Origin of the sequence: Rothia sp. HMSC062H08, from assembly GCF_001810775.1 — a bacterium.
Classification (GTDB): Bacteria; Actinomycetota; Actinomycetes; order Actinomycetales; family Micrococcaceae; genus Rothia.
Map to the genome: position 1 here is coordinate 1 of NZ_KV802671.1, position 57,671 is coordinate 57,671.

The window sequence follows — 57,671 nt, forward strand, 5'->3', positions numbered from 1 at the left end:
ACTAACCTATGGCACAAATCCGTAACCCATGACCGAATCTCCGGCTGCGCCAGGTGGTCGGGAGCTGGTTATGGGCTATGACTTAGCCTTTTCGTCGATAGGTTAGTGACTTTAATGCGGGTTAAAGACCCACGGAGAAGACACTAACCTATCGAAAACCTCGGTCTAAAAAGCAGGCGGCCCCGGACACACACGCATCCGGGGCCGCCTGCTGCGGTTATTCAGCGCCTACGAGGCAATCTTCGCGATCTGGAACATGGACGCCGGCATCGGCCGGTCCAACGACCAGCGAATATGCATCGGCTTGGAGCCCTCGTGAGAAATGTATTTCACGGTGCCCAGGCACATGTAGGGTTCGGGGCCGAGCCTATTCTCCCTGTGCTGGCGGGCGAAGAGCACGATGCGTCGGCCTCGCTCCTCGTGGTGTTGGAAGAGCTGACCCGTCGGACTTTCGGGGGTTGTCGCGCTCTGTGAATCCCATGCGAACTCGTCAGTGCTGATGGCGTAGTCTTTGTACATGGTGGCCGGGGAGAAGTGCTTCTCAGATTTCTCTAACGTCACCAGCAACGCGGTGGTGTTCGTCGGGTCGAAGGGTACAACACCGTTGACCACGCCGCCGGGTACCTTGAAGTTCTCCTCCTGGCCGCCCAGTCCGGCGAATAGTTCCTCGCGGGAGTAGAGGGCGTGAGTGCGCAGGGGGATGCCTTCACCCTCAAAGAGCGGCAGGGTGGAGGTGGTGTCCGTACCGGCGTTGAAGTTCCATACGCTCTCCAGCTCCTGCAGCATGCCGCGGTTCTTGCGCAGAGTCGCCAGGCCTTCGTTGAGGCTAAACTTCTCAGAAGAACCGTCCCACTTGGCCTTCGGCCAGATGGAGAACAGCAGCATCCATGCGTGGCGGCGCTGTTCATCGGTCATGTCCTGCTCCAGGATGTCCGTGTTTAGCAGCTCCAGGTATGCGTTAATGCGGAACGTGTCGTGTACGTGCGTGAGTGCCTTGACGCGCTTATTCGTCTCGACGGCCACGTTGTCCTGGAAGGGAACCACCAGGTCGGGGTACAGTTCACTCGCGGCCTGGAGGCTGGTCCAGGTTGTTGCGACGGGCTTAGTGATACCGGGCAGGGTCATCTTGCTGTTGCGGCCGTAAATCTGCGGCAGTCCCAACCCGTAGCGGTTGATGAAGTCAATGACGGTGGGGCGAATATCGAGGTCCGTGGAGTTTCGGCGCATATCTTCCAGGTAGCTCTTTGCGGTGTCGATGAGGGCGTTCTGGTTCATGCGTAGGGACTCGCGAATCTTCTTGATGACCTGCTTCTGAGTTAGTTCGTCCAGGTGGAAGTGGCAGCCAGCCGGCAGCTCGGGGTTCTTAACGTCCTGCTCGGTCAGGGTGCCCTGTCGTGCAAAAGCGCGGTACTTGCTGTGAATCATGAAGTTCTTGTTCTGGTGTCCCACGAAGTCGAGGACCGTCAGAACAGACTTCAACGGTGCACGGCGCAGGCCGCGGCCCAGCTGCTGCAGGAAGAGGGTGAGCGACTGGGTGGGGCGCAGCATCAGGAGGGTGTCGACGCTCGGAATATCGACGCCCTCGTTGAACAGGTCCACGGTGAAGATCGTGGTCAGCTCGTGCGTTTCGTCTGCAAGGTTTTTCATGACCTCGGCGCGGCGCTCGGCGGAATCTGTACCGACCAAAAAGTCAGCGGGAATACCGACCTCGTTGAATTTCTGCGCCATGTATTCGGCGTGCTTCACGCTCACACAGAACCCGAGTGCCTTCATGCGCAGGGGGTTGTCGACCTTCTCGCGTAGCTCCTCCACGATGATGCGCAGGCGGCGTTCAGCCTCGTCCTTGGTGTACAGGTTCTCAAGGGCGTTTTCGTCGTATTTGCCGCTTCGAACGTTGATGCGGCGCAGGTCGGTGCCGTCGGCAATACCGAAATACTGGAAGGGTACGAGGAGGTGGTCTTCGAGTGCGTCCCATAGGCGGATTGAGGTCGCCACGTAGCCGTCAAAGTACTTGTCGGCGATGTTCACCCCGTCTTCTCGCTCGGGGGTTGCGGTCAGGCCAATAAATTCGCGGGGCTCAAAATAGTTGAAAACTTTGTCCCAGCTGGCGGCCTTAATGTGGTGGCATTCGTCCATGATGATGACGTCGAAATAGTCCGGCGCGTAACTTTCGAGGGCGGCACCTGACAACGTTTGAACGGTCGCAAAAACAGCCTCATTATATTCAGGCTTTTTGCCGCCGGTCAGGAGCTCACCGAAATTACCTTTAAGCATGACGTCGCCGAAAGTGCGGCGCGCCTGGTCTAGGATTTCTTTTCGGTGTGCAATGAAAAGCAACTTTAGCTTTTTGCCGTACTGCTCGCAGAGGCGCTTGTAATCGAGAGCCGAGAACACGGTTTTGCCGGTGCCGGTTGCGGCCACGGCGAGGTTACGGTGGCGGCCCTTAGAACGAGCGTTCTGCATCTCTTCGAGCATGCGCACCTGATGCGGGAACGGGTGCACATCCAGCAGGGACGAGTCGATATCGTACTCCAGGCCCTTGCTTTTACGGCCGGTAATATCCGCCTTGGCCAGGGCAGTATCCAACTCCTGTTTCTCCTGGTCAGAGGCGGTGTAAAGGGTAAAATCGCCGCTCTTCCAGTAGCTTTCAAACAGGCCTTCAAACTGGCGGATCAGGCCGGGTGTAATCGGGTTAGAGATGCGAACATTCCACTCCAGGCCGTCAGTGAGTGCGGCACTGGACAGGTTCGAGCTGCCCACATAGCCGGTGGACATGCCGGTATTGCGGTGGAACAGCCAGGCCTTCGCGTGCAGTCGGGTGCTGTCGCCCTGGTAACTGATTTTTACCTCGGCACCGTACTCTTCAACGAGGCGGTCGATAGCCTTGCGGTCGGTTGCGCCCATGTAGGTGGTGGTAATAATGCGGAAAGGGATACCGCGATTTTTAATAGCTTTAAGCTGCTCACTCAAACTATTAACGCCGGACATTTTAAGAAATGAGCAGAGCAAATCTACGCGGTCTGCACTTTCTAATTCTTTCTGAATTTCAGTATTGAGATTCAGGTCTTTAGAAGTATTCGTCATCAGAGCAACGTCACTCAGAGGAATATCGGGGCGCGTAGTTTTTGCGTCAGTGAGGGCGAGCTCGCGCATCTGAATTACGTTGCTGTCGTCATCGGTCAGCAACGAATCGTTCTGCTCTTCGGCATCCTGCGGCAGGAGCTCCATCATGCGGTTGATGAGTTCCACCTGGTCTGCGGGGGTCTTGAGGCTTTCGAGGGCGGGGGCCAGCTGGGTGGCGAAGAACTGGGTGAGCAGTTCGGGGATGTTGTAGTCGTCCTTTTCGAGGATTTCTTCCTGCCATTGCGCGCCTTCAGGGATGGTGCGGCTCATGAGCGATGCGCTCTTGAGGTGTTCGTAGAGCCCCAGGGGGAGAGTTTCGTCAGTTGTGGTCATAGCAGCAGCCTAGCAGCCCGGGCGGTTTGCCGCTGCTTGGGTGGTCACCGGCTCACGGGGTAGGGGTGGCGGAATCCTGTAATTACAAAAATTCTGCCCCGCATCCTCCTCGAAAAGCCACATGTGTTTCGAGAAGCCACATAATATGTTGCTTTTCGAAACACATGTGGCTTCTCGGCGATTAAACTCGGCGCACCAAACACCCGCCCCGCACGCAGAACGCACCAGTCAAAACGCTATTGATTCGCATCACACACCGGCGTTCTTAGGTATCCTTGGGGTAACACCCAGACAGAAGCCCGCCCTCCACCTCGAAAGGGGCCGCATGAAAACCTTCTGGACTAACCTACCCCTCACCATCCGCGCGGCAGTCATCTTCTGCTACGCCTACGCCGCGGTGCGCATCCTCAACCTCTTCTATGAGGCAGGCACCGCACCGTTGACCCCGCGCACGCTCCTCGACGGTGCCCTCACCGCCGCGGTCGTCGTCGGTGCTCTCGCCCTGTATCTGGGCAACGCCCTGGGTGCCGCTCTGCGCGCCCGGCGAGAAGGCTACGAGCCCCGCTCGGTCGGCATCGTTGTCGCCTACGCGCTTTTCGTGGCGGTGTGTACCTACCTTGTCTGCCGCCTCATCGCCTACACCGTGGAGGCGGGGCTCACCTGGCTCTTCCCGCCCGCCCTCGGCCCGGTTCTGACCGCCGTGGGCATGGCTGTTCTTGGCGTGATTAACTATGTGCGCCTCGACCGCCGTACCCGCAAGGTCTAACCGGGAAGTTGCACCAAAAGAAATCCCTGTAATTACAAAAAATCTCCCGCACCGGGTGGAGCACACCTCCAAGGCATGCCCCGCCCAGTGCGGGAGATTTCTATATCAACGGAACGCCGCAGCCTTCACGCTACAGCGCCGCGTGCACCTTACAGGCTCTGTGCCTGAATTGCGGTGATCGCAACGGTGTTGATGATGTCCTCAACGGTGGTACCGCGCGACAGGTCGTTCACGGGCTTACGCAGACCCTGCAGAACCGGGCCCACAGCGGCAGCACCCGAAGACTGCTGAACAGCCTTGTAGGTGTTGTTACCGGTGTTCAGGTCGGGGAAGACGAACACGGTAGCCTGACCAGCGACCTCGCTGCCGGGTAGCTTGGTCGACGCAATGGACATGTTCGAAGCAGCGTCGTACTGAATCGGGCCCTCGACCGCGAAGTCGGGGTTCGAAGCGCGCACAATCTCGGTTGCCTCACGCACAACGTCCACGTCTGCGCCAGCGCCGGAGGTGCCGGTCGAGTAGGACAGCATAGCAACCTTCGGCTCCACACCGAACTGGCGTGCAGTCTCCGCGGATGCCTTCGCAATGTCGGCGAGCTGCTCTGCGTTGGGGTTCGGGTTCACTGCGCAGTCGCCGTAGACCAGAACGCGGTCTTCCATCAGCATGAGGAAGACGGAGGAGACGATCTTGGTGCCGGGGCGGGTCTTGATGAACTCGAGCGAGGGGCGGATGGTGTTCGCGGTGGTGTTCACTGCACCGGAAACCATGCCGTCGGCGATGCCCTTGTAAACGAGCATGGTGCCGAAGTACGAGGGGTCGGTCATGCGCTCGCGGGCAGCCTCAATGGTGACGCCCTTGTGTGCACGCAGCTCAGCGTAGGTTGCTGCGAAGTCCTCGGAGTACTCATTGTTCTCGATGTCGATGATGCGGATCGAGCTGGGCAGCTCAATACCCTCAGCCTGGCAGATCTCTGCGATCTTGGCGGGGTTGCCGAGCAGGATCAGGTCGCAGAAGTCGCGGCGTGCAATGATTTCGGATGCACGCAGGATTCGCACGTCGTAACCCTCGGGCAGGACCACGGAGCGGCGGTTTGCGCGTGCGGTCTCGATGAGGTTGTGCAGGAAGCGCAGCGGGGTCATGGATGCGGGGCGCTCAATTTCGAGGCGTGCGAGCAGTTCGTCCTTGTTAACGTGCTCGTCCCAGCCGCCCATTGCTGCTGCGAGCTTGCGCTGGTGACCGCTTTCGAGGGTGCCGCGGACGCGGGAGACTGCGCGTGCAGACTTGAAGGTGTCCTTGGTGGTGGACAGCACGGGGAACGGTGCGTTGTCGATGAGGGAGCCGACTGCGGTGTTCTTGCCGGGCAGTGCGTCCAGGCCGCCGGTGAGCAGCACGCCGGAGGGCGCGGGGAAGGTCGGTGCCAGTGCGGATGCGAGGGTTGCTGCAACGATGTCTGCACGGTCGCCGGGGACGATGACGAAGTCGCCGTCAACGAACTGGTTGAGGAAGTTGGAGACGTTCATTGCTGCGACCTTGATGCCGTGGATGTCGCGGCCGAGGTCTTCTGCCTTGATGCCTTCGGTGTCGAGCTTGAGAGCTTCGGCAACTTCACCGACGGTGGGTGCGTTCAGTTCGGGGATTTCGGGCAGTACGTAGACGGGCAGGTTTGCGTCGCCGCGCTTGACGGAGTTCTCGATTTCGTCGCGCAGTTCGGGTTCTGCACGGCTGACGATGATTGCGAGCAGGTCTGCCTTGGAGGCGAGCAGTTCGGTGCGTGCCACGTCGACTGCGGTGACTGCTTCTTCGACGGTTGCTTCTTGTGCGCCGACGATTGCGACGACGGGCAGGCCGAGGTCACGTGCGATCTGGACGTTCAGGTCGAATTCGACTGAGAGCGCGTTGGCGGGCAGGTAGACGCCGTCGACGATTACGACGTCGCTGTTTGCTGCGACCTTTTCGTAGGCGGAGACTGCGCGTGCGGAGATTTCTTCGGTGTCGCCTTCTGCGATGAGTGCGAGTGCGTCGGTCATGGAGACTGCGCCGCCGACCTGCTCTTCGGTCAGGCCGAAGTGTTCACGGATGAGGCGTGCCATGGGGTCGTCGGCGATGGTTGCGCCGTCGAATACGGGGCGGAAGAAGCCGACGCGGTCTGCGCGCTTGATGAGGGAGTCTGCTAGACCCAGGGCTACGAGGGACTTGCCCGAGTTCTGGGACATAGCGGAGAGGTAAAGACCGGTGGTCATTGTTTTACTGTCCTTCTATGCGATGTTCGGCGCTGGGTCCCGCGGTTGCGCAGGGGTGTATATGCTCCTGTGCGCGGGTGCGTCGAGCTTATATGTCATCTTCTATCTTAAGGCGTTGTGGGGGTGGTGCCTAACAGGGTGTGCGGTGCGCTGCGTCATGTGGGGCGGATGCGCGGCTGTTGCGGGGTGGGGGTGCCGTGCGTGCCGCCTCGGGGTGTGGCGTGCTGTTTAGGGGGTGAGCTTAGGGGTTGAGGATGCGCGTGTATCGGACGCTGTGGCCGGGCGCCCAGATGCCGCGTGCCTCAAATTCGATGCTGTTGCGCTGGTAGCCGAGCCGCTCGTAGAAGGAGAGCGCTCGTTCGTTTTCTGCCATGACCCATAGGTAGGAGTTTTCGTCCGGGTAGATGACGGATTCGTAGAGTGCCTGTCCGAGCCCGGTGCCGTGCGTGTGGTTGAGGGTGTACAGGTGCACGAGTTTACGGGTGCCTGCGGGCAGTTCGGGGAGGTTGTCGGTACGTTCGAGTTCCCAGGAGGAGGGCTCACACAGGGAGAGCGCCAGGCCGACGGGCTTATCCCAGTCGATGCGTGCGCCGATGGAGCAGGAGAGCCCGCCGTCGGGGGTCCAGCCGGGCACCTCATAGGCGAAGAAGCCGCGCACGGTGGGGGAGGAGAGGTGGCGGTGGAAGTCTTCGAGGTATTCGTTGCGTTCGGCGCGGTGGCGGGCGGTGAAGCTTTCTCCGAGCGCGTCGAAGTAGATTGGGTCGTAGGTTTGCTCCATGCAGTCCAGCTGCAGGTTGACGTATTTTTCGGCGTCGGTCGGTTCAATCGGTGCGAGCGCGTAGCGGCCCTGACATACAAATCCCATGGGTTCTAGTCTACTCAGCCAGCCCCTGTGGAGGCGGTTTGTCGCGGGTGCGTACGCTAGGGGCGTGCGGGCTGTCGGTTAGGCTAGTGGGTATGGCGAAAAAGAGCAGGGCACCGAAGAAAAGCCAAAAGGCGCAGAAGCAGCAGAAGAACCGCATCGACGATACTGAGAGCACCCCCGTGCAGGGTGCCGCCGCTGGCGTGTACCCGATTTCTACGGGTGAGGCGGAGCTGGTCCCCGACGGCTACCACGCCGACGGCTGGCTGCTGCTCATTAATGGTGTGCAGTCTTCCCACGTGATTGTGGGTGAGCCCCGCCAGCTGGATTTTGAGTACATGCGCTGGATCGCGGCGGTCGTCTCCTCGCACGTGGCCGAGCACCTGGATGCTGCGAAGCTGCGCATCACCCACCTGGGCGGCGGCGCGTGCTCGATGGCGCGTTATTTCGCTGACCTGTACCCGACCAGCCGCAACACGGTTGTTGAGCTGGATGCCAAGCTCGCCGAGTATGTGCGCGCCTGGTTCGACATCCCCAAGGCGCCGCGCGTGAAGATTCGCGTGGGCGAGGCGGGTGCCGTCACCGCGACTTTCGCGCCCGCATCCCGCGACGTGCTGATTCGTGACGTGTTTGCCGGGGACACCACCCCCGAGGCGCTCACCACCGTCGAGTTCACCCGCACCGTCGCCGAGTCGCTGGCACCCGGTGGCCTGTACATCCTGAACTGCGGTGACGGGCCGGCGCTGACCGGTGCCCGCGCGGAGGCATCCGCCCTGCTTGAGGTGTTTGAGTACGTGTGCATTGTGGCGGATTCGGCAATGTTGAAGGGCCGCCGCCGTGGCAACGTCATTATTGCCGGTTCGCACGCGCCCCTGCCGGAGGCTGGTTCCGTGCAGGCTGCCGCTATCGCCCGCGAGCTCATGGGTGGAGGCGTGCCCGCCCAGTACTGGGACACCGCGCGTGTACGCCAGTTCGTGAGGTAGCGGTTTCAGCTGTTGCCTGGGTTTTCGGTAATGACTTAAGTTTTTCGACCATAGGTTAGTGACTTTGGTGGGGGCTTTTAGCTACCGCCAAAGACCGTAACCTATCACCGAATTCGGCGCCCCCTCCATGGCAGACGCTACTATAGTGGCATGCGATACACCTACCTTGGCCCCTCCGGCACCTTCACCGAATCCGCCCTGCTGAGCGTCCCCGGCGCATCCGACGCCGAACGCATCCCCGCCACCAGCGTGCCCGACGCGCTCGCACGCCTGAACGCGGGCGAGGTGGACGCCGCCATGGTGCCCATCGAAAACTCTGTGGAGGGCGGCGTGAGCGCCACCCTGGACGCTATCGCAGCCAGCGAGGGTGTACGCATTATCCGCGAGGTGCTCGTACCGATCCGCTTCGTGCTGGTCGCCGCGAAGCCCATCAGCATCGAAGACGTTAAGACCATCTCCACCCACTCGCACGCCTGGGCGCAGGTGCGCGGCTGGGCGCAGGAGAACGTGCCCACCGCCGCCTACCTGCCCGGCTCCTCCACCGCCGCGGCGGCTGTCGGTCTGCTCGAAGAGGGCTGCACCTACGATGCGGCAATCTGCTCCCCGGCGCTGCTGAACTACCACCCGGAACTGCACGTACTGCAGGACAACATCGGCGACAACAAGAACGCCGTAACCCGCTTCGTGCTGCTCTCCCGCGCCGCCGACATCCCCGAACCGACCGGTTCCGATAAGACCACCCTGACCGTGCCGCTGCCCGCTAACCGCGCCGGTGCCCTGCTCGAACTGCTCGAACAGTTCTCCGTGCGCGGCGTGAACCTCTCCCGCATCGAATCGCGCCCCACCGGCGAAGGCATGGGCTCCTACTCGTTCAGCATCGACGCCGACGGTCACATCTACGAGGCACGCATGCGCGATGCACTGCGCGGCCTGCACCGCGTCTCCCCGATGCTGAAATTCCTCGGCTCCTACCCGCGCGCCGACCACGAAAACACCGAAGTCGACAACATCCACTCCGACGGCTCCTTCGACGCCGCACACGAATGGGTCGAGTCGCTCTTCCCGAACGGCCGCCCCGTACAGCTGCAGCGCCGCTAGATACCCCCCCCGCACCTACCCGCGCCCCACCAGCGCAAACCCCGCCCACAACCCACCGCAAGATTAGGTAGGATAAAACAGTGATTGATATTAACCTCCTCCGCGAAAACCCCGACGTCTTCCGCGCCTCCCAGCGAGCACGCGGCAAGGACGAAACCCACGTCGACCGCATCCTCGAAGCCGACACCGCACGCCGCGCACTCATCGGCGAATACGAGAACCTGCGCGCCGAACAGAACGCCTTCGGCAAGAAGGTTGCTAAGGCACCCAAGGAAGAAAAGCCCGCACTCGTCGCACAGGCCAAGGAACTGGCCGCCCGCGTCAACGAAGCAAAGGCAGCCTCCGAAGCGAAAACCGCCGAATACGAGGAACTGATCAGCAGCATCGAAAACCTCATCATCGACGGCGTACCCGTCGGCGGCGAAGACGACTACGTAGTCGTCAAGGAAGTCGGCACCCCCCGCGACTTCACCACCGAAGGCTTCGAACCGCGCGACCACCTCGAAATCGGCGAACTCGTCGACGGCATCGACATGGCACGCGGCGCGAAGGTCTCCGGCGCACGCTTCTACTTCCTCAAGGGCCAGGTGGCCCGCCTGGAGCAGGCACTCATGTGGATGGCGCTCGACCTCGCAACCGAGCACGGCTTCACCATGATGACCACCCCCACCCTGGTACGCCCCGAAATCATGAACGGCACCGGCTTCAACGTCAAGCACGACGACGAAATCTACCGCCTCGAACGCGACGACCTGTACCTGGTCGGCACCTCCGAGGTGGCGCTCGCCGGCTACCACACCGACGAAATTCTTGACTTCGAGAAGGGCGCGAAGAAGTACCTGGGCTGGTCCTCCTGCTACCGCCGTGAGGCAGGCTCCGCAGGTAAGGACACCCGCGGCATTATTCGCGTGCACCAGTTCAACAAGGCTGAAATGTTCGTCTACTGCCCCGTCGAGCAGGCAGAAGAGATGCACGCAAAGCTGCTGTCCCTCGAAGAGGAAATGCTGCAGCGCTGCGGCCTCGCATACCGCGTGATTGACACCGCTGCAGGCGACCTGGGCACCTCCGCAGCCCGCAAGTTCGACTGCGAGGCGTGGGTCCCCACCCAGGGCACCTACCGCGAGCTGACCTCCACCTCGAACTGCACCACCTACCAGGCGCGCCGCCTGAACATCCGTGAGCGCACCCCGGACACCGTGGACGAGGCAGGCAACGTGCGTAAGGGCCGCACCCGCTCCGTAGCGACCCTGAACGGTACCCTGGCGACGACTCGCTGGGTGGTTGCCATCCTGGAGACTCACCAGCAGGCTGATGGTTCTGTGCGTATCCCGGAGGCACTGCGCCCGTACATGGGTGGCGCTGAGGTCATCCCGGCAGTCGCTGCTGAATAAGGGATGCCTGCTGGAGTGAGTCTCCACTCCGGTGGGGGATTTGGTGCCTCGCGCGCTCGGAATCCCCCACCTCCGTCCCACCAGCAGGCTGACGGTTCTGTTGTGATTCCTGAGGCTCTTCGCCCGTACATGGGTGGCGCCGAGGTTATCCCCGCTATCGCTGAATAAGGGGAAACCCCGCCCGCTGAGTAATCTCACAACCAGCTGAAAAACCCGCTCACCGCGTAAACGGTGGGCGGGTTTTCGCGTATCCCGGTAGTCTAAGAACTATGCCTCTTTACCGTAAACTCCTTGGTGTTTCTGCGGCGGCGGCTCTGACCGCCTCCGTCACTCGTGCCCGCCGTGAAGCGCGCCGACGCGCTATCGAACTGGGCGCGCCCTTCGGCGTTCTGCCGACCCTGCCCACCGGGCAGGCACAGCGCGTGGGCGTGGTGTACAACCCCAGCAAGCCCGGCGCTGCGGCGGCTGTCGAGATCCTGGAACGTATCCTCGCGGCGAACGGCCACCCGCAGGCGCTGGTGCGCACCACCCGCGTGGACGAGCCCGGTTCTGAGGCTGCCCGTGAGCTGATCGCTGAGGGTGTTGACCTGCTGATTGCTGCCGGTGGTGACGGTACGGTGCGTGCTGTGGCGGCGGCGCTGGCGCATCATGAGGGACGCAAGCCGCGTCTGGGTATTCTGCCGATGGGTACCGGTAACCTGCTGGCGCGTAACCTGTACATTCCGGTCAGTGACGTGGCGGCGTGCGTGAATATTGCGCTCAACGGTGCAGGTCAGGCCGTTGATGCGATTGAGATGACGACGACGAGCGCCCCCGGCGAAGAAACCGAACACACGTTCTTTGTGATGAGTGGTGCCGGCTTTGATGCGCTTGTCATGAATGATACGAACGAGGAGATTAAGGCGAAGTTCGGTTGGGTTGCGTACGTGCAGTCCGGCATGAAGCATATGCTGGGCAGGTCGCACCCGGTGCGTATTAGCGTGGACGGTGGGGAGCCTCGTACTCTGCCGATGCGGTCGGTGCTGATCGCGAATTGTGGCCGCCTGCAGGGTGGTATTCGTCTGGCGGATATGACGGATGTGAATGACGGTAATCTTGAGGTGATTGTGGCGTCGCCGCGTGACCTGGTGGAGTGGGGGCTGCTGATGGCTAAGGTTACGCGCCGCACGATTTTGGGTTCGCCGCGCGTTGAGCTGCCGGTGATTCGCCACTTGGTGGGGTCTGAGGTGGTGTTGGAGTTCCCGGATGGTGCGCAGCCGGTTGAGGTGGATGGTGACCCGGCGCCGTCGGCGTACCGTATTAGTGCGCGCGTGCTGCCTGCCGCCGTAGAGGTGGCGGTCCACCCCGAGGTGCTCTAGCCGGGGTGGCGAAAGGGGGTAGCACCCCAAATCGTCTATATATGACCTGGATTATGAAAGAAATCGCGGATTTTTTCACTATTTCCTGAAAATCAGGAGGATAATGAAAAAAACCGCGATTTTTTACACCATCAAGGAGGGCACACGTGAACACCACCAACACAAGGTACCGCACCCTCAAAAGCATCTTCCACGAACGCGGCAAAGCCGCCGCACAAACCGAAATGCAGGCACGCCGCAACGGCCACTCCACCTACCTCCTTAACGAATTCAACGTCGGGGAGCACCCCCTGTTCTACCTGGCAGACCGCACCGCGCTCGCATCCTTTGAACGCATCATGCGCCGTGAACGGCACATCGAACAGCTGAGTTCCCAACTGCCCAGCATCGCCATGCAAAGCTACCTACTCGACCTGGCAGTACGCAGCATCGTGGCGTCCGACCGCATCGAAGGTGTGCACACCACACGCCAGCTCATCTCTGAGGCACTCACCTCCGGCGACAGCGAGGACCCCCGCGCCAAACGCGCCGTCGAATTCGTGAACCTCCTCAAAGACCTGGGGGCAGGCCGCCCACCCTCCACGGTTGAGCAGGTGCGTAGCCTCTACGACACGCTACTCGAAGGGCACCTCGCCGAAGAAGACCGCCCAGACGGGGCTCTATTCCGCACCAAACCCGTGGTTATCCACGACAACACCCGAGAAATTCACCGCGCCCCCGACAGCGAAGTAACCATCACCGCCAACGTTCAGGCGGCGCTTGACCATGCCCTCGACCCGAACGTGCCGGCGCTATTCTCCGCGATCGCCGCGCATTTCATGGTGGAATACACGCACCCTTTCTACGACGGCAACGGCCGCCTGGGCAGGTACCTGCTGGTGTCCCACCTGGGGCAGACACTCACCCGGCTGACGACCCTCACCCTGCCGAGCACGCTCAACATTCAGAAGAGCCGCTACTACAAGGCGTTTAGCGCGGCGGAAGAACCCCTCAACTACGGTGAGGTGACCGGTTTTCTGCATGTTTTTCTGGGGCTGATCGAGCAAGCGCAGGAGCACCTGGTAGACGAGTTGGAATCACGTGACCGTGCGTGGCGTGCCCTTGGCAAGCGTATCGCTGAGCTGGAGGGCAGCCGCACCTGGACGGGTGGCACCCCCGGGCTGACTTCGAAGAAGCTTGATGATGTTCTGCGGCTGCTGTACCTGCTGGGGCAGGTGCAGATTTTCCGTGCGCCGGTTGCCCCCACTTCGAGCGAGTTGCAGGAGGCGCTGGGGGTTACGGCGCCGACTCTGCGCGATAGGCTCAAACTGCTGCAGGGGCTTGGGTTTGTTGAGGGTGTGAAGGCTGGCCGCACGATGCGCTGGTCCCTCACCGAGGCGGGAACCGCCCTGCTGGGCCTGCCCGCCGTTGATGACGACGAAGAATAGCCCGCGAGCATAAGAAGCAGGGGAGGGGCCGCACCAGAATGTATCCCGCCTATAACTGGCAGAATCGTGGAATCCATCTTTGCAGTAGCGGAACGGGCCGGTTGCAGACATAAGTATCGGTATGTGGTAATCCATCTGCTCACGCCACCATTGTGTAAGGCTCCTGTAGTCGCCGTGTGATTCATCCCATGTCTGCTACATTAGGGTCAGGCGACATAATGCTTCCGGGTGCTTCCACCACTCAGAACACCAGAAAGTATTCTGGATATCTATTTTGCGGTTTAACGAGGCCGTACACCTGAACTCGAATACCGAATGACTGGAAATGTAATGGTGATTAATCACAAGCGACGGGGCGAAGCACAGAGCGCTCCTAGCCTGCATCTGAGAGACATGCCCATCGAGCACTTGTATGTACGCTATCAAAGGATAGCGCGGAACCTGCCGAGACGGATCCGCTGGCTTGCTTTGGTATTCGCGCCAACGAGCACGAGTTTCACCGTCTTCACCGCTGGCCTACTGAATGTTGCAGGGGCTCTGATGATTACGGCAGGTATCGGCCGGGTAACGTCAGGTGAGAGGACCCCAGGCAGTGCTATTTGGTTACTCATCTTCGCTTTCCTGGCTGAAAGCCTAGGGTACTGGGTGAAGGAACGCCAAGAGCTTATTCTCACGATCGCGGTTCGACATCTCACATACCGCCGTTTCCGGGACATCTTTAGTAGGTCATCCCATCCGCCGGAAGCTCACGGACATGTTCTCACATACCCAGGACAGATCAGCCAGTTTGCCTTCGTTGTTGATTTCGCCGTTTCAACCGTTCAGATTATTGCCTTTCTCGCGGCTTCGCTCGCGCTATATGGTGCAAGCGGCGCCATCGCTGCGTTGCTCATCACTGGATTGGTATTCGTCAGCGTCCGTCTCATCAACTTGGTGGGCCGACTATGGGAACAGTACGTCGCTCTAGAGGGAGAGCGTAGGCAGTGGATCCAGCGTGTAGCAAACGCGATGCCTCGAGGGCAAAGCATCCCCAGCTGGGGTACCGCCCTGGACAAGATCGCTAGCATCCGAAACACCGAAGAGCAGCTTCTGCACAGACGGGTCCCGTTGCAGGTCCTGAATGGATTCCTTGAACGGGGAGCACTAACTGCGGTGCTCGCTGTGGTTGCGGTTCTCGGCGCGTGGTTCTGGCCATCCGCTCATTTCGGTGTTGGAATTATTTTGGCTGCCCGCTACCTGTACGCAGCGGTGCAGAACAACATCGTAAACTATCGGGTTATTCGGCTCGCTGTGCCAATGATGCGTGAGCTCGATAAGCTCGAGTCGTCTCCAAATTGCACGGTTAAACAGCAGGACTGGGTGGGGCAGCCTTCAAATTCTAGAGAGGTGCTTGCAGCTACGTCTGAGCGCGCTGAAGCATTGCGCACATCCGTGACCACCCCCGATTCTGCTTTCGTACCACGCAACCCGGAAATGTCCCATTCGGTGTTGTCAGCGTGGCGAGCTTCTGCTTCGCCACATCAGGTATCCCGGTTCACTAGCCTCGCTTTAGATATGGGGCTCACTGAGGATGTGATCGGGCGGTTCTGGCAAGACGCAACAACCTTGTCGTCAGGAGAGAGACACCGTGCTGCTGTCGCTATCGTTTTGGCAGACAAACCGGACTGGCTAATTTTGGACGATACGTTCGCAGCGCTTGATCCTGTAGCACGAGAAGTGGTTGCCGAGAGGATCTTAGAGTGCGTGCCAACGTGCACACTTCTGGCAAGCTCGGAGGAGTACGTACCGAGTGCCTTCACCCCCGGCAATGATGCGAGGGTAGACCCTCTTGAGTTGCAGGCTCATAGCCCCGGGGCAACTAAGGGGGTAGATGCTGGTTCGACGGATGTGAGCGAGGGACAGGACCTTCCTGACCCTGAGCCGAAGCGTGCCACATTCCGACGATCGGCCCTGTTGTTGTTTGGACCGCATTTGGTGTGGATTACGTGTGGCGCCCTACTCTTGAGCGGATCCGAAGTTGCTTTTGCATTGACGATTGCTCACAGCGATGGGCTGTCTGCTCAGGTTGCTGGAGTGTCAGCTGCTTGCGCACTGGCAGCAATTGTTGGGTCCGTCATGTTCTTTGGCCCGCTCTACTCGGCTCCCATCGCTAGGCTGAGCGATTTGCACGACCGGGTTATACGGAGGCTCGATCGATTCGCTAGTCCTAGAACAAGCGGTGCGGTCATGGGGCGGATGGGTGAAGACTTCTCCGACCTTCAGATGTCGGTGCCTAGCGCCCTGGGTTCGGTATTTATGGTCATTCTACAGACCTTTATGCTCGTCGGAGGCGCAGTGGCCGGCGCCCCGCTGTTCATGATTGCTGTGTTGGCGGTAGCACCCCTAGCGATGCTTGCTATGCGTCAGGGTTCAAGGTGGATTCTCCCTGCCTCGACGACGGCTGCCAATCGCCGAGGTGACTTCATCGGGGTGGCTGGTGCCCAGGCTGGCTTACACGCTGCGCCCGTCAGTGCAGGGCTGCGTCGGGCTGGAGAAGAAGCCTACGCTCATTCGGAGGCTGCATACGTCAGCAGTTCGATTCAGTTGGCGAACGCCTACGCACTGCGTACGGGACTGATCCAGTTGCTTGTGTTGTCACTGAACGTTTCTGCAGTGGTATTGGCACTGATGGTCGAAGGATCGAACTCAGTGGTTGCTCCCGCGGTCGTAATATATTTTGCAGTAACTCTGTCATCTGGCATCCAATCTACGGTGGAGACGCTGCAACAGGTTGGTGTAGTCAGCTTGACTGCGGAGCGTGTTCGGATGCTTGAAGAGTACCGTGCCGACCGTTCTTATCCGCCCGTGCGGTCTGCTGACCTGGCTCTGCTTGAGAGCGTTCTTGACTCTGGATGTTCTATGGTTGCCTTGATTGGACCAACTGGCGCGGGGAAGTCCGTCATGCTTGATGCTCTATACCGCCGGTATCCCCAAGGCGAAGTGGTAATCGTACCAGATATCGATCCGTTCGCATCTGAAGCATCGAATTCGAGCGGGCTCATGCTTGCGCGTTCCGTGTTACGTGAAGGCGCTGCCCGGCTTGTGTTGCTTGATGAGACCTTGAAGAGTCTCACTCCGTCAGAGGAGCGCACTGAGCTCGAATCGATGGCGTGCGCTATCGAGGGCAGTGACAAGCAGGTTGTGATTGTCCTTCACTCGCGCTCTAACCTTGATCGTTTCAAAGAAGTGGTGAATTTAGATGCGTGAGCTGACCCAAGTACTACGTTTTTCTCCAAGAACTATCGAGGACGAAATGCGAATCTATAGGGCCAAACCTATAGCCTGGACCGATTCGTCGGTGGCAGTTCTGAACGAGTACGGCGCCACACTGTGCACACCCGCCCCTCCTGCCCCCGATAATGCCCCGATACTGCCCGCGACAAAAACCCCCGTTAAAAACGCGGTCGGGGCCGTCTCGCACGCAGGCTCGAAAAGTGCGAGAATGGAGCAGAAAAGAAAACTACGAAAGAAGATACTTTCATGCTTATTCTCGTTGTGAACGCCGGTTCTTCCTCCCTGAAGTACCAGGTGCGTGACACCTCCCTGCCCGAGGCAGAGCAGATGCTGACCTCCGGCCTCGTCGAAAACATCGGCACCGACGTGCCCAACCACGAGGTCGCATTCGACATCATGTCCGAGAAGCTCGAGCCCGTCCTGGCAGGCCGTGAGCTGCAGGCAGTCGGCCACCGCGTGGTGCAGGGTGCAGAGAAGTTCACCCACCCCGCCCTGCTCACCGAGGAAGTTGTCCAGCAGATCGACGACCTCTCCCCGCTGGCACCGCTGCACAACCCCGCACACGCTCAGGGCATGCGCGCAGCAATGCACAAGTGGCCCTCCCTGCCGCAGGTTGCAATCTTCGACACCGCGTTCCACTCCACCATGCCCGAAGAAGCATGGCGCTACGCAATCCCCTACGACCTGGCTGACAAGTACAGCATCCGCCGCTACGGCTTCCACGGCACCAGCCACGAGTACGTCTCCCACGTTGCAGCTGACATGCTCGGCATCGCACGCGACGAGTTCAACGGCATCGTTGCTCACCTCGGTAACGGCGCGTCCGTGACCGCTGTGAAGGGCGGCAAGTCCGTCGACACCTCCATGGGCTACACCCCGCTGGCTGGCCTGATCATGGGTACCCGCTCCGGCGACATCGACCCCTCGGCACTGACCACCATCCTGATTCGTGAGGGCATTGACGGTGCACGCCTGGACACCATCCTGAACAAGGAGTCCGGCCTGCTCGCACTGGCTGGCTCCAACGACATGCGTAAGGTCGTTGAGGCTGCACAGTCCGGCGACGAGCGTGCACAGCTCGCACTGGACATGACCTCCTACCGCCTGATGAAGTACATTGGCGGCTACAACCTGGTTGTTGGCGGCGCGCAGGCACTGATCTTCACCGCAGGTATCGGTGAGAACTCCGGCGAGTTCCGCAAGCTGGTCCTGGACCGCCTCGGCGCTCTCGGCATCAAGTACAACGAGGAAGAGAACGCTAAGCGTTCCCCCGAGCCGCGCGTGATTTCCACCGAGGATTCCGCTATCAAGGTGCTGGTCATCCCCACCAACGAGGAGAAGGCTATCGCTGAGGCTACCGAGGAACTCGTCAAGAGCCTCTAAGCCCCACGCACCCCGCCGTGTAGGCGGCTCAGCGTAAAGTAATCCGCCGTGGCGCCCATCCTGTATGGGTGCTGCGGCGGATTTCTTATGCCCACAAGGCGGTGCGCCCCCTGCACTGTGTGTTCCGGAATCTCTGCACTGTGCGCCCCGGCGCTGTGTATTCCGATGCCGTGGCGTACCGTAGCGTCGCGAATGGGCATTCTATGAGAAAAAGCGCATTCACATTCACTAGTAAGTGCCTAAAAACGATAGAGTGGAATCAGATAACACTCGATACGAAGCGGACGAGACATGACTCAACCCCCTGAAAACCACCAGCAGCCCGGCGGGCAGTTCAACGCCCAGCCCGGCCAGCAGGCATTCCACGCCCCCGGTGAGCCCCTCCCGCAGGACCTCTCCGCCGGCTGGCTCCCCGAAGACGAGCGCCAGAAGCCGGTCAGCCCCCTGCCCCAGCCGAAGCTCTTCGCCTACCAGTCGATGCTGCCGCCGAAGGTGCTGCACGCGCTGCGTCACCCCTCCGAAATTCCGTGGCTGGTCGCCGCCTACGCCGTCACCGCGGTCGGCTACATTGTGCTGTTCATGGCGCTGGCTGACCTGTTCAGCTCGATGATGCGTTACGTCTTCAGCTCAACCGGTGAAGGCTCGGTTCGAGTCCCTTCCGGCAGCACCTCCGCAAGCCTGGAAGACCTGATTTTCCAGACGGTTGGTCTGCTCATCCTGGGCCCGATTGCCATCTTCATTGTTCGTGCAATCTACTACGCACAGCAGCGTGTTCGCGGTGTGCGCATCACCCCGACCCAGTTCCCTGAGGCGTACCAGATGCTCGCCGAAGCAGCGGAGGCGGCAGGTCTGCGCCGTGTACCGGATGCGTACGTTGTTCTCGGTAACGGCACCATGAACGCTTTCGCGGCAGGTCACGGCTTCCGCCGCTACATCTGCCTGTACTCTGACCTGTTTGAGATCGGTGGTAAGTCCCGTGACCCGCAGGCGCTGCGCTTCATCATTGGCCACGAGGTGGGCCACATCGCCGCAGGTCACGTCGGTTATTTCCGTCTGATTTTCACTACGCTGTTCAACCAGATTCCGGTGCTGTCGAGTGCGCTGTCCCGCTCGCAGGAGTACACCGCCGATAACTTCGGCTACCGCTTCTGCCCCGAGGGCGCTGAGGGTGCTGTCAAGGTGCTTGCGGCAGGTAAGTACCTGAACAAGCAGGTCAACTTCGATGAGCTTGCCGACCGTGCCGTGACCGACCGCGGCCTTGCCGTCTGGTACGTGAACCTGCTGGCAAGCCACCCCATCCTCACCTGGCGTGCGCACGCGCTGCGTGATCGCACCCAGCCCGGCCGCGTGTTCTGGCGCCCGACTGAGAACCCGGTCAAGGACGCCGCACCGCGCGTTCCTGTCCTGATCCCGGCGGCGGAGCCGGTGCACATGTGGCCCGACCCGATTCAGTCCACCGAGTTCATGCGTGAACATCAGGACGTTTGGGCAGACCACACCCTGGAAACCGTGGATGTGTACTCCAAGCCCGAGAACGCCCCCGAGTTCGACGCGAACTCCACGCTGTTCGCTGGCTGGCTCACCGAGCAAGCTCGTGCCTTCCACGGCCAGCGTTGGGATGCGTACGCTGCCGCCGGTGGTGTGCCGGCGCCGGGTGCTCCCGGTGGCCCGCAGATGCCCGCGCCGGGTCAGCCTGCCTACGGTCAGCAGCCCGGCTTCGGTCAGCCTGCCGCAGGTCAGAACGGTGCAGGCCAGCCCGCCCCTGAGCAGCCCTCTAATGGCCAGCCTAACGGTCAGTCTTCTAATGGCCAGTCTGCTCCCGAGCAGTACGGTTACGGCCAGTACGGCAACAACTCCTCTGAGGGCGGCTCCTACGGTTACGGCTTCGACGGTGATAAGAAGTAGCCGCTGAGCCTACTCTGAACGTCTCATCTGAGCCGCACAGCTCAATAACCTTCACGAACCCGCCGGGGTGCTAACGCACTCCGGCGGGTTCTGCCGTTAACCGCCTCCTGCACGACCCTCAGGTGAGAAGGTGCGCCCGCCACTGCATCCGCTGCATGCCGCAGGCATAGAATGGACAGCATGCTTTCATCACTTCGCTCTATCAAGCTCGACCCGCTGCTGACCATGCTCATTAGCGCGGTCATCCTCGCAATTATTGTGCCGGCGCGTGGCGACTTCGCCGAATGGTTCAGCACCGGAACGAAGTTCGCGGTCGCCCTGCTGTTCTACCTGTACGGCGCTCGCCTCTCCACCGCGGAGGCTATTCGCGGCTTGACCCACTGGCGTCTGCACCTGATGATTCTGAGCTGCACGTTCGTGCTGTTCCCGCTGGTCGGTTTGGCGCTTTCACCACTGCGTTTTGTGCTCGGTGATGGGCTGTACATGGGCATTCTGTTCTTGACCTTTGTGCCCTCGACCGTGCAGGCATCGATTGCGTTCACCTCGATTGCGGGCGGTAACGTGGCGGCGGCGATTGTGAGCGCCTCGCTCTCTTCGATTGTGGGTGTGGTAGCGACCCCGCTGCTCGCCATGCTGCTGATGAACACGGGCCATATTGAGTTCTCTGGAACGGTCTTCCTGGACATCGCCATTCAGCTGTTTCTGCCGTTCGTGCTCGGTCAGCTGACGCGCCGCTGGGTGGGGGAGTTTGCCAAGAAGCCGACGACCAAGTGGCTGGATAAGTTCTCGGTCATGATGATTGTGTATTCGGCGTTTTCCGCTTCGGTGGTGCAGGGCGTGTGGACGCGCGTGGCGTGGTGGCAGATTGTGCTGCTGGTCGTGCTCATGGCGATTATTGTGGTGTTCATGCTGTGGCTGACTGACCAGCTGGCTAAGCGCCTGGGATTCAACCGTGCCGACCGCATTACGATTCAGTTCTGCGGTTCGAAGAAGTCGCTGGCGGCTGGCCTGCCGATGGCGATCATTATTTTTGGTGCGGGCTCGCTGGGCCTGATGATGCTGCCGATCATGATTTTCCATCAGGTTCAGTTGATGATTTGTACCTGGCTTGCGGGCCGCTATGCGCGCCTGGATGTGGTGGGTGCCGCCTCCGCGAAGGAAGTTCAGTAGGGGCTTGAACCCTATCTGCTGGGGTTGCTTGCCGGGTGCTATTGGGGGCCTCTGAGTCTGTGAGATAAGCCTCTGATGAGGGGTTTTAATGGGGGACCTTGGGCCGTATCAATTGGTTTATGAAGTGATGTGGCGCGCACTGCCAAAAAATTCCCTGACTAGTGCATTTGTGTGCAAAATGTGGTATTTGTACTGGTCAGTTGGGTTTTTGTGGGGTATGTGCACTTTATTGCATAAAAGTGACCGAGGAGACAATCAACACTATCGGGCGTTGAGCGGCGAAAAAGCCCCAATTTTGCCCTAGAATGTTTTGTCGTGGGTTAGACAGATTCGCATCCTGTATGCAAGAATTTATGACTCACATATGGGAACGGTTGAGATTCACTCCCTCACGCCGCCCACGAGCATTGATGCAGCGGATTCACTCCCCGCCCGCATCCCACACCGGAAGAGACTCACTCACTCAACCGGAAGGAAGCTCAAAACCATTTATTCACTCAAACACAACTGGATACACTCAGCTTAATGACGCGCGTAGAAGACACTATCTATGCGCTAATCGCTGTTCTGTATCCGCCAAGAAAGAGGACACTCCATGGCTACCATCATGAGCGTGAACGTATGCGATTCCAAGTACAACGCTGACCCCACCGGCGTACGAGACTCCACTAGTGCTATCCAGAAGGCTATCGATGATGTTGCTGCGCAGGGCGGCGGCTCCGTGGAGATTCCCGGCGGCATGTACCGCGTCTCCTACCCCTTCATCGAAATGAAGCACCGCGTCGAGATTTTCGGCCACGGTCAGGCAACCCGAATCGTCGCTTTCACTGACAAGAGCATCCCGTCGTCCAAGAATGGTAGCTACGAATGCACCGGCGTTTTCCACACCGGTAGCTACACCACCCCCATGAGCGGTGGCACCAACCAGAACAAGCCCATGCGTATGGGCGTGCGTGACCTGTTCATCCGCACCAACAAGTACAACCTGCCGCTGGATTCTAAGAGCAACCAGATTTTCCTGGAGAAGCACACCCAGCCCGTCGACAACGTTGCAGGCGTCATCTTCCACACCCGCATTGCGGACGCTAACCCCGGTGAGCCGGACGCAGTGCCCACCCTGTCCAACATCGAAATCTGGGACACCGCCATTGGCGTTGCGATCCTGGGCCTGGACGACCAGGGCATGAAGATTGACAAGCTGCGCATCCGCCAGACCCTGCGCCAGGGCCTGCTGGTCGGCAAGCCTGTCGGCCACCCGCTGCGCCCCCGCGAGGGTGACACCCCCGGCGCGGCAGATAACAAGTTCTCCATGATTGACGTCTCTGACGCAAACATGAGCTTCGGCACCTACGCGGGTATCGAGATTTACACTTCTCAGTCCAAGTTTGAGGCGTCCACCAGCTGGTTCAACAAGCGCAACCAGGGTAAGAACGCCCTGTACGAGGTGAAGACTCGCCACGTGGGCGCAGGCTGGTTCATTCAGGGCACCCGTAACATGTTCATTGGCTGCACCGCCCAGGAGAACGCCGGTCACGGCTGGCTCGTGGAGTGGGGCAACAACCAGTTCATTGGCTGCCTGGGTGAGTCCTCCAGCTTCCAGGACGCTGTTACTGGCGCTGCTCGAGGTGACGAGGCGGCGAACTGGTACATTGGCCGTAACGCACGCGGTAGCCGCTTCGTGGCTCCTCGTTCGCACAACCCTTACAGCTGGGCGAAGGCTTCCCTGTACGGTTTCTACATTGAGAACAACATTCGCGATATGCACATTACGACTGCGTCTGCGAAGGATGACCGTATTGGTGAGAACAACATGGTCGGCCGCCGTGTTCACGTGACCGGCGCTATGGGCGATAACGTGCTCATTGAGGTGGATCATATTCGCCACGCGACTTTCGCGCCGAAGCAGCTGGAGAAGCGCGGCAACGGCGTGTTCATGGGCTAACCCTCACGGGTTAGGTCCTGCGAGCTGAGGCTCGTGATCACAAAATCTTAAAACGCATACGCCTGAGGGGCGGGGAGTAATCCCCGCCCCTCGGCGTTTAACCCGCCCACAAAACGGCCGAAAAACCGTAGAAAAACAGGGCAGGGGAGCGGGCATCACAGCGCCCGGTCATCGCCTCCACACGCCCAATGCGGTACCCTTGAGCAGGAGGCAGGTCTGCCGGTGCACAGACCCGCACACGTCAAAACACCCGCAGAAATGCGCCCAACACACCGCACCACGCAAACTCAACACTGCACCCACGTAGCACCGTATTCACCGCATACAGCCGTATTCACTCAATTCACTCACCCGCGCCGCCTTCAGCACCGAACGCGGTACCCATCGAAAGAATTGAGCCCCTCATGCCCGATACGCCCATGAGCATCAACGCCATCAACTACGGCGCAGACCCCACCGGTGCCAAAGACTCCACCGCAGCCATCCAGCGCGCAGTCGACGACGTCGCCGCACGCGGTGGCGGATCCGTAGAACTACCCCGCGGCATCTACCGCGTCTCCTACCCCTTCATCGACATCAAGCACCGCGTCGAAATCTTCGGCTACGGCTCCTCAACCGTCGTCATCGCGCACTCCGACCGCGCCATCCCCACCACCGCCAACGGCCACACCGAATACACCGGCGTGTTCCACGTCGGCAGCTACACCACCCCCGTCTACGGCAACTACAACGCCAACAAGCCCATGCGCATGGGCGTACGCAACCTGCACATCCGCACTAACGCCGCAAACACCCCCATCAGCAGCTACCCGCTCGATGCGCACACCGCCCCGCTGAACAACGTCGCCGGCGTCATCTTCCACACCCACCTGACCGGCGACCTGCTCAACGAACCGGACATCGTGCCCGTTATCGCCGGCGTGGAAGTCTGGGACACCGCCATCGGCGTTGCCGTGCTCGGCCTGGACGACCAGGGCATGAAAATTGACGACGTGACCATCCGCCGCACCCTCAACCAGGGCCTGCTGCTCGGCAAGCCCGCCGGCCACCCCCGCCGCCCCAACGAAGGCCAGAACTCCGGCGCGGCAGACAACAAGTTGCGCGGTGTAGACGTTGCCGAGGCGAATCTCAGCGGCGGCTCCTACGCCGGTATCGAGGTGTACGCGGCGCAGGCTAAGTTCGAGAACTGCTCCAGCAACAGCAACCACCGCACCAGCAACAAGAACGCCCTCTACGAGCCCGCCACCCGCCACGCCGGCGCAGGCTGGATCGTGCAGGGTGAACGCAACATGTTCATCGGCTGCACCGCACGCTCCAACGCGGGTCACGGCTGGATTGTTGAGTGGGCGCACAACGTCTTCATCGGATGCGAAGCGGAAGGTTCCAGCTGGGCTGGCACCGTCAGCGGTGCCGCCGGTGCCGACGAGGCCGCCAACTGGTACATCAGCCGCAACGCGCGCGGTACCCGCATGGTCGCGCCCGTTTCCTACAACCCGCCGGAGAAGCCCGCCTCCCTGTACGGCTTCTACATTGAAAACAAGATTTACGACCTGCGCATCACCGAAGGCACCGCCAAGGACGACCGCATCGGCGAGGGTAATATGCTCGGCCGCCGCGTGTACGTTACCGGCGCAATCGGCGCGAACGTGGTTATTGAGGTTGAGGAGCTGCGCCACTCCACCTCGCCCGCCGGTCAGCTCACCAAGGAAGCCTATAACGTGATGCGCGGTTAGTAGAGGCTAGTAGACACGCCCGAACCGGTCCAGGACTTTCCTGTGAATCGTGAGGGAGGTGCGTGTGCCCTAGTAGGTGCGTTATACCGCTATATATCAGCTAAAAATCAAAGCAGCTGTGAATGGAATACATACCATTCGCAGCTGCTTTGTCGTTTAGAACAATGTTTAATTTTTAGTTGATAAAAGTCTCAATTAAATATTGAATAAAATATTAATATGTACTTTAAACTTTCTATGGTGGTGTAAAACAGTCCATTCACTGTGCACCACCATAGCCGTGCGACAGCATGCGGAACACGCACATCATTGGTACACGCCAAAACCGCGTATCGCCGCACGTCAGCCCCTATTCATTGCCGCTTCTTACTATTCCTCAACGCACTCCTTTCCCCTTTTATTATTCGCTCCATTTGGCGACCCCGCAGTTGACCCAAAAATCGGTTCCTTCCGGCCGGTTCCCAACCACAATTACATAAGGAAAAATCCATGCTTCCGGTTATCTCTCGAGCACTCACACCCGCTCCCCGCGCACGCCGCACTTTCGCCCTCACTCTCGCACTCGTTCTCGGTGCCGTACCCGTCACCTCCGCGGTGAGCGCACAGCCTGCCGCCCACGCTGTAGAAGCCCACGCCGCAAAACCCGCAGTGAACCTGCAGCTCGTCATCAAGGCAGAGCAGCCCAAGGACGACCCTGCATACCTAGAATGCGTCGCCAACTTCCTCGGCACCATGAGCGCCACCCCCGGCGTGTGGGCGGTCTGCCACGGCTACCTCGGCAGCGAAGAATACACCGTCACCCGCCGCCACAGCAGCGCAAGCGTCACCCGCGGCCAGCTGGTGCGCATGCTCTACCGCATGGCGGGATCCCCGACCGTCAAGAACCTGCCCACGACCTCCCCCTACAAGGATGTGGCAACCACCGACCCGGACTACCCCGCCTACATCTGGGCGGCGGATGCGGGCATCACCTCCGGCTGGGATGACGGGCTCTTCCACCCGGACGAGTACGCCACCCGCCACACCATCGCCGCGTTCCTGTATCGTGCCGCAGGTAGCCCCGACGGTGCCGCACGCCTGCGCCAGATTCGCCGCCCCCAGCGCGCCAAGAAGGTAGTCAAGAAGGCTGAACAGTTCAAGACCGAAAACCGCTGGGCAGCCCGCACGCTCGGCACCTACCCCGAAGTGGACCGCGACGGTGACGGCGTGGCAGACGTGGTGAACCCTGCCAGCCCCCTGTACTTCTCCGACGCCCTGTACATGCTCAAGGCGTACGGCGATAAGGGCCTGAAGGTTGTGGGCACTCCCGCCGTTGACTAGGAGTAATACCGACCAGATTCAGTGCTAACTAGATTCAGCGCTGACTAGCGCATATATTCACCGCCCGCCGGTGCGACCCAATGGGTTACGCAGGCGGGCGGTGTGCTATACCGGGACGCTCCGATGAGGTGGGAACGCGATACCCGCTAAGCTAGAAGGCATGAAGATTGCCACCTGGAACATCAACTCAATCCGCGCCCGTGAGAACCGCGTCGAAGACTGGCTCGACGAACACGACGTTGACGTGCTCGCCCTGCAAGAGACCAAAACCAAAGATGAAACCTTCCCCTTCGACCTCTTCGAATTCATGGGCTACGAGGTTGCGCACTTCGGCCTGAATCAGTGGAATGGCGTGGCAATCGCCTCCCGAGTTGGCCTCGAAGACGTGCAGCGCGGCTTCGATAACCAGCCGCACTTCGGCAAGCCCGGCGAGCCCGAGGCGCTGGAGGCGCGCGCTATTGGTGCGACCTGCGGCGGTGTGCGTGTCTGGAGCCTCTACGTGCCCAACGGCCGCGGCCTGACCGACCCGCACATGGACTACAAGCTCCGCTGGATGGAGGCGCTGCGTCAGAACGTGCACAACGAACTGGCGGCTAACCCGCAGTCGCAGCTTGCCCTGGTCGGTGACTGGAACGTCGCCCCCGAGGATGCCGACGTGTGGGATATAGACTACTTCCTGCGCAACGAAATGACCCACGTTTCCGAACCCGAACGCCGCGCTTTCGCCGCCCTACTCGAAGAGGGCATGGTGGACGTAGTACGCCCGCACACTCCGGGCGAGTACACCTACTGGGACTACCAGGCGGGCCGCTTCACCAAGGATGAGGGCATGCGCATTGACTTTCAGCTGTTCTCGCCCGCGCTCGCCGCACGCGTGGAACGTGCCTGGATCGATAAGGTGGAACGCGCCGGTGAAGGCGCAAGCGACCACACGCCGGTCGTGGTTGAGATTGCCGACTAATCCGAGCGTATAGCTTGCCGTAGAACCGCGTGTAGTAAGGAGGCGGGGGAGGGGTCCCTCGCCTCCTTGCTGTATCTGCTGGTGCTTCTGTGTGCCTGTCTCTGGGCGGCTGTTCCTATGCCTGCCCCTGGGTTTCTGCCAATATTTCGGGGTTTTCTGTGTGGCTTAGTTGAAAAGTTCGGCTAGCCGAACTATTGTTAAATTCCGCCCGGGACGACAGGCAAAAGCGCATTATGATGCCTGCGCAGACACAACCGTGTCCCTAGCGTCCCGGCGCGGCAAATCCCATACATCAACCACATACTCAAACCCGTGACTTCCAATGAAGGATGCCTCATGAACGCTTTCACCCCCGCAGGCAGCAACGCACGCCGCCTCGTCCAGGCGCTCTGCGCCGCCCTCGCACTCACCCTGCTACTCGTGCTCACCGGCTGCGGTAGCACCTCCAGCACCACCGAAGGCGCTAAGAGCAGCAGCGGCAAGAAGACCGTGCTCACCACCTTCACCGTGCTCGCAGACATCGCCCGCAACGTGGCAGGCGACGACCTGAACGTCGAATCCCTCACCAAGCCCGGCGCAGAGATTCACGAGTACGAGCCCACCCCCTCCGACCTGAAGAAGGCACACGCCGCCGACCTGGTGCTCGACAACGGCCTGAACCTGGAATCCTGGTTCGCGAAGTTCGTTGAAGAATCCCATGCTAAGCACGTGACCGTCTCCGAGGGGGTCACGCCCATCTCCATTACCGAGGACGCCTACGCGGGCAAGCCCAACCCCCACGCCTGGATGAGCCCCAGCAACGTGCAAAAGTACGTGGACGTGATGATTCGCGAATTTAGTGCTCTCGACCCGGCCCACGCCGCCGACTACAAGACCCGCGGTGAAGCCTACAAGAAGCAGCTGCAGGGCGTGCGTGACGAGCTCGTCAAGGAAATCTCCACCCTGCCCGAGAACCAGCGCGCACTGGTCACCTGTGAAGGTGCCTTCTCCTACCTGGCGGCAGACGCGGGCCTGAAGGAAAAGTACATTTGGGCGGTCAACTCCGAACAGCAGGCGACCCCCTCGCAGATTTCCTCCGCGATCGATTACGTGCGCGAGAACCAGGTTCCCGCCGTGTTCTGCGAATCCACCGTCTCTGACAACCCGATGCGCCAGGTCGCAGACGCCACCGGCGCACGATTCGGCGGCGTGCTCTACGTGGACTCGCTCTCCGAGGCGAACGGCCCCGTGCCCACCTACCTGGACATGATCCGCTACGACGCACGTACCATCGTTGCGGGCCTCAAGGGCAACTCCTAAACCCGGCATAAACCCCGAATAAACCCGGCATAAACCCGGGCCAACCCCGGCATCGAAAACCCTGGGTAAACCCCAAACCCCCGATAGGATAGGAGGGGCGTCGCCTTCTTGGCTCCGCTCCTCCCACGCCGTTAACACTCGCTCACACAGCACCCACTCAGCAACACGCAAGCAAGTACACCCGCCCCACACATACGGTGACCACCAGAAAGAACACAAGGAATGAGCACTCTTCTCAGCTGCGAAAATGTGCACGTGAACTACGGGCCAGTCCGCGCCCTCACTGGCGCATCCTTCACCCTGGACACCGGGCGTATCTGCGGCCTGATCGGCATGAACGGCTCCGGCAAATCCACCCTTTTCAAAGCCATCATGGGGGTCGTACCCATGCACGCCGGCAGCATCACCCTCGACGGGCAGCCCGTCGGCGGTAACCGTGGCAGCCGCGGCAAGAACGCGCACCATCACCGCGCCGGGCTCGTCAGCTACGTGCCGCAGAGCGAAGAAATCGACTGGACCTTCCCCATCTCCGTGCGCGAGGTGGTCAGCATGGGACGCTACCGCAACCTCGGCATCACCCGCCGCCTGCGTGCCGCAGACCGTGCCGCCGTGGATGAGGCGCTCGCCCGCGTGGAACTGACCGACCTTGCCGACCGTCAGATTGGGGCGCTTTCGGGCGGTCAGCGTAAGCGCGCCTTCGTGGCACGCGCTATCGCTCAGGGCGCCCAGCTGCTGCTGCTGGATGAGCCTTTCGCCGGCGTGGACAAGCGTAGCGAAGCGATGCTCATTCAGGTCATCGAACAGCTGCGTGACGAGGGCGCGACCGTGCTGGTTTCCACGCACGACTTGGCGAGCCTGCGCCAGTTCGCCGACGAGGCGCTACTGCTACGCGGCGATATTCTGATGCACGACACCCCCGAGAAGGTGCTCGCCCCCGAGAACCTGGTGCGTGCCTTCGGCATGGAAGTGGACGCCGGCGCGTCGGTCGCTACCGGCGCTGCTACCTCCGGCACTACTACGATCAGCTCTGCGGAAGGGAAGAACTAAATGGACATCCTCAACTTTCTGGTGGAGCCGCTGACCCTGCCCTTCATGCTCCGCGCATTCGTGGTCACCGTGCTTGCCGCCGCCGTCTGCGCTCTGCTCTCCTGCTGGCTCGTGCTGCTCGGCTGGTCACTTATGGGGGATGCCATTTCGCACGCGGTGCTACCCGGTGTGGTGCTCGCCTATATTTTTGGTGCGCCCTTCGCAGTGGGTGCGGTGGTTGCCGCCCTCGTGGCGGTAACTCTTATCGGCGGGGTGCGGCGCAGCGGCCGCGTGCGCGAGGACGCCGCGATCGGCATCGTGTTCACGACCATGTTTGCGTTCGGTCTGGTGCTGATTTCGGTTACGCCGTCGAATACCGACCTGAACCATATTCTCTTCGGTAACGTGCTGGGCGTGTCCTGGTCGGACGTCTGGCAGGTCGCCATCCTCGCGGTGATTGTTGCCGCCGTGCTGCTGGTCAAGCGCCGCGACTTCGTGCTGTACGCCTTCGACCCGGGCTTTGCGCAGGCGGTGGGGTTGCGTCCGCGTCTGCTCGGCGCGCTGCTGCTCATTATGCTGGCGCTAACCTCCGTGGTGGCACTGCAGATCGTGGGTGTGGTGCTGGTCGTGGCGATGCTCGTCATCCCCGGCTCCACCGCGCGCCTCATCACGGACCGGTTCGTGCCGATGCTCGCGGTGAGCGTGGGAGTCTCCCTGGTGGGCACGCTGACCGGCTTGTACGCCAGCTACTACGCGGACGTATCCCCCGGTGGTGCCGTGGTCGTCACGCAGGGCATACTGTTCGCCCTGGCGTACGTATTCGCCCCGCGCTACGGTCTGCTGGGCAGGATGCGTGCCCGCCGACTCAGCACTGCTGCAACGAAAACTGAGCCCTCAGCTTCCTAAAACTAACTCAATACAGCGCTAGGCGGAGGCCCTTTACGGGACCTCCGCCTAGCGCTATTTTCTGAAATTCTAGGGTGCCTCTACCGCCCTGCGCCTAGCGCACCGTGCGGGACACGAACAGGGAGGCGGTCGCCTCCGCACCCAACGGAATAATGGTGCCGCCGGGCTTCACCGCGCCAGCCGCGTCCGTCTCGTGCAGGTTGCCGGAACCGGCACCGACCACGCTCACGTTCACCGCCTCCGAGAAGGGCGCACCCTCCTCAATGTGTAGGCGCACGCCGGGCACAAAACCGTGGCCCTGCAGGTAACGCAGCAGGCGCGGGTCATCATCGTTAATGCGTTCGAGCACGACTGTTTCGCCGGGTTCGCACTGGCTCAGCGGCACGGTCTGCGGAAAACTAATATGCCCCGAAGAATCCGGAATCGGGTCGCCGTGCGGGTCGCGGGTCGGGTGCCCCAGCAGGGTGTCGATGCGGTCCACCATGAAGTCGGATACCGCGTGCTCCAGAACCTCCGCCTCGTCGTGCACACGGTCCCAGGTGTAGCCGAGCGTCTCCACGAGGAACGTCTCAATGAGGCGGTGGCGGCGGATCATTGCCAGCGCGTAGGAGCGGCCGGTTTCAGTGAGCTCAATAGCGCCGTAGGGCTGATGCTCGATCAGGTCGGCGGCGGCGAGGCGCTTGAGGCCGTCAGATACCGAAGAAATGCGCAGGCCCATGCGTTCTGCCAGGGCGGATGCGGTGGCAGGGGTTTTGGTCCATTCTTCGAGGCTCCAGATTTCCTTGAGGTAGTTCTGGGTGCTGACGGAAAGTTCTGAAAGAGGCATAAAGATAAGTTTACCTTTTCTCTGGTTTTGCCCGTCGAGCTACAGGGTATTCAGCGCGGGCTTAAAAAGCGTCCCGCCCGGATAGTTCACCCCTGGCAGGGGGCGACCATCACGGGCGGGATCAGGTGTTCGGTTCCGCGCCGGCAGGTACAGAAGGCTGGCAGGTACCAGGTACGAAAGGCTGGCAGGCGCGAAAGAATGAGGGATGCGCGGCGGCGGTTAGGTGGCGCGGCGGCGCGAACGGTCAATACGGGTCAGCAGCTCGATGAGGGCACCGCGTGCCGCCTGCTCCTCATGCCAGAGGGAGCGGACGAGGGTGCGGCTGACCGCCTGGGTGGTGATGCCGAGCGCGGTTGCGGCTGCTTTCTGCTGGCCGCGCACGCCGGGTACGAGCAGGTTTACTACGCGCCATTCGGCGTCGGTACGGTCGGCGCATACGCGGTAGAGCAGGCGTGCGGAGCCTGCGGCGAGGTCGGCGAGGTGGCGGTTGTCGGCGCTGACGCTGATGCAGCGTACGGGTGCGCCTCCTTGTGCTTCTTCGACGGCGAGGCGTGAGAATTCGAGGGCGTCGCCGGTGCAGTCGGTGGTGCTGACGGCGCCGAGTGCGCCTGCGAATCGGGGGATGTTGAGCTCGCCGATTCCGATGCCGACCCAGAAGCCGTTATCGCGCGCGGCAATGAGCGCCGCATGGAGTGCGTCGCTGGCGCGGTCGAAGGCGCCCTGAATTTCGTCAGGGTATGTCTGGGCGAAGGCAACACGCGGGTTGAGCTTTGCGAGTTCGTCCGACAGTGCAGTGAGTGAGTGCTGTGCGGAACGTTGAATAAAGGTTAGAACGAACACCTTCCTATTATGCCGTAAAACCTTCAACAAGCGGCGTAAGGTTCGCCGTAATACCGGCAACATTTAAACCCCTAAAAATGCGCATTGATAAGGGGAATTATCGTGAGCGTGCACTGTGTGCAGAAATCCTCGAAAGGACGTAGAACACCCCCGAAAGGAAAATAATTTTCATGCAAGTGCACGTTGAATTATTCGCTTTCGGGGGCGTTGAGTGGAGTTGATAGACGGGGCTACCGCGGAACTACTGTGCGTTCGTTACCTGCGAGATATGCGGCAGCTGACGCAGCGGCTTCTGGAATACCATCACCACCAGCGACAGGAAAATGAACACCGCGTAGAACAGCGCCGTGTACGTAATACCCCAATCAACAATGAGGAAGCCTGCCAGCAGAACAGCCAGTGGGGTCAGCGCCATATTCGGGATGCCCTGCACCGAGTGCACGCGACCGATCATATGCTCCGGGGTGGACGCGTTAATGTACGCAATGATGCTCGAATTGAAGGAGGGGAGCACAATACCCGCCAGCACAATCAGCAGGCACACCGCCCACAGCATCGAATGAACCACCGGCAACAACAGGTAGCAGGCCGACATGATGGCCAGGGAGGTGATACCGAGCGGGCCGAGCGCAAACTTCTCGGTCAGCGGGCCGACCAGGAACGAACCGAGCAGCACGCCCACGCCGAAGGCGCTCGCAAAGATGCCGATGAAGAGCGGGTGTGCGCCCTCCAGGGTGTAGTAGTAGATGAAGGTGAGCGGAATACCGACCGTTCCAAAGTTCGCAAGCGTTGAAACGAATGCAATGGACACCAGCACCTTGTTCTTCAGGATGTACTCGAAACCGGCTTTTGAGTCCTGCCAGAAGCTGGTTTTCTCTCCTTCTTCCTCTTCTGCGGGCTGCCGACTAGCACCGTAGCTCTTGGGCGCGACGATGAACGCCAACAGGTTGACGACCGCGTGAACGGCGGTCATGAGCACGGTCGAGAACCCGATAATGATGCCCGCGACCGGGCCACCCAGCAGGTTGGCGGTGGACTCGCGCGTCTCGCCCATACCGGAGGCGTACCCCAGGTGTTCCTTGGGCACTACGCGGGTGATGATGGACTGTTCACTCGGGTAGTCGAAGGTAGAAATGATGGCGGCGAGAGAAATCGTGATCACCAAAACGTAAATATTGGTGACGTTGAAAACGAGGTAAAGAAGAATCGCCACCCAGGACAACGCCTGACCAATGCAGGACAGCGCCAGGCACTTCGAGGGGCCGATTCTATCAACCCATGTTCCAGATATCGCCCCGGCGCAGGTGGCAAGAACACCCGCGACGAAGAGGGTGATACTCGCAGCTTCGGGGGAGCCGGTCAGCGCCAAAATAATGATGGGCGTGGTGATATAGCTCATCGAGTCTGAGAGCTGGTTGGCTCCAATGGCGAAGAGAGTATTTCGAAAATCTCTATTCTTGAGTAGCTCGGTGTTGACACTCATGGGGGACCTCCACTGTGTATGAATTACTGTAATCGAACATATTTTGATGTATTGCTTTACCTAAACTTTGTGGCTTAAGTTTGGCAAGATACCTAATTCCTTCATATGCGGCAAGTGATCCAGATATAAGGACTATAGGAGATATTGCAGCATTTATCTCTGGGACTTTATCTGTATGAGCTTCCTCGTAACCTAGACGAGTCATATTTCGTAGATTACTTTCACGGATGCATCTATAGCATCCTGTAACCTTTGGGTCATAGATGCAACAATTAATTATTGGGCCATTGTAGCTTGCATCAATCCATGGCTTACCAGATTTTAATGAAGCATCAGAGAACCAAAATGGTATATCGTCTGGACTGTCAGCGCAACGGTACACTAGGTCATATTCATTAAAATATTTAATGAGGTCATCAGAGGAAGTAATTTTCTTATCTTCGGATGTAATAAGAATTTCTGAATTTATTTTTTGGAGATTTTTCATGGCAGCCGTTGATTTTTTGAGCCCAAGGTCTTTTTCTGTGTATAGAATTTGCCTATTGAGATTCGACTCTTCAACATTGTCAAAATCAACTATGTGTATTTGAGATACTCCTGAAGAGGCTAAGTTCATGGCCACGGATCCACCAATTCCTCCAAGACCTACAATTGCAATCTTCGAGGAGGACAGAATATTTTGCACCCGAAAAGGGTCGCTACTTCCTGAAGTGTCAATCCAAGAAAAGAATTCACGACTTCTTGAGTACCTATTAGATTTTGTAGATGATTTAAGGTAGGATCCATCTTCTATGTGACCCATCGTTATGAGTGATTCTATAATTTTCTTTGAATTTTTAGGAGTTAATCCTAAAATTTCTGATGTCTTTATAACTACCTCATCTATCGTGTATTCTCCTGTTAAAATCTCATTCAGGTTCTTAAAATTTCCCGAGGGGTCATGAATTGTGTTTGATATGCCTTGTGTTATAGATCCAATAATGAATCTATTGTTTTTAATTTTTATAATTGAGTGACCAAATCGAAGCTTTGGGTACATTTTTCCATCTTTCTATCTGTTGGATGTTTGTATGCGTAGAGGGGCTCGAGTAACTGAGATTACCGAGCCCCTCTGGAGGTGGTTATTTACTGTCCGCCTACACGATGTGCCGGAGGACGGGTACCACCATGAGCCCTCTTGAGCTCATCTTCGGATGAGGTAATCAAATCCTGAATATCGAGTTCCATTGGTGTTCCTTTCGACAGATAGTCATCTATGGCTATCGAATCTTGGTTGAGCGAGTCAGCTCAACCCCCAACATCTGTTGGTGTCTTAAATCATAGTGGAGATATGGGTCATATGCATGAACTCATGTTGAAAAACTTTCCTCATTTTGAGTATTGACATTAGGGTTAGGATGACTACAATTCAGTCTTGGTGCTTCCGCCCAACCGAACCCTGAAATAACCCGATTGAACCCGGTTGCGGGCGCACCAAAGACGCCCCCGCAACGCAGCAGGCGGGGGAGTGTAGAAGAGCGCAGAATAAGGGCCGCACTAGGGGCGCTACTCCACCAGGCCCGCGAAACCCGACAGAGCCAGCACCTCCTCAACATCCTGCGGCACCGAACGCGCCACCCACGGCGAATGCACCAACACCGCCTGCCACTGACCGCGCGACACCGCCACATTCAAACGATTCGGCGACAGCACAAACCCGGCACCGCGCCCAGAATCAACCCGCGACGACGCCAACGACACCAACACCACCGCAGCCTCCTGACCCTGGAACTTATCCACCGTGCCCACACGCACGCCAGCACCCGAAGAATCCGCCAAACCAGCAGCAATCAGCGCCTCACGCACACAATCAACCTGCGCGTTATACGCCGCCACCACAATGCAATCCTCCGCCGCCAGAGGGCGCGGCTCAGCACCAGCCGCCGGAACCCACTCACGACCCAACAACTCGCGCACGCAATCCACCACCGCCTGCGCCTCCTGCACAGAACGCACCGAACAGCCCGCATGCTCCACCGGATACGACACCACACCCGGCGCAACACCCTGCAGGGCGCGACCAGCCGCCGCCGCCGCGCTCGCCAACGCGCCATCATACGACAGCCACGAAACCCGCTCGCACAACGCCGAATCCATACGCCACGACTCACCCAAGAAATAGCCAAAACGAGGATCCAGCGCCGCCGCTCCATCAGACAACCAGCCCAACGCCGAAACATCCACCGGGTACGGGTGCACACCCGTCGACACCTGCGGCAACTGCTGCGGATCACCCAACAGCAGCACCGAACGTGCCGCACGAGCCGCCGCCACCGTATTCGTCAGAGAGAACTGGCCCGCCTCATCAACCACCAGAACATCCAGCGACCCGGCAGGCACGCGACGCTCACTCACGTAATCCCACACCGTACCGCCAAACAGCAGGCCGCCTGCACCAGAAATCAGCTCCACCAGCTCAGAATCAGACACCTCAGACCACGGGGCGTCCGGAGTCACCGACTTGCCGCGTAGACGCACCGCACGCGAAACATCAAAACCATCACGGGCGCAGCACGCCACCATGAGATTCTCAATCACCGCATGCGACTGAGCCACCACGCCCACCTTCGCGCCCTCAGCCACCAGGCGCGCAATCACATGCGAGGCGAGGAAAGTCTTACCCGCACCCGGAGGGCCCTGAACCGCCACATAGGAATGGTCGAGAGCGCGAACCGCCGCGTGCACGGCACCCACCGTGGGCAGGTCAGAGCCGGAAAAATCAACCTCATGAGGTAGATTTTCTGCATTTTTGGCATTCGAGGCGCCCTTCTTCAGGCGCGGAGCGCGGCGGAACAACAAATCCGCGGAGGCGCTCTTCACCCCCGTCAGCGAAGCCGCCGCATCGAGCACGCTCGGCAGGGCGCGGGGCGGGTCAGGAGTCTCGGAGGACTCGCTGAAAGCTTCGGAACCCTCGCCGGGCACGGGGCCATTAAGCACGGGGTCGCTCGGCATGAGGGTGCCGTTGAACAGCAGCCCGTGCACATCGGCCTGCAGAGCCGCCTCAATCGTCGCCGTAGACACCGGATCGCCAGGACCAATACCCGAAGGCAGGGCACGGTGCGGTTCATCCTTCACGCGGATGCGCTCCTGCAGAAGCCCCTCCAAGAACTCGCCAGCCGATTCGCCGGTCGACTTGCCGGACTCTGCGGCAGCCTCTTCGGGATCTGCAGAATCTGCGGAATCCACGGAACCGGCACCGAAACCGCCCTGCGTCACAGCCAGCACACGCAAGCCAAAGAAACCCGTCGCCGTCAACTCGGCAGGCACACGCTCACCCGGATTCGACGCACGGAAATAATTCACCTGCGACTCCATACGGTCCAGCGCAATCTGCGGGCTCAACCCCGCCTCATACGCACAAAACACCGCACGGTCAGAGGGCGCAATCACCAGGCTCGGGTCAGCCTCAATTCGCGCACGCAACAGGCGCACCTGCGCGCCACGCACACGATACCAGCCGGGGGCGTCCGGCACCTCGGTGGGCTCCTTCATGGCGGCGGCAAGCGCCTCCAAATCGGCGGGGGTGCTCAGAAGAGCATGCGCATGCTCCACCGAAAGCACCTGCACCCGATCGAGGTACGCATAATCGCGGCTCGCCACCCACGCCGTCGGGCCGTCCTCCAGGCGGCGAATGTGCTCACGCCAGAACGGGGCACGCTCGCGGCGGTGATAATTCGTCATGGACAGCAGCATTGCCGCCTCAAGCTCACCGGCGCCCCAGCCGTGCTCCGCCGCGTGCTCCTCCAGGGAGGCGAGCTGGGCATCCAGTAGGCACTGCAGGCGGTACTGTTCGCTGTCGTTCTCGACCGCGGCGGGCACCCGGTACATGACCGGGTGCTCCTCAGTTTCCGGATTCTCGGCGGTATCTTCGGCAGTGTCTTCGGTGACGAGCTCCGGGGCATCGGTCGCGAGGGCAAGAGAAGCCGCCGCGTTCAGGCACGCCGGGCACTCGTCGCAGGTCAGAAAATAGGGGATGCGCTCGGCAAGTTCCGCCGGTTCTACACCCTCGTTCAGCGCCTCGGTGAGCAGCAGGAGGCGCTGCTCCTGCAGGCGAATCAGCGGCAGAATACGTGCCGAATCAACCCGGTGAGGTTGAGGAACGGGGGAGTGGTGCTCAGCGTGCTCGGTGGGCCCCGATTCGGACCCCGCGCTGTACTCATTTGCGCCGTACTCATCCACGCCGTGCTCTAGGTGAAGGTCGAGGCGCGCGGTATTCTCGGCGCTCTCGGTTGCACTAGCGGTCAGCAGGTGCGCCGCCAGGGCACCGCGCAATAGCGCCCGATACGCCGCCTCACCCAGGTGCGGGGTGCAAACGATTAGGGCGGTATTGCTCTCGGCGGTGCTGTCCGCAACCGGGCAGTCGAGGCGGTCGAGCTCCACCGTGTAGGTCAGCCCCGCCGCGGAGGTCGCCACCAGGGGCACCGGGTGCGCTGTGCCGCCCGCATGCTCACTGCTAACTACTCCACTGCCGACTACTGCACTGCCGACCATTCCGCCCTCGGTTAGCACCCGCAGGCACTCGCGGTACGCTTCGCGGGCGCGCTCCAACTTCTCGTGGGTCGGGTGGGCAGACTGCTTCTGCGCACGCTCCCGAAGCTCGGTGTAGAGCCGCAGCTCGCAGGCGGAGGTAGCGGTCAGATCAGCGAGGGTGAAGGTAAGGTCCATGGTGACTTTTCTGCTGGAGGAGAGAAACAAAGCGGGCGTGAAACCCTGCCGGGTGAGCGGGCGCGAGTCCCGGTTGAGGAGTCTGTCGGCACCCCGTGCCCCTCTCACCCCGAGAGGTTGATTTTCAGGTTTCACGTGAAACATTACAGAAAATCAACCTAAGTGGGATGATTTAGGGGGGATTTCGGGGCTATCCGGGTGAACACACTAGGAGACTGCACTCGCCGCGGCCGCGGTAGAAACTGCCGCCGCGGGCGCCGCCGAAGCGCTCGCCGCTACCGCAGAGGGGCTGGCAGAAGCACTCGGCGCAGTCGAACGGTTCGCAATCGCCGCCGCCGCCGCGTCCACGCGTTCCTTCGCGGCGGGCAGCGCATCCGCACCGCCCAGATCGTTCAGAATAATCGCGAAAATCAGGCGGGTGCCGTCGGGTCGGGTCGCCACACCGCACAGCGAAGACACCGTGTACAAGGTGCCGGTCTTCGCCTGCACAAAAGTGCGTGCGTGCACGGCGTTCGCCGCACCAAAACGACCGGACAGGGTGCCGCTCACGCCCGCGACCGGGAACGTGCTCATCAGCTGCTCCGCATGCTCATCAGCATTCAGCAGAGCCACAACCTGCACGAGGGTTCGGGCGGTCACGCGGTCCGTCAGGGACATGCCGCACACGTCCGCCTGCACCAGGTTTTCAATGTTCACGCCGGCATCCACGAGCGCCTGGCGCACGGTCTGCTGTGCCGCCTCGCCGCTGCCTTCCTTACCGGCGGCGATGGCGGCGCAACGGCCGAGCACCTCGGCGAGGGCGTTGTCGGATTCGAGCATCATGTGTTGTGCCTGCTCCAGCAGGGTTGCCGATTCGACCGCGGCGATTTCAACTGCTTCCGCGGGGGCGGTGCGGCGCTCCGCGAGGGTAAAGCTCATGCCGGACTCCTTACCGGCGGTGTTGAGTGCATCCACGAACGCCTGCTGGGCGGCAACCGCCGCATCGTCCGGGCGTACCGGGTTGCTTGCGGTGGACTTGCCCGGCACCGTGTGCGATTCGAGCGCAATGGGGTGAATGGGCGTGATCTGGCCGGACGCCACGTCGGCGGCATCCCAGCCGGGGTTCACGCCGGGGCCGCTGAAGAAGGTGCCGTCAAGGTAGACGGGCAGCGCCGCGGTCGGCTTCTCGCCCTGAAGAAGCGCCTTCACGGTCAGCTCGGCGAGGGTGGTCAGGCCTGCGCGTCCGACGATCTGCTTCGGGTTGGAAGCGCCCGCACCGAGCAGGGTGTCGCCGCCTGCCATGAGGTACAGTCCGGCGGAGTCGCGGGTGACGCGTGTGCGCAGGCGCGCCTGCAGGTTTGCGTAGTGGTTGAGCGCGAACAGGGTCAGCACCTTAAAAGTGGAGGCGGGCACGCGCGCGGTGTCGGCGTTGGCGGCGTACAGGTCGGCGGGCGCGGTGGCCGCCTTGATGCTGGGCAGGTTGCCGTCCATGCCGGTGACGAGCAGGCTGTACTGCGGGTAGGTGCCGTCCGCGAAGAGCGTGGTGAGGGCGGCACGTAGCTGTTCCTGTTCCGTTTCGGACAGTGCGGGTGCGAGGGTCGGGGTGGCGCTGGGGGTTGCGGAGGCGGTCGCCTCGGCGGTGCCGGTGGGGCTGCCGGTTGCGCTGCCGGTGGGGCTTGCGGAACCTTCGGGGCGTTTCTGTTCGATTGCGGCGGATCCGCAGGCGGTGAGGAGGAACATGCCGCCGAGGGTGAGGGCGGCGCGGCGGGTGAGGGTGGTGGTCTGGGTGTTGTGCTTGTTGGAAGGCATCTTTTGAGCATAGCGGGCGGATGGGGTGCCTATCGAATTTACGCGCCGGTGCTGGGATGCTCATGCCGCGCTCCTGCTACCCCTCACGAACCCTATCTGGGCTGCCCGGCAGGCGGCCGGGTGTGGCGGCGGGGTGCGCTGGCGGGCGTGGGACTAGGCGGAATGTTAACTGTGGTGTGAGCGTGGTAAATTACGCTGGTTTTGGCGCCGAATACGCGGTTTCGGTGTGCGTGAACGGGTTACAATGGGTGAGTTCAACACCTAACTTTCGCACCTTGCGCGCCGAAGTCGCCGCGAAAGTGACTCTAACTCACGAGAAAGAAGGTTCCGATGGAACTCGACGTCACTATTGAAATTCCCCGCGGCTCCCGCGTGAAGTACGAAGTGGACCACGAGACCGGCCGCCTGCGCCTGGACCGTGTGCTGTTCACCTCCATGCAGTACCCCACCGCTTACGGTTACTTCGAGAACACCCTCGGTGAGGACGGCGACCCGCTGGACGCAATGCTGATCCTGGACGTTGACGTTGTTCCCGGCGTGCTGGTTGAGTCCCGCCCGGTCGCAGTGTTCAACATGACCGATGAAGCTGGCGGCGACGCTAAGGTTCTGTGCGTTCCCACCGACAAGCGTTACGACCACATCAAGTCCCTGGCTGATGTTCCGGAGCAGCTGAAGGCTGAGATTCAGCACTTCTTCGAGCGTTACAAGGACCTGGAGCCCGGCAAGTGGGTTAAGGGTGAGGGCTGGGAAGACCTGGCTGCTGCTGAGAAGATGGTCCAGGAGGCTATCGACCGTTTCGCAGCTAAGGGTCACTAAGCTGCCGCACCGTTAGGTGCACCCGGTTTTGTAGGGGGCGTGTTCCCTGTGTCTGGTTCGTGCAAGTTTTCGTACGTGCTGGAGGCGGCGGGCACGCCCCTTTTTCACGCCCCCTTTTGTTGTGTCTTTCGCCGCATCTGCTTGTACGCTGGGTGTAGTTGATTGCGCGAGGTGCAGATTCAGAGTATTTTCAAAGGGATTCACTCTTCTTCTACTCTCACACCTTTCACCGAGGATAGAAAATGAAGAAAAACCTTTCGACCCGCGGCGCGGCGGCACTGTTGGCGCTGGCTATGGGGTGCATGGGTCAGGGCGTAGCCCAGGCGGCATACATTCAGCCGAAATCTGCACAGCCTATTGAAGAGCTGGAATTTGATGTTGATTGTTTTGGCATGCACTTCTATTACGGCGCGAACATGATGACCAATTTGCACTGGGCGGAGTGTACCGGCCTGATTACGAAGAAGCAGGTTGTTGGGCTGGCCCGAATCAGTGAAGATAAGTTGCCGAACGGGGTCATGACCATTTCGCGTGGTCGCTTGCTGGAGTACCTGTACCATCTGGCTGGTTCACCCGAGGTGAAGAACCTGCCGGAGAAGTCCCCGTACACCGATCTGACTCCGGGCGACGCGCGTTATAAGGTTGCTATTTGGGCGACCCGCGTGGGTTTGAGTGCTGGTTGGTCTGATGGTTCCTTCCACTATGACACTCCGGCGAGCCGTGGCGCTTACTTTACTTTCCTTTATCGTGCTGCGGGTAGCCCCAAGGTGACTCTGGAATCTCTGGATAAGGCGAATGCTGTGCGTGCGGAGAAGGGTGCTGCCCCCATTAAGGAGGGTAGTGAGTTGCATCGAGCAATGAGCTGGGTGTACCAGCATGCGCTGGCGAAGGGGGAAGATATTCGGGCGTATAACACTAACTTCCTCACTAACGGGTACACGCCGTGGGATTTCAATGAAACACCGGATTTCTATTACGCTTCGTACCGCACAATTTTCACCCCTCTCATGGTTCTTGATTACCACGAGGAGCTGGCGCCAATTGTGGCTCGTCTGCAGTCGCTGTCCTAGCGGCAGATGAGCGGAGGGCTTGCTGGGGGCGTGTTCCCCGTGTCTGGTTCGTGCAATTTTTCGTGCGTGCTGGAGGCGGTGGGCACGCCCCTTTTTTTGTGCTCTTTGATTGTGTTCGGAGGTTCCGGGAAGGGTGTGTGTAACCGAACTATTCTTCGGAAAACAGCCTCAGAGCACCCCTGGGAGTGCTAATATGGGCATATTACGAAGAATAATTCGTATAACGTGAGGTTCTGCAGCGGTGAGGAGGAGACCCCCATGGCATTCGACGCAACGGGATTCGCGCAAGAATTTGGTGCCCAGGTTCGTGCCGTCCGCAAGTACGAAAAAATCACCCAAATGGAGTTGGCGTGGATGGTCGGGCTCAGCGATAAAACAATCCGCGATATTGAGCGTGGGCTGCCCGGCCCGTCAATTGGCGCGGTCCTCAAGGTCGCCCAAGAGCTCGGCATCGAGCTGACTATTGCCAACCCCCTCACCTAACCCCTCCCGCACACCTATATAAAGGAACCACCATGCAGAATGGACGCGCAGGACGCCTGCACCCCGCCGTCGGCACTGCCCGCCGCCACCTTGCCGCCGCCCTCGAAAAGCTCCTCGGCGCTGGAAGCATCAAAGCCACCGGACGCTCCCGCACCGCCTCCACCCCGGACGCCGCAGACCTGCCCCTGCTCCTGGTCGCCTGCAGCGGCGGCCCCGACTCCCTCGCACTGGCAGCCATTGCCGCGCACTTCGCCCGCCGCGGCGACGTACGCGTAGGCGCCATCATCGTCGACCACGACCTACAAGAAAACTCCGCCGCAGTCGCCGCGCAGACCGCGCAGACCCTCACCGACCTGGGGCTTCACCCCGTCATCACCGAAAAAGTGCAGGTTCCCGTCGGGAACATGGGCCCCGAAATGGCGGCGCGCACCGCCCGCTACACCGCCTTCACGAAAGCCGTCGAAGCCACCGGCGCCCGCGCCGTACTACTCGGCCACACCCTCGACGACCAGGCAGAAACCGTGCTACTCGGCCTAAGCCGCGGCTCCGGCACACGCTCCCTTGCCGGTATGCCGCCCGTACGCGTCGAAAGGGGCGTCACCTACCTGCGTCCCTTCCTCGGTCTGCGCCGCACCGACATGCTCGACATCTGCGATGCCGAAACCCTCACCCCCTGGATCGACCCGACCAACACCGACGAAACCCTCATGCGTGCCCGTATCCGCCACAGTGTGCTGCCCTACCTGGAGGAGCACCTCGGCGGGGACGTCGCCCGCTCCCTGGCGCGCACCGCCGCGGTGGCCGGCCCCGATGCCGAATACCTCGACGAGCAGGCACAGGTAGTCTACGAGCAGGCGCTCCTACCCGGCGGAACCGCCGTGCGCGGCATCGAACGCGAGGATGCCGTGCTGCTGGACCGTGCGCAGGTGGCGGCGCTGCATCCGGCGCTTCGTTTGCGTGTGCTTGCGGCCGCCTGCAAGGCTGCCGGGGGAGAGAACCCCGGCTTTGAGCGACTGCAGGCGCTGGACTCTTTCACCGCCGAATACGCGGTAGCTGGGCCCGTTCAGATGCCCGGTCACGTGAGCGCGTACCGCCGCCGCAAAATTGTGCATCCGGCAACCGGTGAACGCCTGGACGTGCTCGTATTAGTGCCAACTCGACCCTAACTAGGTGCCCGCGGAGCCCCCTCAGCACACACTATCTGCGTGGTGAGGTGCGCCGCGGCGCCGTTTTAAGCCATACTTAAGGCGAACACCATCCACATTGTCCGCTGTGGGAAGGCATGAAACCCCCGCACCCGGGGCCCCCGGCGGAGGCGCAGAGCGTCTAAAAGAATACGAAGGAATACATCGTGCAGGCTATCGACGTGCAGGACGATATCAAGAACGTTCTCTTCAGCAAGGAAGAGATTAACGCGAAGGTCGCCGAACTGGCGGCGCGCATCGACGAGGACTACGCCGGTAAGGACGTGCTGTTGGTGGGTGTTCTCAAGGGCGCCATCATGATTATGGCTGACCTTTCCCGCGCTCTCAAGGGCCACTACACCATGGACTGGATGGCTGTTTCCTCGTACGGTTCCGGCACCAAGTCCTCCGGCGTTGTGCGTATCCTCAAGGACCTGGACACCGACCTGGTGGGCCGCAACGTCCTAATCGTTGAAGACATCATTGACTCCGGCCTGACCCTCGCATGGCTGCAGCAGAACCTGATTTCTCGCGGCGCAGCTTCCGTTGAGATTTGCACCCTGCTGCGCAAGCCCAAGGTCGTCAAGGCTGACGTTGAGGTCAAGTACGTCGGCTGGGACATCGAGCCCGAGTTCGTTGTTGGTTACGGCCTGGACTTCGCTGAGAAGTACCGCAACCTGGACTGCGTCGCAACCCTGCACCCGCACGTTTACTCCTAAGCCTTCACCTCAGCAACCCTGCTGTAGGTGGTTACGCCCCGCCTCCTCACGCTTGTGGGGGAGCGGGGCGTTGCTGTACCCGGAGGTGGATGTACCCGACGCAGAAGATGCACTTTCACCCCCGCCGAGTGCTACAACCCTTTAGCCCGCAGGTGAAATAGAGAAGCCCGGTACCTAGCCGCCCGCCGGGGTAGGGTACATTTAAGGTTGCACCGTTGGGTGTTCCGGCAGGCATGCCGCACCCCAACGGGTCACAGCCGCAACGTAAGGACAAAAGCATTGGCGCAAAACCCCAATACTCCGCAGAAAGGCTCGGAGGGCTTCCTGAAGAAGCTGATTAACGGCCCCTGGTTCTGGCCGGGTGCAGCTCTCGTAATCATGCTGGCTTTCCTCATGGCCTCCTTCTTCACTCAGCCCTCGCGTCAGGTGGACACCAACGTGGGTCTTCAGCTGCTCAACGACCACCAGGTCAAGAGCGCAAAGATCTACGACGGCGACCAGCGCGTCGAGCTGCAGCTTAAGGACGACTACAAGAAGGGCAACGACAACTACGGTAAGTCGGTGCGCTTCTACTACGTGCAGCCCCGCGGCGACGAAGTTGCTAAGGCAATGGAATCCGCCGAGCTGGAAAGCTACACGGACCAGCCGGTTGAGCACAGCTTCCTGGGCTCCCTGGTGTCCCTGCTCCTGCCGATTCTGATCTTTGGTGCGCTCTTCTGGTTCCTGATGGGACGAGTCGGAGGCGGCTCCTCCGTCATGAGCTTCTCCAAGTCCCGCGCGAAGAAGTTCACCAAGGACAAGCCGGATGTGCGCTTCAGCGACGTTGCCGGCGTGGACGAGGCGCTCGCCGAACTGGAAGAAGTCCGCGAGTTCCTGGCTGAACCCGAAAAGTTCACCCGCCTGGGTGCAAAGATCCCCAAGGGCGTGCTACTGTACGGCCCTCCCGGCACCGGTAAAACCCTGCTCGCCAAGGCTGTGGCGGGCGAGGCTGGCGTGCCGTTCTACTCGATTTCTGGCTCTGACTTCGTTGAAATGTTCGTGGGTGTGGGTGCGTCCCGCGTGCGCGACCTGTTCAAGGAAGCGAAGAGCGACCCCGCCGCCATCGTCTTCGTCGACGAGATTGACGCTGTTGGCCGCCGCCGCGGCGTCGGCATGGGCGGCGGTAATGACGAGCGTGAGCAGACCCTGAACCAGCTGCTGGTTGAGATGGACGGCTTCGACGGCAACTCGAACGTCATCGTCATTGCGGCAACGAACCGACCCGACGTTCTGGACCCGGCGCTGCTGCGTCCCGGTCGTTTTGACCGTCAGATTGGTGTGGACGCCCCCGACATGCAGGGCCGCGAACACATCCTGCGCGTTCACGCCGCAGGCAAGCCGATTGCTAACACCGTTGACCTTGCTCAGGTTGCTAAGCGCACCCCCGGCTTCACCGGTGCTGACCTGGCGAACGTCATGAACGAGGCGGCTCTGCTGACCGCCCGCGATAACGGCAACGTGATTGACGACCGCGCTATCGACGAGGCAATCGACCGCGTCATGGCTGGTCCGCAGCGTTCCTCGCGCATCATGAACGAGCACGAGCGTAAGGTCACCGCATACCACGAGGGCGGTCACGCCCTGGTCGCGGCGGCACTGCGTAACTCCGCGCCGGTCACCAAGATTACGATTCTTCCGCGCGGTCGCGCCCTGGGTTACACCATGGTCATGCCGCAGGACGACAAGTACTCCACGACCCGCCACGAACTGCTCGACCAGATGGCGTACGCGATGGGTGGCCGTGCGGCTGAGGAAATCGTCTTCCACGACCCGTCCACCGGTGCGTCTAACGACATTCAGAAGGCAACCGACACCGCCCGCAAGATGGTTACCGACTACGGCATGAGCGCCGTGATTGGTTCCGTGAAGCTCGGCGGCGAAGACACCGAACCGTTCCTCGGTGGTGGCGGCGCTTCGGCACGCAACTACTCCGACGCGACCGCGGCAAAGGTTGACGCTGAGATCCGCGCCCTGCTGGAGCAGGCACACGATGAGGCGTTCCAGATTCTGCTGGAAAACCGCGATATTCTGGACCGCCTGGCGTTCGCCCTGCTCGAGAAGGAAACCCTGCTCGAGAACGAGATTGCCGAAATCTTCAAGGATGTTCGCAAGCGCCCCGAGCGTGAGCACTGGTACTCCAAGCCGACCCGTGAGCGTACCGACATCCCGCCGGTGAAGGCACCAAGCGAGCTGGCTCAGGAGGCACAGAAGGCTGAGGAAGCCCCTGCCGAGGCGCCGGCAGCTCCTGCTACGGCACCTACTGTTCCGGTAGCACCGGCTGCACCCGCGCAGCAGGTTCCGATAGCACCTACGCAGCCGTTGCCGCCTCAGGCGCCCCTCACCGACCCGGACGCCGACCCGACCGTCGCAATGCCCACCCAGCAGTACCCGAACTACCCCGCCCCTCCGGCGCAGCGCCCGGAGAACGGCACCCCGAACCAGAATGGAGCAGAGAATGAGCGAGGCTAAGAACGCCGTCGACCAGCCGCGTATTGAGGCTGCCGTCCGTGAGATTCTGCTCGCGATTGGTGAGGACCCGGACCGTGACGGCCTGCAACAGACCCCGGCACGTGTGGCGCGTGCCTACGCGGAGTTCTTCTCGGGCCTGCACCAGGACGCCGGCGAGATTCTGGGTACGACCTTCGACATCGCCCACTCTGAGATGGTGCTGGTGAAGGACATCCCGTTCTACTCGACCTGTGAGCACCACCTGGTGCCGTTCCACGGCGTGGCGCATGTGGGTTACATTCCGGGCCCGGACGGTAAGGTGACCGGTCTGAGCAAGCTCGCCCGCGTGGTGGATCTGTACGCTCGCCGCCCGCAGGTGCAGGAGCGTCTGACCACGCAGGTGGTGGAGGCTCTGGAGGAGCACCTGAACCCGCGCGGTGCGATTGTGGTGATTGAGGCTGAGCACATGTGCATGTCGATGCGCGGTGTGCGTAAGCCGGGCGCGAAGACCGTGACTAGCGCGGTGCGCGGTGCGCTGATGAACGGCGCAACCCGTGCGGAGGCGATGAGCCTGATCTTCTCGCAGCGCTAAGCGCATGCAATGAGCATATAGCTATACGCCAGGGGGCAGGATTCTAAGGAATCCTGCCCCCTTGCGCTATACCCCTGTGCCGTGTAGCCGCTTTTGTTGGGTCGTATGACGAGAGCCCTTGCGTAGAGGGCGTCATCAGCTGTAGAGTAGTACCACTAGTACCGGCACCACTCCTTCGGGAGTACAGGACCGGTCTTCTTTTTTATTAACGCTACGTACTGCGCTCTTCACGTACCGTTGTTGATGAATGCATAACTGTTCCTCATAAGGAGCGAAAATAACCGCGGCCGGTTCCGCCCATCAGGGGTCTGGAGCCGGTCATCGTTTTTAAACGATGACCTTAGTAAGACAGAGATGGCTTACATCCCGTGTAGTTATACCCTTAATATCCTTATATTGATATTATTAAAGAGTTCCGATGATGAAACGATATCAAGTGATGGATAGTGTATGTCTTCAATCGTAAAACCATTTAAAACATATGAACAGCAGGTTGGAATCTTGCGCCAGCGAGGTATGCTCGTAGATTCTCAGGAACATGCCGCTCACGTCCTTGAGCGTGTTAGTTACTACCGTCTGAGTGGTTACTACTATTCATTCCGGCGACCGGCGGGAAGCGTGCATCGCTCGGATACTTTCATACCCGGAACTGTCTTTGAAGATATCGTGGCCCTGTATGAATATGACCGTAATCTTCGGTCCATTGCGTTTTCGTATTTCTCGCAGTTTGAGGTGTATTTGCGGTCCCGCCTAGGGAATTTACTGGGGGAAGTGGATCCACTCATATACGAGGATGAAACCCGGTGCGACCTTCAAGGCAGTAAAAGGCGCACTGCGTGGAGCAGATTTACGAGAAAAAGCGAACAGCTTATTCGTACTTCTGAAGAAGAATTCGTGAAGCATCACCGTGAACAATACGGCGGGAAGTTGCCCGTGTGGGTTGTGGTGGAAGTTCTAGATTTGGGGGCTCTACAGAATCTGTATTTGGTCTCTCCGCCAAATATTCGACGAGATATCGCGAAAGCCTTGGGGTGTACTGACCCTCAGTTGGAAACTTGGATTAATTCGCTGCGGGTAATGCGCAATATTTGTGCGCATCAAAGTAGGTTCTACAATAAGCTGCACCCAGAGCCTCGCTTGCCGCGTGTGTTGAGAGGTGGAAGAGTTGAGAGCCCTGAAATCCGTGAGGTTGTTGACCTATTTGGTGTGCCACAGGCTGAAGAGAACCATAAGATGTGTAAAACCTTCGGCATGCTCACCCTCCTCAAATATCTGATGGACCAGGGTGGAATCGGGGATACGGAATCTCTAACGCAGATTCTGAAGGAACGTCCTAATATTTCCGTTCCTGGAGTTGATATCTCCCGGGCAATGGGTATACCGCAAGGTTGGGAAGAAACCCGTTTGTGGAGCTAAATTATTCACTGCCTATAGACACACTGAAAGGGGCGGAGGTGAAAACCTCCGCCCCTTTTGCTGTGCGGTTGTGTCCCTCGGAGCCGACGGCACCGGCAATGGTGCCGCACAGACCCCGAAGAAGACTCAAAGACCCTTAGTGGGCTTCGTTCTTATCGTCCCAACCCAGGGCAAGCGTCACGATCAAGCCCACGGCAATGAAACCGCAACCGGTTGCAGTACCGAAAGCAATCCAGCACACGGCAGGAGCACCTTCAGCGAGCACAATAGTCACCAGCGCGGCAAGAGCCACCAGGGAGAGGATCCAAGCTCCGGTCTTCAAGTTCACAATGAGTCACTTCCTAGAGTATGTATGTGTGGGTGCGCGCCACCGACCGGGAACGCGCCAGGCACGGTATGCGTGCCCTCCCAGCATACCCTTAAATAGGTATCTGTAATGCAAATATTGCATGTTGTGTCCCCAAAATCGTCCCGTCGCTGTCCCAACCCCCGCCTCAATCCCCCTTCCAATCACAGCGGCAAACATGGGAGCACCGCAGATTCGGTACGATAAACCCATGACTGAATCCACACACACCACCCGTGTAGCCCCCCTGCCCTGCGACGCGCTCGCCGCCGAACGCACCCTCGTGATGGGCATCCTCAACGTCACCCCCGACTCCTTCAGCGACGGCGGCCAGCACTACGCCGCCACCGACGCCATCGCCCGCGCCGCCCGCATGATTGCCGAGGGCGCTTCCATTATCGACATTGGCGGTGAGTCCACCCGCCCCGGTGCCGTGCGCATCAGCGTGGAGGAGGAGCAGCGCCGCATCCTGCCTGTCATCGAGGCGGTCGCGCAGATGGGCACCACCATCAGCGTGGACACCATGAACCCGCAGACCGCCCGCGCCGCCATTGCCGCCGGTGCGCACATCATCAACGATGTATCCGGTCTGAACGTGAGCGATGAAATGATTGAAACCGCCGCCGAGCTGCAGGTGCCGTACATCCTGATGCACGCGCGCGGCACCTCCCAGACCATGAACAGCCTGGCGGAGTACCCGCGCGGCGTGGTCACCGAGGTCGTGGAGGAGCTGACCGGTCTGCGTGAGCGTTTCCTTGCAGCCGGTGTGCTGCCGCAGAACCTGATTCTTGATCCGGGTCTGGGCTTCGCGAAGGGCGGCATGCAGGACTGGGAGCTGCTCGCCGCCATTGACGAGCTGCAGGGCCTGGGCCACCGCCTGCTCATTGCTGGTTCCCGCAAGCGTTTTATCGCGAACGCCCTCACGGCGGCGGATATGGCGCTGGCTGAGCGCCTGAACGCGAGCGGCTTCACCGCAACCGATGCGGGCGAGGCGGAACGCGAACTGTGGCAGTCGCTGTCGGAGCCGCGCCCGGCTGAGCACCGTGCGGCAGCCTCCGCGGCGGTGACCGCCCTGGTGGCGGCGCGCGGCGTGTGGGCGGTGCGCGTGCACGACGTGCCCGCCAGCGTGGATGCGGTGACGGTCGCCTCCGCGCTGCGCTCCGTAAGCTAAGGCTCTGCCAGCTAGAACCACTACCCACAACCTCCGACTACCCGAATACCCTCTAGGAGACCCCCCCAATGACCCAGGCAGATTACGCCCACCGCGACCGCATCACCCTCACCGGCATTACGGCCAAGGGCTACCACGGCGTGCTCGACTTTGAGAAGCGCGACGGCCAGCCCTTCGTCGTGGACGCGACCCTGTACAGTGATTTTTCCGCCGCAGCCGCCACGGATGACCTGACGAAGACCACGAACTACGCGCTCGTGGTTGACCTGATTCACCGCCACGTGACGAACGGTTCGCTGGACCTGATTGAGACCCTTGCGGTGAACATTGCCGAGGGTATCCTTGCGATGTTTGAGCTTGTGGAGGCGGCGGAGATTACCGTATCGAAGCCGCAGGCGCCGATTGAGTTGCCGTTCGGTAACGTTGCGGTGAGCGTGTTCCGTGAGCGTGCCGCGGAGCGTGTCGTGGAGGGCGGCCGCTAGTGGCTGGCACCCAGACAACCGATACGCAGAAGCCCAACACCCTGAAACACCGCGCGGTGCTGGCGTTGGGCTCGAATCTGGGCGAAAGCGAAGACACCCTGGAGCGTGCCGTCGCCGACCTGGTGGCGGGCGGCGTGCAGCTGGTGCGCGCCTCCGGGCTGTACCGTACCGCCCCGGTGGGTGGCCCGGTGGGTCAGCCGGATTTCGTGAACGCGGTCATTGAGGTGGCCACTGACCTGGGCGCCTACGAGCTGCTGAAGCTGTGTAATGCGGTGGAGGCGGCGCATCACCGTGAGCGCCTGGTGCGTTGGGGCCCGCGCACCCTCGATATTGACGTGATTGACTATGACGGCGTGATCTCTGAGGATCCGGTGCTGACTTTGCCGCATCCGCGGGCGCAGGAGCGTGCTTTCGTGCTGGTGCCGTGGGCGCAGATGGACCCGCAGGCACACTTGACGGTGACCCGGCGTGCGGAGCCTTCGGGGGAGCGGCCGGATGAGGTTCCTGCGCCGCTGAGCCGCGAGGTCGTGAACGTTGCGGAGCTGTCCCGCACGCTGCTTGGGGCGGATGAAGACGCTATCAGCTATATGCGTGAGATGCAGGTACCTGATCAGCCTTAAATGTGGCACTCTGGAAGGTAGAGGAACCTACCGAAAGGAAACACCATGAAGCCCCTGAGTTATCGGGCGATTATTGTGGCGGCTGTGTGCGGTGCCGCTGCCGCTCTTATGGTGAATTCCGTGATGATTGGCGCCGGTTTTGGTGAGATGAATTTTTCGTGGATGCTCGGCGCGGTGTGCCTGCTGGTTGCGGCGGGTGCCGTGTGGCTGGGTGTGCAGGTGGCTCGTTATCGTCGTATTCAGACGCGTGAGAAGGTGCCGCATATGGGCCCGATTCTTGCGGCGCGTGCGGTGGCGTATGCGCAGGGTTCCATCATGACCGGTGCCCTCTTGACGGGCTGGTGCGCTGCGATTCTTGGTTACCATGTGGCGATGGTGTCTGTGCGCGGTTTTTCGGTGGTCTTTTGGGAGGTCCTTGTTAATTGTGTGGGCAGTGTTGCCCTGCTGATTGCTGGGCTATGGGCTCAGCATTGTTGTCGTATTCCGCCGGAGGATGATGAGGATGCGGCCTCCTCTTCCGGTGCTGTAAAGCCGCGAGAGGGAGGAACCTATGTCGGCTCCTAACCAGAATAGTTATTCGCCAAATGGTCGGTACGGGCAGGACGCTCAGAACGGCCAATACGGTCAGTATGGGCAGAGTCAGCCCGGTCAGCCCGGTCAGCAGGGTCAGTACGGGCAGAACCAGTATGGGCAGTACCAGCAGGCGGCTTACGGTCAGCCTGGTGCCCAGCATGGACAGCAAACCCAGCATGACCAGCAGGCGCAGTATGGACAGCAAGCACAGTACGGTCAGCAGGTTCCGCCGGCTGCCGCGTACCCGAACGCGCCTCAGCAGGCACCTTCTCAGCCTGCGCAGCCGGTAAGCCCCCAGCCGGTTACCTCGCAGCCCGTGCCGGAGCCGCAGTGGGTGCCCGCCGCCTCCGGCTACCTGACGGTTCGTTTTGTTCACACTATTTCTGCTTTGGTGTTCCCGATTCTTGCGGGTGCGGCTTTGTATTGTGCGGGTGCGTTCTTTGGCGGCCCGGAGGTGCTACGCATCGTCGGCCTGGTGGTGGTCGCGGTGTTTGGTCTGTGGGGTCTGTGGTGGATTCTGACCACTCCGCGCCGTACTCGTGCGCTCGGCTACGCGCTGGAGTCGAATCATCTGATGGCTCGCCGCGGTATCGTGTTCCGTTCGATGAGCTCTATGCCGTACGGGCGCATCCAGTATGTTGATGTGGATTCTGGTCCGCTGGAGCGCATGTGCGGTGTTGCCCGCCTGACGGTGCGCACGGCGGGTACGACCACTGGCACGATGGTGCTGTTCGGTATTCCGCTGAACGTGGCGGAGGAGCTGCGTGCGGATCTGGTGCGCCGCGCCGATGAGCGAATGGCGGCACTCTAATGAGTACCCCGGTTCCGAATAATAACGCCCCGAACTCTCAGGAGCAGAAGTGGTGGCGTGCCGATATTCGCACGTTCATCATGAACCTCTGGTTCATTATTCTGTTGGCGTTTGGTTTCTTCCAGAGCATTATCCTGAATATTTTGACCACCCCGCCGAACGAGTGGGGCGCGCGCCTGACGCAGGCATTTGATGAGAACAGCAGCTACTTCAGCGCAACGTACTCGCAGCTTATAGGCTTCGCCGTGCTCGTGCTGATTCTGGTTGCTGGCTCGATTGACTGGTGGTTTACCCGCTACAGCCTGGACGATTTGGCGATTCACCGCCGTAGCGGTTTTCTGTTCAAGAAGAACCGCACGATTCGCCTGGAGAGCGTGCAGAGCGTGGACATTTCGCGTCCTCTGGTGGCGCGCCTGCTGGGTGTGTCGGAGCTTCGTTTTGAGGTGGCTGACGGCTCTTCGGAGGCGCTGCACATCAAGTACGTTTCCGCCCGCAAGGCGGAGGTTCTGCGCCGTACCGCGATGGCGAGCATCAACCTGTTGCGTTCGGAGGCGGCGGGCCGCCCGGTCGACGTGCTGCCCGAGAGCATGCAGATTTCGGCGGAGCGCATGCCGGACGCGGATCAGCTGCATCAGCCGTTCGAGGCATCTTACGAGGCGTCCTATGGTGCGCCCGTACAGAGCGGCACCCAGCCCACTAATCAGCAGATGGCACCTCAGCAGGGCGGCTACTCGCAGCCCGCACCCGAGCAGGGCATCCAGCAGCCCGGCGCATCCCGCCGCGGCGCTCGCATGCCGATGCCGGTCGCGGCTGACCCCTCGCAGCCGCCGATTTTCCGCATCTCGAATGTGCGTCTGATTGCCTCCATCATGCTGGAGCACCTGGTGTGGCTGGTGCCCGCCGTGGCCCTCATGGTTGGCATTGCCGTCTTCGCCGCGATCATGGGTGGCGAGAGCCCGTTCCTGATTTTCATGGCGTTGCTACCCGGCACCTTCGTACCGCTGCTTGGTTACTTGGGTACGTTGTGGGCACGTTTTGACGGTGCCGCGAACTTCAAAATCACCCCGAGCGGTCAGGGTGGCGTGACCCTGCGCTACGGTTTCACCGGCACGCACACTCAGAACGTGATGGTTGAGCGTATTCAGGCACTCGCCGTGGAGCAGTCCATTCTGTGGCGTGCGTTCGGCTGGTACCGCATCAAGATGACCATTGCCGGTATCGGTATTGAGAAGAACGACAACCAGAAGGTTGTGACCCGCAATGTTGCCCTGCCGGTTGGCAATAAGCAGGAGACGCTGATGGTGTTGCGCCTGCTGTTGCCCGCCCTGGATGAGGTGCAGGCGCAGGTGCTGCTGGATACCGCCAACGGTTCACTGAAGAGTCAGAAGCCGCAGGTTCCGGCAATGATTGTGACCCCCTCTTCGGCGCGCTGGATGGACCTGCTCACCTGGAAGCGTAACGGCGTGACCACGGTCGGTTACACTGCCGGTTCGGTGCAGGCGACCACCCGCATTGATTCTGATGCGGCGCGTTCGAGCGTTGGTGAGCATACGCGCGGTGACCTGCTGCTGATTCGTGGCGGCTACTTTATCCGCACGCTGTCGATTGTGCCGGTCAGCCGTGTGCTGAGCGTGAGCCGAGGCCAGGGTCCGCTGCAGCGTGCCTTCGGATGTGCGAGTGTGCATTTCGGTACGGTGCCCGGCCCGGTACGCACGCTCATGATGCACTTGCCGCCGCGTATCTGCGAGGATTTGGTGTGGTTGATGACGGTTCGGTTGGAGGGTATTGAACCCTACTACCGCGTACCTGAGCCGGTACTGAGCGGACGCCCCTAAGCCAGCCCGCTAGCTAAGCTAACCCGCCAGCTAAGCGGGCAGCAAAACTACAGAACGCGCCCTGCCGTCAGTGTTCTTCGTGACACCGGCGGCAGGGCTGCCGTGAAAGGGAGAATATACTTAAAGCCGTGATACAGCATTCAAAACCTGCGCGTTTAGGCATTGGAATTATTTCCGCCGGGAGGGTCGGCGCCGTCCTCGGTGCGGCTTTGCGCGCCTGCGAACACACGATTGTGGGTGTTCATGCGGTGTCTGAGGCTTCTCAGGAGCGCGCCGCGATGCTGCTTCCCGATGTGCCGCTGCTGTCGGTGGAGCAGATTGCCGAACGTAGCGAATTGCTGATTCTTGCGGTTCCCGATGATGAGCTGCCGGGTCTTGTCACCTACCTGGCGTCCTCGGGGAGTATCACTGCCGGACAGATTCTGGTGCACACCTCCGGTCGCCACGGCACCGAGGTTCTCGCACCGGCGACCGCGCTGGGCGCTATAGGTTTGGCGATTCACCCCGCTATGACGTTTACCGGCATGTCCGTGGACCTGCAGCGCCTGAACGGCACCTGCTTCGCCGTGACCGGACCGGCGCCGTTCATCCCGATTGCTCAGGCACTCGTGGTGGAGATGGGCGGCGAACCCGTGCACGTTGCCGAGGCGGACCGGGCACTCTACCACGCAGCCCTGGCGCATGCCGCAAACCACCTCGTGACCATCCTGGGTCAGTCCCAGCAGATGCTCGCATCCATCGGTATTGAGGACCCGGCACGCTACATGGGGCCGCTCGTTCGAGCCGCCGTGGACAATGCGCTCGCCAGCGGTGAGGGGGCTCTGACCGGGCCCGTCGCACGCGGAGACGCAGGTACCGTGAAGGCTCACCTTCAGGCTCTGAATGAGTATTCAGAGCATGAGAAAACAGGTGATATTACAGACTCTTATGCCGCTCTGGCACACGCAACCGCAAAAAGAGCGCATAATAGAGGTTTGTTAAACGATGAACAACTGGGACGAATTGAGGATCTGCTGGGTGAGTCTTCGGACCGCAACCACCCCGGCGATATTGATGATTCAGCCCCCGAAAACAAGGAGTTCTCGTCATGACTGAGACTTCGATGCCCCGAGTCGTGACCACCATTGCGGAGTTCCGCACGGCAATCACCGAATCTCTTGCCGCAGCGCAGGAGGAACTGGACCGGGCAGCCCGCCAGGAGGCGGAGCAGAACGGCACCGCAGTTCAGTACCAGAACGCATCCCTGGGCTACGTGCCCACCATGGGCGCCCTGCACGACGGCCACGCAACCCTGTTGCGTCGCGCCGCTGAACAGAATGATGTAGTGGTCGCCTCCATTTTTGTGAACCCGCTGCAGTTTGGCCCCGGCGAGGATTACGAAGCATACCCGCGCACCCTGGAGGCAGACGCTGCCCTGGCTGGTGCCGCCGGTGTTGACATTATTTTTGCCCCCGAGGTTGAAGAGATGTACCCCGACGGTGACCCGCTCATCCGCATTTCGAGCGGCGAGCTGGGCACTAAGTTTGAGGGTGCGACCCGTCCGGGCCACTTTGATGGCGTGCTGGCCGTGGTCAATAAGTTCTTCAACATTATTCGCCCCGCAGCCGGTAACCACCCGGTGAATGCGTACTTCGGTCAGAAGGACGCTCAGCAGTACATCCTGATTCAGCGTATGGTGCGCGATTTCAACCACGACGTGACCTTGCGCCCTGTGGCGATTGTTCGCGACGATAACGGTCTGGCGCTGTCTTCGCGTAATGGCTACCTGTCGGATGAGGAGCGCGAGTCTGCCCTGGTGCTGTCCCGCACCCTGGCGATGCTTCGTGAGAATTCGCTGAACCGTGGCTTCCACGAGATTGATTTGGACGGTGCGCGTGAGCGTATCAACTCCACTCCGGGTGTACGCCTTGACTACCTGGAACTGGTCGACCCGATGACTTTCGGTGAGCCGACTGAGGAGTCGGAGCGAGTGCTGGCACTGGTTGCTGCGTTCGTTGGCCCGACCCGCCTGATTGACAACATGGACCTGCGCTAAGCGTTCGTTCGTTTAGAAGAGTCCCCAACACACTACACAGATAGGTATCACTGTGAGCACTGAGCACACTGCCGCACCGGCGATTGCTGATATGTCCGAGCAGATGCAGATTCGCCTGGAAAAGCGTGCGAAGCTGATCGAGTCGGGTCGCGAGGCATACCCGGTGGGTCTGCTGGATTCTGAGGGTAACCGCGTGGAACCCAACCACATTGAGGATCTGCGCGCCGAGTACGATCCGAAGCTGGCTGCTGAGGAGCTGAAGGCTGGCGACGAGACTGACCGTGTGGTGCACGTTGGTGGCCGCGTGGTGTTCGTCCGTAACACCGGTAAGCTGTGCTTTGCGACCCTGCAGGGTGGTACCGAGGGCAAGCGCATCCAGGCGATGCTGTCGCTGGCTGAGGTTGGCGAGGAGTCTCTGTCCGAGTGGAAGTCCCTGGTTGACCTGGGTGACCACGTGTTCGTGACCGGCCGCGTGATTGTTTCTCGCCGTGGCGAGCTGTCCATTATGGTGACCGATTGGAAGATGGCGTCGAAGGCGCTGCGCCCCATGCCGGTTCTGCACAAGGACCTGAACGAGGAAACCCGCGTTCGCCAGCGCTACCTGGACCTGATGGTTCGCGAGGAGGCTCGCGAGCTGGTGAAGAAGCGCGCCCTGATTACCCGCACCGTCCGCCGCGTGCTGGAGGATCACGGCTACATTGAGGTTGAGACCCCCGTTCTGCAGCTGGTGCACGGTGGCGCGACTGCTCGCCCGTTCCGCACCCACCTGAACGCTTTTGATCAGCCGATGACCATGCGTATTGCCACCGAGCTGCCGCTCAAGCGCGCAGTGGTGGGCGGTATTGAGCGCGTGTACGAGATTGGCCGCGTGTTCCGTAACGAGGGTGTGGA

At 60.6% G+C, this 57,671-nt stretch carries 44 protein-coding genes (1 of these 44 running past the window's edge); 34 read left to right on the forward strand and 10 right to left on the reverse strand.

All coding sequences use genetic code 11. The features are described from left to right. Positions 1–228 precede the first annotated feature (228 nt). Positions 229–3,456, reverse strand: coding sequence for a DUF3427 domain-containing protein (locus HMPREF2765_RS06855; RefSeq protein ID WP_049344637.1), 3,228 nt, complete (start codon positions 3,454–3,456; stop codon positions 229–231). A gap of 325 nt (positions 3,457–3,781) precedes the next feature. Here HMPREF2765_RS06855 and HMPREF2765_RS06860 point away from each other — a divergent pair, with 325 nt between their 5' ends. Further along, on the forward strand, positions 3,782–4,222 hold the full coding sequence (locus HMPREF2765_RS06860; RefSeq protein ID WP_070604900.1) for a hypothetical protein: 441 nt from the start codon (positions 3,782–3,784) through the stop codon (positions 4,220–4,222). A gap of 149 nt (positions 4,223–4,371) precedes the next feature. Here HMPREF2765_RS06860 and pta read toward each other — a convergent pair whose 3' ends face one another. Both pta and HMPREF2765_RS06870 read right to left on the reverse strand, forming a co-directional pair. Beyond that, entirely contained in the window at positions 4,372–6,462 is a 2,091-nt protein-coding gene (pta, locus tag HMPREF2765_RS06865) for a phosphate acetyltransferase (RefSeq protein ID WP_070604903.1), read from the reverse strand. A 241-nt stretch (positions 6,463–6,703) separates the two neighbouring features. Next, entirely contained in the window at positions 6,704–7,327 is a 624-nt protein-coding gene (locus HMPREF2765_RS06870) for a GNAT family N-acetyltransferase (RefSeq protein WP_070604905.1), read from the reverse strand. Positions 7,328–7,419: 92 nt separating this feature from the next. On the opposite strand from HMPREF2765_RS06870, the gene HMPREF2765_RS06875 reads away from it, so the two are divergent. The 16 genes from HMPREF2765_RS06875 (at position 7,420) to HMPREF2765_RS06950 (ending at position 30,499) form a co-directional block, all read left to right on the forward strand. After that, on the forward strand, positions 7,420–8,307 hold the full coding sequence (locus HMPREF2765_RS06875; RefSeq protein ID WP_053088746.1) for a spermidine synthase: 888 nt from the start codon (positions 7,420–7,422) through the stop codon (positions 8,305–8,307). Positions 8,308–8,457: 150 nt separating this feature from the next. Beyond that, positions 8,458–9,405 (forward strand): prephenate dehydratase, encoded by a 948-nt coding sequence (gene pheA, locus HMPREF2765_RS06880; protein ID WP_070604908.1) that lies wholly within the window; start codon positions 8,458–8,460, stop codon positions 9,403–9,405. Positions 9,406–9,485: 80 nt separating this feature from the next. Beyond that, positions 9,486–10,796 carry a serine--tRNA ligase gene (serS, locus tag HMPREF2765_RS06885; RefSeq protein ID WP_070604910.1) on the forward strand — a complete coding sequence of 437 codons (1,311 nt, stop codon included), beginning with the start codon at positions 9,486–9,488 and terminating at the stop codon, positions 10,794–10,796. Positions 10,797–11,065: 269 nt separating this feature from the next. Beyond that, a complete protein-coding gene (locus HMPREF2765_RS06890) occupies positions 11,066–12,154 on the forward strand; it encodes a diacylglycerol/lipid kinase family protein (RefSeq protein ID WP_070604913.1) in 1,089 nt (362 codons plus the stop codon). Between the two features lie 146 nt (positions 12,155–12,300). After that, on the forward strand, positions 12,301–13,581 hold the full coding sequence (locus HMPREF2765_RS06895) for a Fic family protein (RefSeq protein ID WP_070604917.1): 1,281 nt from the start codon (positions 12,301–12,303) through the stop codon (positions 13,579–13,581). Between the two features lie 330 nt (positions 13,582–13,911). Beyond that, positions 13,912–16,827, forward strand: coding sequence for a hypothetical protein (locus tag HMPREF2765_RS06900; RefSeq protein WP_070604919.1), 2,916 nt, complete (start codon positions 13,912–13,914; stop codon positions 16,825–16,827). A 273-nt stretch (positions 16,828–17,100) separates the two neighbouring features. After that, the gene (locus tag HMPREF2765_RS06905) at positions 17,101–18,237 is read left to right on the forward strand and encodes an acetate/propionate family kinase (protein WP_049357445.1); all 1,137 of its coding nucleotides are present in this window, start codon (positions 17,101–17,103) and stop codon (positions 18,235–18,237) included. Between the two features lie 291 nt (positions 18,238–18,528). Further along, the gene (locus tag HMPREF2765_RS06910; RefSeq protein WP_070604921.1) at positions 18,529–20,142 is read left to right on the forward strand and encodes a M48 family metallopeptidase; all 1,614 of its coding nucleotides are present in this window, start codon (positions 18,529–18,531) and stop codon (positions 20,140–20,142) included. A 171-nt stretch (positions 20,143–20,313) separates the two neighbouring features. Further along, positions 20,314–21,312 (forward strand): bile acid:sodium symporter family protein, encoded by a 999-nt coding sequence (locus HMPREF2765_RS06915; protein ID WP_371326370.1) that lies wholly within the window; start codon positions 20,314–20,316, stop codon positions 21,310–21,312. A gap of 595 nt (positions 21,313–21,907) precedes the next feature. Continuing rightward, positions 21,908–23,254: a glycosyl hydrolase family 28-related protein gene (locus HMPREF2765_RS06920; RefSeq protein WP_070604924.1), complete on the forward strand. Its 1,347-nt coding sequence runs from the start codon at positions 21,908–21,910 to the stop codon at positions 23,252–23,254. 404 nt (positions 23,255–23,658) lie between these two features. After that, positions 23,659–24,987, forward strand: a complete 1,329-nt coding sequence (locus tag HMPREF2765_RS06925) for a glycosyl hydrolase family 28-related protein (RefSeq protein WP_070604927.1) — start codon at positions 23,659–23,661, stop codon at positions 24,985–24,987. Between the two features lie 489 nt (positions 24,988–25,476). Next, positions 25,477–26,307, forward strand: a complete 831-nt coding sequence (locus HMPREF2765_RS06930; protein ID WP_070604930.1) for an S-layer homology domain-containing protein — start codon at positions 25,477–25,479, stop codon at positions 26,305–26,307. Between the two features lie 160 nt (positions 26,308–26,467). Further along, on the forward strand, positions 26,468–27,268 hold the full coding sequence (locus HMPREF2765_RS06935) for an exodeoxyribonuclease III (protein ID WP_049357434.1): 801 nt from the start codon (positions 26,468–26,470) through the stop codon (positions 27,266–27,268). A 336-nt stretch (positions 27,269–27,604) separates the two neighbouring features. Next, the gene (locus HMPREF2765_RS06940) at positions 27,605–28,567 is read left to right on the forward strand and encodes a metal ABC transporter substrate-binding protein (protein ID WP_005507646.1); all 963 of its coding nucleotides are present in this window, start codon (positions 27,605–27,607) and stop codon (positions 28,565–28,567) included. Between the two features lie 222 nt (positions 28,568–28,789). Continuing rightward, the gene (locus HMPREF2765_RS06945) at positions 28,790–29,614 is read left to right on the forward strand and encodes a metal ABC transporter ATP-binding protein (RefSeq protein WP_049340483.1); all 825 of its coding nucleotides are present in this window, start codon (positions 28,790–28,792) and stop codon (positions 29,612–29,614) included. Continuing rightward, positions 29,615–30,499, forward strand: a complete 885-nt coding sequence (locus HMPREF2765_RS06950) for a metal ABC transporter permease (protein WP_049346253.1) — start codon at positions 29,615–29,617, stop codon at positions 30,497–30,499. A 94-nt stretch (positions 30,500–30,593) separates the two neighbouring features. Here the strand turns inward: HMPREF2765_RS06950 and HMPREF2765_RS06955 are convergent, their stop codons facing one another. The 6 genes from HMPREF2765_RS06955 to dacB all read right to left on the reverse strand — a co-directional run bounded on the left by HMPREF2765_RS06955 (position 30,594) and on the right by dacB (position 40,140). Continuing rightward, positions 30,594–31,325: a metal-dependent transcriptional regulator gene (locus HMPREF2765_RS06955; protein ID WP_005504316.1), complete on the reverse strand. Its 732-nt coding sequence runs from the start codon at positions 31,323–31,325 to the stop codon at positions 30,594–30,596. Between the two features lie 219 nt (positions 31,326–31,544). Beyond that, positions 31,545–32,165, reverse strand: a complete 621-nt coding sequence (locus HMPREF2765_RS06960) for a hypothetical protein (RefSeq protein WP_005507641.1) — start codon at positions 32,163–32,165, stop codon at positions 31,545–31,547. 241 nt (positions 32,166–32,406) lie between these two features. Beyond that, positions 32,407–33,648, reverse strand: coding sequence for an MFS transporter (locus HMPREF2765_RS06965; RefSeq protein ID WP_049346255.1), 1,242 nt, complete (start codon positions 33,646–33,648; stop codon positions 32,407–32,409). After that, positions 33,617–34,687, reverse strand: coding sequence for a HesA/MoeB/ThiF family protein (locus HMPREF2765_RS09115; protein WP_080975574.1), 1,071 nt, complete (start codon positions 34,685–34,687; stop codon positions 33,617–33,619). The genes HMPREF2765_RS06965 and HMPREF2765_RS09115 overlap by 32 nt, the downstream gene beginning before the upstream one ends. A gap of 506 nt (positions 34,688–35,193) precedes the next feature. Beyond that, positions 35,194–38,352, reverse strand: coding sequence for a DEAD/DEAH box helicase (locus HMPREF2765_RS06970; RefSeq protein ID WP_070604932.1), 3,159 nt, complete (start codon positions 38,350–38,352; stop codon positions 35,194–35,196). A 207-nt stretch (positions 38,353–38,559) separates the two neighbouring features. Beyond that, on the reverse strand, positions 38,560–40,140 hold the full coding sequence (dacB, locus tag HMPREF2765_RS06975) for a D-alanyl-D-alanine carboxypeptidase/D-alanyl-D-alanine endopeptidase (protein WP_049340476.1): 1,581 nt from the start codon (positions 40,138–40,140) through the stop codon (positions 38,560–38,562). Between the two features lie 330 nt (positions 40,141–40,470). On the opposite strand from dacB, the gene ppa reads away from it, so the two are divergent. From ppa to HMPREF2765_RS07015, 8 genes are all read left to right on the forward strand, one after another. Beyond that, positions 40,471–40,956, forward strand: coding sequence for an inorganic diphosphatase (gene ppa, locus HMPREF2765_RS06980; RefSeq protein ID WP_049340474.1), 486 nt, complete (start codon positions 40,471–40,473; stop codon positions 40,954–40,956). Positions 40,957–41,198: 242 nt separating this feature from the next. Then, positions 41,199–42,026 carry an S-layer homology domain-containing protein gene (locus HMPREF2765_RS06985; protein ID WP_070604935.1) on the forward strand — a complete coding sequence of 276 codons (828 nt, stop codon included), beginning with the start codon at positions 41,199–41,201 and terminating at the stop codon, positions 42,024–42,026. Between the two features lie 258 nt (positions 42,027–42,284). Beyond that, positions 42,285–42,509, forward strand: a complete 225-nt coding sequence (locus tag HMPREF2765_RS06990) for a helix-turn-helix domain-containing protein (RefSeq protein ID WP_049344278.1) — start codon at positions 42,285–42,287, stop codon at positions 42,507–42,509. 32 nt (positions 42,510–42,541) lie between these two features. Beyond that, entirely contained in the window at positions 42,542–43,675 is a 1,134-nt protein-coding gene (gene tilS / locus HMPREF2765_RS06995) for a tRNA lysidine(34) synthetase TilS (protein WP_070604937.1), read from the forward strand. A gap of 185 nt (positions 43,676–43,860) precedes the next feature. Further along, positions 43,861–44,412: a hypoxanthine phosphoribosyltransferase gene (gene hpt / locus HMPREF2765_RS07000; protein WP_005504342.1), complete on the forward strand. Its 552-nt coding sequence runs from the start codon at positions 43,861–43,863 to the stop codon at positions 44,410–44,412. Positions 44,413–44,691: 279 nt separating this feature from the next. After that, positions 44,692–46,920 (forward strand): ATP-dependent zinc metalloprotease FtsH, encoded by a 2,229-nt coding sequence (gene ftsH / locus HMPREF2765_RS07005; RefSeq protein ID WP_070604940.1) that lies wholly within the window; start codon positions 44,692–44,694, stop codon positions 46,918–46,920. Further along, positions 46,907–47,491 carry a GTP cyclohydrolase I FolE gene (folE, locus tag HMPREF2765_RS07010; protein WP_005507626.1) on the forward strand — a complete coding sequence of 195 codons (585 nt, stop codon included), beginning with the start codon at positions 46,907–46,909 and terminating at the stop codon, positions 47,489–47,491. Before ftsH ends, folE begins: the two co-directional genes overlap by 14 nt. A gap of 450 nt (positions 47,492–47,941) precedes the next feature. Beyond that, a complete protein-coding gene (locus tag HMPREF2765_RS07015; protein ID WP_070604943.1) occupies positions 47,942–48,907 on the forward strand; it encodes an Abi family protein in 966 nt (321 codons plus the stop codon). Between the two features lie 136 nt (positions 48,908–49,043). Here the strand turns inward: HMPREF2765_RS07015 and HMPREF2765_RS07020 are convergent, their stop codons facing one another. Then, positions 49,044–49,235 carry a hypothetical protein gene (locus HMPREF2765_RS07020; RefSeq protein WP_070604946.1) on the reverse strand — a complete coding sequence of 64 codons (192 nt, stop codon included), beginning with the start codon at positions 49,233–49,235 and terminating at the stop codon, positions 49,044–49,046. 229 nt (positions 49,236–49,464) lie between these two features. Between HMPREF2765_RS07020 and folP the strand changes: the two genes are divergently transcribed. From folP to lysS, 9 genes are all read left to right on the forward strand, one after another. Next, positions 49,465–50,424: a dihydropteroate synthase gene (gene folP / locus HMPREF2765_RS07025; RefSeq protein WP_070604950.1), complete on the forward strand. Its 960-nt coding sequence runs from the start codon at positions 49,465–49,467 to the stop codon at positions 50,422–50,424. A 68-nt stretch (positions 50,425–50,492) separates the two neighbouring features. Next, the gene (gene folB, locus HMPREF2765_RS07030; protein WP_012902770.1) at positions 50,493–50,906 is read left to right on the forward strand and encodes a dihydroneopterin aldolase; all 414 of its coding nucleotides are present in this window, start codon (positions 50,493–50,495) and stop codon (positions 50,904–50,906) included. Continuing rightward, complete coding sequence (gene folK, locus HMPREF2765_RS07035) at positions 50,906–51,526, forward strand: 2-amino-4-hydroxy-6-hydroxymethyldihydropteridine diphosphokinase (protein WP_049349892.1); 621 nt, start codon at positions 50,906–50,908, stop codon at positions 51,524–51,526. Before folB ends, folK begins: the two co-directional genes overlap by 1 nt. A gap of 45 nt (positions 51,527–51,571) precedes the next feature. Further along, entirely contained in the window at positions 51,572–52,090 is a 519-nt protein-coding gene (locus HMPREF2765_RS07040; protein ID WP_012902773.1) for a DUF3180 domain-containing protein, read from the forward strand. Then, positions 52,077–52,910, forward strand: coding sequence for a PH domain-containing protein (locus tag HMPREF2765_RS07045; RefSeq protein ID WP_049352733.1), 834 nt, complete (start codon positions 52,077–52,079; stop codon positions 52,908–52,910). The genes HMPREF2765_RS07040 and HMPREF2765_RS07045 overlap by 14 nt, the downstream gene beginning before the upstream one ends. Further along, entirely contained in the window at positions 52,910–54,745 is a 1,836-nt protein-coding gene (locus HMPREF2765_RS07050; protein ID WP_070604953.1) for a PH domain-containing protein, read from the forward strand. Before HMPREF2765_RS07045 ends, HMPREF2765_RS07050 begins: the two co-directional genes overlap by 1 nt. Before the next feature lie 128 nt (positions 54,746–54,873). Then, on the forward strand, positions 54,874–55,836 hold the full coding sequence (locus HMPREF2765_RS07055; protein ID WP_070604956.1) for a Rossmann-like and DUF2520 domain-containing protein: 963 nt from the start codon (positions 54,874–54,876) through the stop codon (positions 55,834–55,836). Beyond that, positions 55,833–56,780, forward strand: a complete 948-nt coding sequence (gene panC, locus HMPREF2765_RS07060) for a pantoate--beta-alanine ligase (protein WP_070604959.1) — start codon at positions 55,833–55,835, stop codon at positions 56,778–56,780. Before HMPREF2765_RS07055 ends, panC begins: the two co-directional genes overlap by 4 nt. A gap of 52 nt (positions 56,781–56,832) precedes the next feature. After that, positions 56,833–57,671: the 5' portion of a lysine--tRNA ligase gene (lysS, locus tag HMPREF2765_RS07065; RefSeq protein WP_005504365.1), read on the forward strand. Its footprint extends 745 nt past the window's final position; only the first 839 of its 1,584 coding nucleotides appear in the window; it begins with the start codon at positions 56,833–56,835; its stop codon lies off the right edge, out of view.

What these genes read in the sequence shown, in the direction of transcription:
- HMPREF2765_RS06855 (WP_049344637.1), bottom strand. Translation starts at nt 3,456, where the DNA reads ATGACCACAACTGACGAAACTCTCCCCCTGGGGCTCTACGAACACCTC.
- HMPREF2765_RS06860 (WP_070604900.1), top strand. Translation starts at nt 3,782, where the DNA reads ATGAAAACCTTCTGGACTAACCTACCCCTCACCATCCGCGCGGCAGTC.
- pta (WP_070604903.1), bottom strand. Translation starts at nt 6,462, where the DNA reads ATGACCACCGGTCTTTACCTCTCCGCTATGTCCCAGAACTCGGGCAAG.
- HMPREF2765_RS06870 (WP_070604905.1), bottom strand. Translation starts at nt 7,327, where the DNA reads ATGGGATTTGTATGTCAGGGCCGCTACGCGCTCGCACCGATTGAACCG.
- HMPREF2765_RS06875 (WP_053088746.1), top strand. Translation starts at nt 7,420, where the DNA reads ATGGCGAAAAAGAGCAGGGCACCGAAGAAAAGCCAAAAGGCGCAGAAG.
- pheA (WP_070604908.1), top strand. Translation starts at nt 8,458, where the DNA reads ATGCGATACACCTACCTTGGCCCCTCCGGCACCTTCACCGAATCCGCC.
- HMPREF2765_RS06890 (WP_070604913.1), top strand. Translation starts at nt 11,066, where the DNA reads ATGCCTCTTTACCGTAAACTCCTTGGTGTTTCTGCGGCGGCGGCTCTG.
- HMPREF2765_RS06900 (WP_070604919.1), top strand. Translation starts at nt 13,912, where the DNA reads ATGGTGATTAATCACAAGCGACGGGGCGAAGCACAGAGCGCTCCTAGC.
- HMPREF2765_RS06905 (WP_049357445.1), top strand. Translation starts at nt 17,101, where the DNA reads ATGCTTATTCTCGTTGTGAACGCCGGTTCTTCCTCCCTGAAGTACCAG.
- HMPREF2765_RS06910 (WP_070604921.1), top strand. Translation starts at nt 18,529, where the DNA reads ATGACTCAACCCCCTGAAAACCACCAGCAGCCCGGCGGGCAGTTCAAC.
- HMPREF2765_RS06915 (WP_371326370.1), top strand. Translation starts at nt 20,314, where the DNA reads ATGGACAGCATGCTTTCATCACTTCGCTCTATCAAGCTCGACCCGCTG.
- HMPREF2765_RS06920 (WP_070604924.1), top strand. Translation starts at nt 21,908, where the DNA reads ATGGCTACCATCATGAGCGTGAACGTATGCGATTCCAAGTACAACGCT.
- HMPREF2765_RS06925 (WP_070604927.1), top strand. Translation starts at nt 23,659, where the DNA reads ATGCCCGATACGCCCATGAGCATCAACGCCATCAACTACGGCGCAGAC.
- HMPREF2765_RS06930 (WP_070604930.1), top strand. Translation starts at nt 25,477, where the DNA reads ATGCTTCCGGTTATCTCTCGAGCACTCACACCCGCTCCCCGCGCACGC.
- HMPREF2765_RS06935 (WP_049357434.1), top strand. Translation starts at nt 26,468, where the DNA reads ATGAAGATTGCCACCTGGAACATCAACTCAATCCGCGCCCGTGAGAAC.
- HMPREF2765_RS06940 (WP_005507646.1), top strand. Translation starts at nt 27,605, where the DNA reads ATGAACGCTTTCACCCCCGCAGGCAGCAACGCACGCCGCCTCGTCCAG.
- HMPREF2765_RS06945 (WP_049340483.1), top strand. Translation starts at nt 28,790, where the DNA reads ATGAGCACTCTTCTCAGCTGCGAAAATGTGCACGTGAACTACGGGCCA.
- HMPREF2765_RS06950 (WP_049346253.1), top strand. Translation starts at nt 29,615, where the DNA reads ATGGACATCCTCAACTTTCTGGTGGAGCCGCTGACCCTGCCCTTCATG.
- HMPREF2765_RS06955 (WP_005504316.1), bottom strand. Translation starts at nt 31,325, where the DNA reads ATGCCTCTTTCAGAACTTTCCGTCAGCACCCAGAACTACCTCAAGGAA.
- HMPREF2765_RS06965 (WP_049346255.1), bottom strand. Translation starts at nt 33,648, where the DNA reads ATGAGTGTCAACACCGAGCTACTCAAGAATAGAGATTTTCGAAATACT.
- HMPREF2765_RS09115 (WP_080975574.1), bottom strand. Translation starts at nt 34,687, where the DNA reads ATGTACCCAAAGCTTCGATTTGGTCACTCAATTATAAAAATTAAAAAC.
- HMPREF2765_RS06970 (WP_070604932.1), bottom strand. Translation starts at nt 38,352, where the DNA reads ATGGACCTTACCTTCACCCTCGCTGATCTGACCGCTACCTCCGCCTGC.
- dacB (WP_049340476.1), bottom strand. Translation starts at nt 40,140, where the DNA reads ATGCCTTCCAACAAGCACAACACCCAGACCACCACCCTCACCCGCCGC.
- ppa (WP_049340474.1), top strand. Translation starts at nt 40,471, where the DNA reads ATGGAACTCGACGTCACTATTGAAATTCCCCGCGGCTCCCGCGTGAAG.
- HMPREF2765_RS06985 (WP_070604935.1), top strand. Translation starts at nt 41,199, where the DNA reads ATGAAGAAAAACCTTTCGACCCGCGGCGCGGCGGCACTGTTGGCGCTG.
- HMPREF2765_RS06990 (WP_049344278.1), top strand. Translation starts at nt 42,285, where the DNA reads ATGGCATTCGACGCAACGGGATTCGCGCAAGAATTTGGTGCCCAGGTT.
- tilS (WP_070604937.1), top strand. Translation starts at nt 42,542, where the DNA reads ATGCAGAATGGACGCGCAGGACGCCTGCACCCCGCCGTCGGCACTGCC.
- folE (WP_005507626.1), top strand. Translation starts at nt 46,907, where the DNA reads ATGAGCGAGGCTAAGAACGCCGTCGACCAGCCGCGTATTGAGGCTGCC.
- HMPREF2765_RS07015 (WP_070604943.1), top strand. Translation starts at nt 47,942, where the DNA reads ATGTCTTCAATCGTAAAACCATTTAAAACATATGAACAGCAGGTTGGA.
- folP (WP_070604950.1), top strand. Translation starts at nt 49,465, where the DNA reads ATGACTGAATCCACACACACCACCCGTGTAGCCCCCCTGCCCTGCGAC.
- folB (WP_012902770.1), top strand. Translation starts at nt 50,493, where the DNA reads ATGACCCAGGCAGATTACGCCCACCGCGACCGCATCACCCTCACCGGC.
- HMPREF2765_RS07040 (WP_012902773.1), top strand. Translation starts at nt 51,572, where the DNA reads ATGAAGCCCCTGAGTTATCGGGCGATTATTGTGGCGGCTGTGTGCGGT.
- HMPREF2765_RS07045 (WP_049352733.1), top strand. Translation starts at nt 52,077, where the DNA reads ATGTCGGCTCCTAACCAGAATAGTTATTCGCCAAATGGTCGGTACGGG.
- HMPREF2765_RS07050 (WP_070604953.1), top strand. Translation starts at nt 52,910, where the DNA reads ATGAGTACCCCGGTTCCGAATAATAACGCCCCGAACTCTCAGGAGCAG.
- panC (WP_070604959.1), top strand. Translation starts at nt 55,833, where the DNA reads ATGACTGAGACTTCGATGCCCCGAGTCGTGACCACCATTGCGGAGTTC.